This window comes from Streptomyces sp. MBT65 (assembly GCF_016612545.1).
Taxonomy (GTDB): domain Bacteria; phylum Actinomycetota; class Actinomycetes; order Streptomycetales; family Streptomycetaceae; genus Streptomyces.
The window spans coordinates 1-56,208 of sequence record NZ_JAENRY010000079.1 but is presented as its reverse complement, the minus strand read 5'-3'; the positions used below and the strand labels follow the sequence as shown (position 1 = coordinate 56,208).

The window sequence follows — 56,208 nt, the reverse complement described above, 5'->3', positions numbered from 1 at the left end:
CGTCCGCTTCGCGGAGCGCCATCTGATGCCGGACAAGGTGCAGATCAGCCGGAGCAGCGGCGAGGACATCCTCGACCCGGGAACCGGTGACCTTGTGCCGGCCCCACCGGTGTTCGTGTACGAGGACAAGGCCGGTCTGTACGCGCACCAGGAGCGGATCCGCAGCAAGGGTTCGGGGCAGGACGGCGCGTACGTCCAGGAGGTGCGCGCCGGGTACCGGCTGCTGCTGCCTCTTGGAGCTCCGGAGGTGTGGGAGAACGACACTGTGTTGGTCGTTGAGGCCCGTGACGAGCAGGCCGTCGGCCGTACGTACCAGGTGTCGGCGCTGGGTGAGGTGTCGTCGTTCCCTGTGCTGCGCACCGTCTGGTTGGAGGAGCACAACCGGAAGCCGGTGACGCGGTGAGCGGCGGCACGTTTCAAAGTCCAGCCCAGTTGGCGGCAGCGTTGAACCGTGGCGGCAAGGAAGCGGTAACCGCGGCAGAGACCGCGATGCGGCACGGGGCGAAGGCGCTCGTGGTGCAGGTGCAGCGCAATGCGTCCGGGCGACCTGGCCCGCGGGTGATCACCGGCAAGTACCGGGCGTCGTGGCAGTCCGATGTGCACAGGGCAGGTCCTGTGATCGTTGCTGAAGTCGGCACAAGTGCTCCGCAGGGCAGGCGGCTGGAGTTCGGGTTCGTCGGCGTCGACAGCCTCGGCCGCCACTACAGCACGCCGCCGTTCCCCCACCTGGGACCAGCCGTCAACGCCTTCGGCCCGCTCCTTGTCCGGGAGCTGCGCGGCGCGGTGTCGAGGACGCTGTGAGCGACATGGCCAGCAGTCTCGAGGACGCTCTGGCGAGCGTGCTCGCAGACCACGAGCGGGGACTGCTCGCCCGCGCGATCGTGGTCGCCGAGGTCCTCGACGAGGACGGTGAGCGGAGCCTGTCGATCTTGACCACGCCCGGGGTGATGGAGTGGGACGCGCTCGGCTTGTGCCGGTACGGGGTGCTCAGCGTCGAAGGGCCTGCGGCCGCGTACTTCGCCGGAGGTGACCTGTGATCGAGCGCGGCCGTGTGACGGAAGCCCTGCAAGGGATGCTGGCCGCTGCTACTGGCAGGCCGTGCGGTCGTGGCCGCCTTCCGCTCCTCGACGGGCGTCCGGCACCGTTGCCATACACGGTCCTGTACCCGCAGGGCGTCACGGTCGACGGAGCGCCGCTCGCGGACAGAGCGGAGGATGCGCGTCTCCTCTACCAGGTGACCGTCGTGGCTGCGCGCACCGATCAGGCCGAGTGGCTCGCAGATCGGGTCCAGCGGGCGCTGCTCGGCCGTACGACGCAAGGCGCGTGGGCACATCCGATTCCGGCTGCTGATGTGGACGTGTGGGCCCGGGAGCTGCTGGTCGACGATGGCGTGGATCCTGCCGGTGCGGACGATGGTGTCGTGACGGCGGTGCAGCGGTACGAGCTCTCGGCTACGGACTGCGGGGACGCTACCGCTACCGAGGGGGATCCTGATTCCGGTCTTTCGGGTCCGCGAGCTCTGTCGTCTGTGCCGGGGAAATTCGCGGGCGAACGCTGACAGCGCGCGGGATCATGGGGCATGAACCCGGATGACTGGCATCTCACCGAAGACGTCGAGACGTTTCTCGCTCAGGCCGGAGACTTCCTGCGCTCACGCCCCGCATTACACACCGTCCCACTCACCGTGACCGAGGCTCTGCGTACCCGCGGAGCAAACGCGTACGGCACGGAAGCCCCCCTCTTCGGCTGGCTGGAGCGAGCAGGCGAGGTGCGTGCGGCCTTCTTCCGCACCCCGCCCCGCCGACTGAGCATCACCCCTCTGACTCCCGCCGAGGCTGACGCCCTCGCCGCTCACCTCGCCGGCCTCGGCCATGTCCTTCCTGGCGTCAATGCGGATGACGACACTGCCGACGCCTTCGCCGAGGCGTGGGCGCGGTACACGGGCGTGACGCCGACGCTCCATGAGCGGGAGCGCCTGTACCGCCTCGGCGCACTCACCCCGCCGGATCCGGCTCCCGACGGCCGAGGCCGGGTCGTGGGCGAGCAGGACCGCGAGCAACTCATGGTGTGGCACCGCGAGTTCGTTGCTGCCATCGGAGGGACTGCATCTTCAGACGATCGCGCCTGGGCCGACACTCGTATCGCCGAGGGACGTGTCACGTTCTGGGAGACCCCGGACGGCACACCCGTGTCCATGGCGGGCGCGACGCCGTTGGTCGCAGGACAGATCCGGGTTGCTCCCGTTTACACCCCAGCCCATCTGCGGGGCCGCGGATATGGGGGTGCCGCGACGGCTGAAGTGAGCCGGGCGGCGCTGGCGGCGGGCTCTACGGAGGTGCTGCTGTTCGCGGACTTGGCGAACCCCACCAGCAACGCCTTGTACCAGCGGATCGGGTATCGCCGCGTCATCGACTTCACCGTGTACAACTTCCCGGCGAGCGCCCCCAGTGTCCGCGTCTGACAGATGGCCGGGCGCTAGTCCTTCGGGTGTTGCAGCCGAAGCCAGTCGAGGAACCCGACGAGCGGCGACGTGTCCGGGGGGTCAGGGTCGAAGTGCATGATGTCGTTTCGGATCTGCCGCACTTCATCGAGGGCCTTCACGAAGATCTTGCGGTCGGCTTGCCACCCGAGCCGCTCCCACATCTCCCTGGAGCCCAGGAGCGTCTGATACTCGCTGATCGTCAAGTCTGCCGCGCTCACGGCAGGATCGCGTCCCTCGCCTTGAACAGCGGCGCTCAGCTCCTCTTTTGTGAAGGACCCGTCGGCGATCTTCCTGTCGATGATCTTCCGCAAACGTCGCTCGATCTCTGCGATCAGCAGGAACGGGCGCGTCAGCGTGTCGAACGTTCGACTCAGGTCAGCTGTCGTGACAACTCCGGTGAGCACGTTCCTGCGGTCGCGGACAAACACGAACCCTGACTCGACGATCTGCGGGATGACGCTGAGCAGGTCATCCTCCGCTTGGACTTCTTTCGCGGGCACGATCGCGTCCCGGAGCGTGGCATGCGGGTTCACGAACTGGGCGCGGGCAATCGACCGCCAGCTGACCGCTCCTTCGAGGACTCTCCCCGCGGTGACCGGAAGCTGGTCGAGGTGGGATGCCAGCATCATGGAGCCGGCGGTGGCCAAGGACGCGTCTCGGCTCAGGCTGGGGATCTTCGGTGTACCGGAGCTGTTGTCCGGGTCCGCGCCTGCTGCCCAGATCTTCGCGGCTTCGAGGCTTCCGATCTTGATGCCGACTGGCTCGCCGGGATGGGTATCTGCTTGTGGCAGTCTCGTGATCTGCACTGATTCCCAGGAGTTCTGGGCATCCAGATCAGGTGTGGTTTGCAGACCCTCCGCGGCGAGATCAGCCACGATCATCTCGACGATGCGGCGCCCACGTTTCTGGGTGTTCCAGAACGCGAGCAGGTCGCGGATGCGTATCTCCAGCGGGGTGGGGCTGCTTGCCCGCTTCTTGGCCTCGACGAGGAAGTCGTCGTAACTCGAGCCTGCCTAGGCAAGTCCCTCCGCGGGCTCGGCCTGGTCTGCCGGTTGCTCTTCGTCGTGCGCCATTTCGTGTGCGCCCCCTCCACCGTGTGTCCTTCGGCATCGTAGGGATCAAGGTGCCGGGCCGCAGCGCCTTCGAAGGGATCAGCGATTCTGCAGCCGACGACAGTAGGGTGATCTACGTGCACCGCTCAACCGCTCTCGTCTGAGCGCCCTCGCACCCTCACCGCGGAGGCCCCCGCGCGGACGCCCAACCACCCCGTGGTGTGGGCCGGTTCCCCGACAGTCGTCGAGGGACGGGGCCTCTCGGATGTGTGGCTGCCGTCCCGGAATCGGACAGCAGACCTTGCAGGTAAAGAAGTTCTCCCGGCGCGGAGTGACCCGCGTCCTGTGGCTCAAGACCGTCGCCGACACCGGCCACGTCCCTACCCGCGCCGAGCTCACGGCCGGCACCGACCTGACGGATGCGATCGCGGCGATCGACGGCTGGACACTCCAGAACCAGGCCATCGAAACCCCCGACCTCGGCTCGACGTTCGAGTCGAAGATCCCCGGCACCGATCAGGCCGACGACTCCTCCCTCGGCTTCTACGAGGACAAGGTGTCCGACGAGATCGAGCAGTTGCTGAAGAAGGACGACACCGGCTGGGTCGTCTTCCTCCGCAAGGGCGATGTCGCGGGCTCCCGGTCCATGGACGTGTTCCCGGTCCGTATCGGCTCACGGTCGCCGAACTATTCGACGGACAACGAGGCCGCCAAGTTCACCGTGAATTTCTCGATCACGGAGAAGCCGACCCAGGACGCTGCTGTACCGGCCGCCACGGCGCCGAAGGTCGAGAAGTGATGCCGGTGGCCACGGAGACCAAGACCGCGCCTGCCCCGCCGGCCAAGGCTGTTGCCCGTGATGCGCACTGGGCGGCCAAGCTGGCCCGGCTCCGTGCCCGCCAGCTGCCCGAGTACACGCTGGTGATCTGTGACGACCAGGACGCCAAGCGGCACCTGGACGAGACGCTGCGAGATCTTGCCCGTTGCCGCATGGCGGATGCAGAAAGCGGCCGGGAGTACAGCGATGCGACGGCGAAGGCCGAGGCTGAGGTCGAGACCGCACAGGAGATGTTCGACTGCGTCGCGGTGGAGTTGACGTTCAGGGCGCTGCCGCGGCCGATCTTGGACGGGCTGATCAAGAGGTTCCCTCCGACCGAGGCGCAGGCTGAGGACGGGGACGCGTGGAATCCGGAGACGTTTCCCGCGGCTCTGATCGCTGCCGCGCATATTGAGCGGGACGACGAGTACAACGTCGTGGAGGGCATGAGCGAGGAGGATGCGCAGGATCTCCTCGACTCGTGGCCGGTTGCCGAGTCGAACGCGCTGTTCGCGGCGGCGTGGCAGGCCCAGCAGATCGTGCGCACCAGCACCGTGGAGCTGGGAAAAGGCTGATCACGGACGTACAGCTCCGTACTGAGCTGGAGCTGTGCGACCGCTGGGGCATTCCGCATTCGCAGTTCCTTGGTGCGGGTGATGGCCGCTGGACTGAACTGGACCGGGCGAAGGCCCTGTCGTTCGTGGCGTATCAGCGGACGGTGTGCGATCAGTGCGGGACTCGGGCCGCGGAGTGGGACGAGGCCCAGGGTGGTGACCGGTTCGCGTACGTCACCACGAGCGTGCGCTGCACCGGCTGTGAACTGATCGCGCACGAGCAAGACCAGGTCCCGGACGGCCCCGACGGGTACGGGGTGCGGATCGGCCTGGTGCCCCGCGACGTGCCGTAGCGGGTGGTTGAGGGTGACAGGGGGCTAGGAGGAAGGGGCGCGGGGAGGTAGGGGCACCGGCAGGTGTCGTCGTACACGCTCAGCGTCCAGGCGCGAGCGGACTTCTCCCATCTCCTGTCGGAGATCCGGCAGGCCTCCCGCGCCATGCGCGGCCTTGGCCGCGACACCGCCACCCTCAACCGGCACCTCACACAGATCGGGGCCGGCGCCCGCGGATCGTCCACGGGTCTACGCGCGCTGACCCGCGATTCCGATCGGGCCCGTGCCGGGCTGCGCCGCGTCGGCGCAGACGGGCACGCGTCGATGCGGCAGCTCCGCCACGGGCTGCTCGGCGCCCGGCAAGAAGCGCACCACCTGCGCGGCCTCCTGGTCGGTGGCGGAATCGTCGCCGGTCTCGCGGAGATCGCGAAGGAGGGCAACGAGTACCAGCGGGCCATCAACAAGTGGGGCGCGGTCACCAACGCGTCCGGCCTGGAGATGGTGCAGGCCGCGGCGAAGGCCCGCGAGCTCGGCGCCGACCTCAAGATCCCGGGCACGTCCGCGGCGAAGGCTGCGGACTCGATGCTGGAGCTGGCCAAGGCCGGCCAGACCAGTACGTCGTCCATCGCGAACGCGCGGGCTGCGATGCAGCTCGCCGCGGCCGACAACCTCTCGGCCGCGGACGCCGCCCGGTATTTGGGCGACGTCATGGACCAGTTCGGGCTCAGCTCGAACAATGCCGGGCGTGCCGCCGACGTGCTGGCGGCGTCGGCGAACGCCGCCTCGGGCGGGCTGCAGGACATCTACTACGCGATGTCCTACACCGGGCCGGTCGCCGCCCAGCTCGGCATCTCCATCGAGGACACCTCGGCTGCGGTGGCGATGCTGGCCCGCTCCGGCATCCTCGGCTCCAAAGCAGGAACGTCCCTGCGCGGGATGCTCACCAACCTGTCCCGCCCGACCGCGCGAATGAAGCGAGGCCTGGCGGAGCTCGGCATCGAGGCGTGGGATGCGCAGGGCAATTTCAAGGGCCTGCGCACGGTCATCGAGGGCTTCGAGCAGGCCCAGCACCGCATGTCCCAGAAGGACTTCCTGGGTTCCCTCGCCGACGTGGTCGGCAAGCCTGCGCTCGCGGGTGCGTCGGCTCTGGCGCATCAGGGTGTCGAGTCTTTCGACCAGATGCACACGGCGATCGCCCGTACCGGCGCTGCCGGGGAGATCGCCGCTTCGCAGACCAAGGGCCTTGCTGGTGCGGTCAGCCAGCTCAAGACCCAAGCCTCGAACACCGGACAGGTCCTGTACACGGCGGCCGCACCCGGGCTGGAGAAGGTCACACGGCTGCTGACCTCCGGGATGGCGACGGCCACGCCCGGCATGGCGGCCGCCATCGACTACGTGCACGACCTGTACACGCTGGCCCGCCCGTCCGTGTCCAAGGCCGTCTCCGCGGGCTTTGACGAGGTCGGTGATTCGCTCGACGGTTTGGGCGGGCCGCTGAAGAACCTTGCCTTCGACACCGCTGCCGCGGGGTTCAACGTCCTCATCAACGGCGGCCGCGCCCTCATCGACATCCTGCGCAACGTCGGCTCCGCCGTCTCGCCAGTCGCTGACGCCATCAGCGATGTGGCCGAGGAGGCTGATGCGGGCGGAACCGCACTCGATATCATCGTCACCGCGCTGAACCTGATGTCCGCCGCCGCGGGCACCGTATCGGGCGCGCTGGTCCCGATCGGGCATGTTGTGGCCGGTCTGGTGCGCGGGTTCGGGGCGCTGCCAGGGCCGGTGCAGACGGCGATCATCGCGATGCTCATGGCACGTCGTGTCGCTCCCATGATGTCGCGGCTCGGTCAGACGGTGTCCGGGCCAGTCGTGGGCGCGTACCGGTCTCTCGGCGACCAGATGCGCCTCCAGCAGCACCTTGCTGCTGCGCAAGGGCAGTCGATTGGCCGGATCGGTCAGGCCCTCGCGGTGGTGCAGACCCGCATTCCGGTAGTGGGGCAGATGGCGGCCGCGTTCCGCAACGCGAACGGGCCGATCACCGGAGTAGCGCGTGCGATCGGTACCGGAGTCGGCGGCGCGGCCCGCGGCTTGATGGGTGCGTTGGGCGGGCCCTGGGGCGTGGCCTTGGCGGCTGCTGGTGTCGGCCTGTCGATGCTCGCCTCCCACCAGCAGAAGGCCGCCCAGGCGGCGGCTGAGCACCAGTCGCGGATCAGCAGTCTCACCCAGGCGCTGCGCGAGTCGAACGGTGCCGTGACGGAGAGCGTCCGTACCGCAGCCGCCCAGCAGTTGATGGACACCAAGGTCCTCGACGGCAAAGAGCGCCTGGTCGACGTCATGAAGAACGCCGGCGTGCCTATCAAGCAGCTCACCGACGCCTACCTCAGTCAGGACGACGGGCTCGGGAAGCTCCAGAAACGCATGGAGGACGTCGCCGCGATCAACCTGGAGCCGGTACGCGGCGGCGGCGTCATGTACAACGACGTGGGCCAGAAGGCTCACGACGCCGCGGAGGCCCTCGGCTCAGTCAAGGGCGAGATGTCCCAGGCGGTGCAGGATGCCCGCGATCTTGCCAACGTGAACGGTGCCGCGGGCCGCTCCGCAGCCGATGCGGTGGGGCCGTTCGGCAAGTTCTCCGACGCGATGCGCCGCCTGTCGGACACAACGGCAGACGCCGATACCCGTGCCCGGGCCCTGCACGACGCTCTGAACATCCTGGCCGGCGGCTCGGTGAACCTGTCCGCGGCCGAAGCACGGTTGAACCGATCGGTGTCGGATGCGGCCGAGGCGTTGAAGGGCGGCGTCGATAACGCCCAGGGATACGGAAAGTCCCTGCTGAACATGGATGGCTCGCTGTCCACGGTCACCCGCAACGGGCAGAAGCTATACGACCTGCTGCAGGGCCTGTCGACGAACTCCGCGGACGCCGCGCTCGCCGCCTACCAGTACGCGGAGGCGAGCGGGAAGTCCGTTCCCGAGGCGCTGCAGGCCGCGCAGAAGCAGATGGAGACCGCCCGGGATTCAGCGATCTCCACAGCCGAGGGCTTCGGCCTGTCCGCCGAGCAGGCGGCAAAGCTCGCCGACAACGCCGGTCTGGTCCCCTCGCAGGTGTCGATCCTGCTGCAGACGGCCGGCATGGATGAGGCGATGGCTGAACTCATCGCTGTACAGCAGGCGTTGAAGGCACAGCCGGACAAGAAGACCATCACGATCTCCACCTTGTCGAACGATGCTCGCGAGGATCTGGAGAAGCTCGGCTTCAAGATCAAGGACTTGAAGGATCGCCGTGTGGAGGTCACCGCCCCCACGGACCTGGCGCGCACGGATCTGGATGCACTGATCGCGAAGATCGCTCAGACCCCGGGTGGCAAGCACGTCAAGGTCACGTCCGCGACGCAGGAGACCATCGCCAGTCTGGAGGCGGTCAAGCAAAAGATCGCCGGAGTACCCGGCGGCAAGACCGTGACCGTCAGCGCGCCCACTGGCGAGGCGCGGCAGCAACTCGAAGCCCTGGGCATCAAGGTCACCGACATCCCGGGCAGCAAGAACGTCACCGTCACGGTGCCCACCAGCGGGCCCGTCTCGGCGGCGGGGAGTATCCAGAGCGCGATCAACGGGATCATGGGCCGGACCATCGGCGTCGGCGTGTCCCTCAGAGCCACGAGCTGGGACCGGGACGGCAACGGTGTCCCGGACGCGATCCAGGCCCCGCAGGCCCGTGGCTCTGTCCTTGAGTTCTACGCGAACGGTGGCGTCCGCGAGAACCACGTCGCACAGATCGCACCGGCCGGAGCGATGCGCGTCTGGGCGGAGCAGGAGACTCAGGGCGAGGCCTATGTGCCTCTGGCGTCGAGTAAGCGGCCCCGCAGCAAGGCGATCGTCGAGGAGGTCGTCCGGCGCTTCGACGGGGATGTCACCTGGTACGCGGATGGCGGTCTGTCGAACTGGTCGTACCAGCCGCTCGGCGGTTCCGGGTTCTCGGTGTCCGATGTCGTCTCAAAGTCGCAGCGCAAGGGCAAGGGCGGCAAGGAGCACTTCGACCTGGGCACGTTCGAACGGAACCTCCGCAAGTCCGTCCGCACCGCCTCGGCCTGGCGCAACGACTTGGCGACCGTGTCGCGGCGGGCCGGGACCGATGTCGCCAAGGCGTTGGAGGAGATGGGCGAGGACGGTGTCGCGCTCACCCGCAAGATGGCCCGCGGCTCCAACAAGTACGTGAAGTCGATGGCGGCGCAGCTCACGAAGCTCGCTGGCACCGCGAAGGCCACGCTGGGCGACTACACGGGCCAGCTGCAGAACGCGGTCAAGGACTCCACGACCTTCCAGAACAACCTCGCCAAGCTGGCCTCCAGCGGGTACGGGGCGCTTGCCGCACGGCTGGCCGAGCAGGGCGATGAGAACGCTGAGTCGCTCGCCGCCCAGGCCGTGCGTGACAAGAAGAAGGCGAAGCAGGCCAACAGTGCAGCCCACGCTGCGGGCAAGGCCCTCGACTCGGATCAGCTCGGCGACTTCGTGAAGCTCATCGGTGCTCTGGCCAAGGGGCGCGGTATTCACGCCGTGGCCGAGTCGACGGGGATCGACGAGGACCGGCTCATCGAGATCGCCAACCGGGGAAAGGGCCAGATCAAGGCCACGGGCAGCAAGGCGGACCGGTTCCTCGCCGACCTGGTGAAGGCGAATGCCGGGAAGGCGTATGCGAACGGCGGCATCTGGGAGCCGGGCATCTACTCCTCGAGGAACGGGCTGATCAAGTTCGCCGAGCCGGAGACTCACGCCGAGTCGTACATCCCGCACGCGGTCGCGAAACGTGGTCGGGCAACCGCTGTGCTGTCCGAGACCGCGGACCGTTTCGGATACGGGCTCGCCCCCAAGCGCCTGGTGGATGCCGGGGCGGGTCGGTCGCAGGTCGTGGTGGTGCATCAGGCGCCGGCGATCGGCCAGCAAACGATCCACGTCACCCGTGCCGGAGCGACCGCGAACGACATCGCCTCCGCTGTCTCGTATCAGATGCGCCGGGCCCGCCGCGGAGGTGTTCTGCGGTGAACACAGAACTCAAGGACTTTCAGCTGGAGTTCGCCGGGATACGCCTCGGCCACGGCACCAGCATCCCCATCGCCCAGATCGAAGGCCTCGCCCGCCCCGGTGTACGTGGGGAAGTCGTAGAGCGACCAGCCGCGGATGGCGTATGGCTGAGCCCGGACTGGTACGAGGCCCGCACGGTGCGCATCGGCTGCGGCGTGAAGACGCCGGGCGATCCGGCCGCGGCAGCCCGCATCGTGGCCCAGATCGAGGAAGCCGCTGACGATCCTCGGGTGCGCACGGTCGGCGGGGCCGTGATGCCGTTGCGGATCAAGTGGCCTGGCGGACCCGTCCGCGTCATGTACGGGCGGCTCCGCAAGGCCGAGGCGTCGTGGGAGGAAGCGGTCTTCGGGTGGGTGCCGCTCGACATCGAGTTCACCGCTGATCCGCGCTACTACGCGGACGTCGAGCAGAGCATGGAGCTCAAACTCGGGTGGCTGTCCGGTGGCGGCTTCACCGCCCCGGTGCAGGCCCCCATCCACGTGAGCGATGGCAGCCTGTCCGGTCAGAACAGGCCGGGCTGGGTCACCAACAACGGGAACATCGACGTCTACCCGGTGCTCACCCTTTACGGACCGTGCGCGAACCCGGTGATCACGCACGTGGAGACCGGCCGGCAGATCGACCTCGGCATCACCATCCCCGCCGGGGAGCACGTCACGGTCGACACCCGCCCCGGCCAGCGAACCGTGACCCGGAAGAACGGCGGCACCTTCGCCACAACGTCCCCGCTGGGCGACTTCCGTCTGCCTCCGGGACGTTCGGAAATCCGCTGGATCGCTTCCGATCCGACCGCATCCGCCCGCCTGAAGGTGGCGTGGCGTGACGCCTTCAAGACTCTGGTTGACCCGAAGGAGACCCACGTCCGATGACGCTTGCCCAGGCCCCGCTGCTCGTGAACGGTGCCACCCACTCCGCCCAGACCTTCCGCCAGATGATCAAGGATCTGTCGCATGGTTCTGAAGGCGTCACCGAAGCCACGGACCTGAAGGTGACTCCTCTGCCGGTGCCCGGCGGCGGGGTGCAGATCGCTGACGGGTCCGCTGTGATCCGGGGTAAGGCGTCGACGTGGCAGGGTTCGTACACGGCGTACAACATCGGCGCCGCTACCGTCCCGATCGCTCCCACCGGCGCGACGCCGCGATCCGATCTGATCGTGCTGCGGGTGCAGGACCCCGAGTTCGAGGGCGGGCTGGATCCGGCGACGGATGCGATCAACTTCTTCGACGTCATCCCCAACGTGTCCTCCACCATGTCGTCGGCGCCCAAGGGTGTGACGGGAGTGGCGTTGGCGCGAGTCGACCTGCCGGCGAGCACGGGCACGGTGACGGCCGGGATGATCCGCGACGTGCGGCGGGTGGCGAACCCTCGCCGGGAGCGCACCTTGTACACGGCGTATCCGTCGAAGCTGACGAAGGCGTGGAAGGACGACGACAAGTGGCACGACTGGCCGTCTGAGGCGCGCTGGCAGATACCTGTGCCCGACTGGGCGACGAAGCTGATCCTCACGATCACGCTCGCTGGTCTGCGGATGGACTTCGATTCGCTGTACGGCAAGCTGCAGCCGGTGTTCGGCACGATCGAGGGCCAGGACACTGTCGTTGACGACAATCAGGGCAAGGTGGTGCGCCGCTCGACTGCTGTGGTTGCCGACACGATCGCGCTGCCGGCCTCGTATCGGGGCACGACGCAGACGCTGTACATGCAGGCCCGGATGGCGAAGGACTGGAAGGGCGACCTCGGCGTCGACGGCGGTACGTCGATCATCGCGGACATCGAGTTCACCGAAGGCCCGGTGTGACCTGCTGTGGCGTACCGATACCTGATCCAGCACGCCCTCACCGGGCAGTGGCTGTCACACGATCTCCCGTTGAAGAACGTCGAATTTGGACCCGAACTGAACGGGCCCGGAGAGCTGCGCGGCACGCTGTCGCCCCGGCTCGCGTCGTCGTTGCCCGAGCTCACCCAGAACCCCGGCAACACCCTGCTGTACGTGGAACGGAACGGGTTGCTGCGGTGGGGCGGGCTCATCTGGCAGGCCGAACCCGAGGGCAACAAGCTGCCGGTGGAGGCCGCAGGGTGGACCTCGTACCTGCACAAGCGCCACGACCTGGACGGTGAGCTCGGCGGCCGTGGCCCGTACGTGAACACCGACCCGTGCCGGGTGATGCGGGACATCGTGTCGTACGCGCAGTCGATCCCCGACGGCAGCCTGGGCATCACCGTGGACGCCACCACGTCGAAGGCGACGGTGGGCACACCCGCGGAGCCGTGGCACTCGCGCTGGTGGGAAACCCCGGTCCTCGGTGACCTGCTCGATGATCTGGTGAAGGCCCCGGACTCCCCGGACTACACCTGCACTACTTGGTGGGATGCGAATCGGCGCCCGGTGCGCCGTATCCGGGTCGGTTATCCGCGCCTTGGGGCACGCCGTACGGACATCGCGTTCTCCACCGACACCAACATCACGGACTCCACTCCCGTCACGTACAGCGCCGACGAGTACGCGCAGGTCGTCATCGCCACCGGGGCCGGCGAAGGCCGAGCCCAGCAGCGCGCCATCGATGCCGTACGCAACAAGCGGCTCCGTCTGGAGCACGTTCTCGAGCTTCCCGATGTGCGGGGCCGTGACGTGCTCGCCCATCGGGCGCGCGCCGAGCGGGCGTGGCGGCAGAACCTCGGCCACGTCGAAGAGATCACCGTCCGAAATCATCCGGCCGCGCCGATCGGGTCGTGGCAGATCGGCGATGACGTCCATGTCTTCGTCCGCGATGAGTGGGGAACGTGGTCCGGCTGGTGCCGCATCACCGGCTACACCATCCGACCCGACACCGACGCCGGTGAGACCGCCACCGTCCGACTCGAACCGTCCGGCGCCCACCAGTACGCCACCGCCGCCTGAACAAGGACCCATCTTCTTGCCCACCGACATAGGCACTCGTCTCGCCCGCCTGGAGAAGCTGCTCCGCGCCGCGATCCGCGCCCCGAAGCTGGCGAACGCCAGCTTGGAGAACGGGTCCGTCGACGTGTACGACGAGAGCGGCTCCCTGCGCGCGGTCATCGGCCAGCAGCCAGACGGCACCAGCGGCGTCATCGCGGTGAACGGCCCGCGTCCACCTGCCCCATCCGTACCGGAGGTGGAACCGGTGCTCGGAGGGCTCAGGGTCACCTGGGACGGCGGCTTTCCTGATGCGGAAGCGGCGCCCTTGGATCTGTCGCGCGTGCAGGTTCATGTGCTGATGTCGGCGAGCATGCAGGCGGATCCTCGGTGGCCGACCGCGACGATCGAGGCCGCTTCCGGTGCCTCGGTCACCATCTCGGTGAACCACTACGGGCCGCTGTGGGTGCGGCTGGTCGCGGTGAACACCTCCGGCATCCCCAGCGTCGCCTCGGATGCCGTGCGTACGTCGGCCCGGCGCGCGGTGTCGGGGGATCTCGGTCAGCAGGTCATTCAGCAAGGTCACATCGCGGTCGGCGCCATCGCGACCCCGCACCTGGCCGTTGGCTCCGTCACCCCCGATCACATTGCGGTCGGGCAGGGCACGAACTTGGTGCCGGATCCTGGGTTCGAGGGCGCGGCCACGGCGAACACTGTCGCGGCGGGCGGCACGGCGTGGTCGTTCGCTCCCGGTAACCGGACCGGGGTCGGGATCCGTCTCGACTGCACTGCCTCAGCCGAAACGTACTGGACGCTGCCGTTGGCGACGGTTCCGGTGCTGGCCGCCTCGCAGCTGTTCCTCGGCATCGATGTGCTGGTGTCCGACGATCTTGCCGCGAAGGCCGTGAAGATCCTCGCCCGCTGGGAGAACAGCACCGGCGAGATCCTCGGCTACGGAGTCGCCGAAGCCACCAGCTACGTGCCGGGGGTGTGGCAGCGCATCACGGGGCAGGTGGCCGCACCCCAGGGCACGACCCGCGCGGTGCTGTGCCTGGAGGCATCCGCCGCGACCGCGGGGTGGGTGGTGTTCGACAACGCGCAGGCCCACACGATCTTCGGGGATGTCACCGGCGGGGCCCGGGCTGAACTCGGGCCGCAGGGGCTGAGGTTGTACGACGAGGACGGGGAAGAGGTCGTTTCGCTCGTCTCGGGGCAGGCCAACTACCTGACCCTGCGGGACGGCACGACCAGGGTTGCCGCGATCGGCTCGACTGGAGATGCCTCCTTCCAGGACCTGAACGTCGCGGGGAAGGTCACTATCGGCGGTGACGACCTCACCGACCTGTATGACGGGCCGCGCGGCATCGTCGCCATGGACTGGATGGCCACCGGCGTGAAGACGGCCACTGGTACCGAGATGGGCTACGTCGAGTTGGCCTTCGACGCCGAAGAGGGCCGCATGTACCGCGTGGTCTACAACGGCACCGCGGAATGTTCCCAGACCGGCGGCTCCCTGGTGTTGCGGCTGCGCAGTGGCTACGCCTCTGCACCGTTGATCAGTTCCACGCAGCTGCAAGAGGCCCGCCATCCGCTTACGTCGACGCGCCGCGAAGCACGGCTGGAGTTGATCGGTCCGTGCGCACCGAATGATCTGATCCGGCCCGGGCGGAATCGGCTGCTGCTCACGTTCACCAGCGACAGCGGCGCTCCCGCAGGCCAGCAGGTCACGCTCACCGGCGCGAAGGGCCGCATGGGGCACCTGAGTGTGGAGGACATCGGCGAGCAGGCACCGGACACCGGCGTCTACAACACCGGTGGCGCCGTCGTCCCTGACCCGCCGGTGAAGGTGAAGCGTGAGTACACGGCGTCCTGGTCGGGGAGCTACGCGAACCGGTCCGGATACAACTCGTACTACGGCAACCGTATGGTGGCCGGCTACTACTCAGCGAACAACGGCACCCAGGCCGCGCTCGTGGGATTCGGCGGGAGTCTCGCCAAGGACCTTGCCGGCGCGAAGCTCCTCAAGGTCGAGGTGTATCTGTACGCCAACCACTGGTACTACGCCTCCGGCGGCACCGCGGTCCTCAAGGTGCACGGCCATGCTTCGCGTCCGAGCAAGTTCTCGGCGGACCAGGCCAGCTCGAAGACCGTCACCAAGTGGGCGCGCGCAAGCGGTCAGTGGGTGGACATCACCTCGATCTTCGATTCGACGAAGTTCCGGGGCATTGCGATCGACCCGAACACCACCAACAAGACCTCGTACGGCATGTTCGACGGCATAGGCCAAGGCCATCCGCCGCGACTGCGCGTCACCTACATCAAGTAACCCAAGGAGCAGAGCTACTCGTGGCCGCACTGTACGGAGACCTCGTCATCAACGGCACCTTCACCGACGGCACCACCGGCTGGTGGTCCGGCGACCCGGCCATGGTCACCCTTGCCGCGCCCGGCGACGGCCTGGAGGCCACCGCCACCACTGATGCCGCCAATCTCTGGGATGCCCCCTTCGGGCAGGACAACATCATCCTGCGGTCCGGCTGTACCTACACGCTGAGTTTCACCGCCCGCGCCAGCCAGTCCGGAACCACCCTCCGGGCCCAGGTCGGGCTCGGCACAGACCCGTGGACCGCTGCCCTGGACAAGACCGTGATACTGCCCGCGGTCGACACTCATGTCGTGTTCTCCTTCACCTCGAGAATCGACACCACGGCCGGGCAGGTGAGTTTCCAGTTCGGCCAGGGAACAGCGGTCACCGTGCACCTCAGCGACGTGCGGCTCACCTCGTCCACGGCCCGTGAGGGCTTCTACGTTGATCCGGACTCCAACGCCGCGAAGTGGGTGGCCGCCAACCCGAACGATCCGCGGTCGGCGAAGATCACTCAGGCCCTGGTGCGGCGTCCTGCCGCGAAGTGGTTCGGCGACTGGAACAAGGACGTTCAAGGCGATGTCGACGCTTATGTGACTGCGGCCGCCGCTGTGGGGCGGCTGCCCATCCTGACGGCGTACAACATGTTCAACCGGGACAATGGCGGCCACTCCAGCGGCGGCGCCAAGTCACCGGAGGAGTACCGGGCTTGGGTTGACGGCTTCGTTGCCGGCATCGGCGACCGGCCTGCTCTCGTGATCGTGGAACCTGACTCGCTCAGCCAGATCGGCAGCCTCCCGACGGAGGCGATGCGCACTGAGCGCACGCAGCTGGTCACCTACGCTGCGGACGCCCTGTCCTCTCGCCCACTGGTGCGGTCTTATCTCGATGGCGGCAATGCCACTTGGATCCGGGCCGACGAGATGGCGGCCCGGATCGCCGCAGCGGGGGTAGCCCGCACAGCGGGCTTCGCAATCGGGGTGGCGAACTACGACTCCACGGACGTCTCCTGCACGTACGGGCATCAGGTTGCTCGTGCTCTCGCCGGTCTCGGGGTTCCCAGTGCACGGTTCGTCATCGATACCTCCCGCAACGGGAACGGGGCGATGGACAAGATCGGACAGCACGTCGAGTACTGCAATCCGGCTGGACGGCGTCTCGGTGTGCCGTCCTCGATCGGTGTCGGCGGCGCCGACTACCTGCTGTGGGTCAAGGTTCCCGGCGACTCCGACGGCATGTGCGGCATGACCCCAGACGTTCCCGCGGGCACCTTCTCGCCGTTCCTCGCGGAGAGTCTCATCGACGGCCTATAGACCATCGGAGAGGGACGTGGGAGCACCTCAGGTTCCCCAGAGCCAGTCCGCCGACGAGGTGACACCTCCTCAGTCGTGGCGCTGGCCCGGCCGATGCCACACGGGATGGAGCGAGCACCCTGTCTCGTCGCATTCCGGTCGCGGGTCAAGACGTAGTCGGTGGTCGGTGGCGGCGATCACCTCCGCTGGACGCCGCGTTCTGGCAGGATTACGCCATGAGTCCTTGGGGGATTGCACTCATCGCTGCGGGTTCAGCGGTAGCGGGCGGTCTGCCTGTTGCCTGGTTCACCAGGCCCATGAGGCTCAAGGCGACAGCTGAGGCGCAGCCGCTTGCGTCCGACATCCTGATGATGGTCAGTAACGCCGCTCGTGACCAGGAGCAGCGGGAAGTGCGCCGTCCGGCCTACCTCGAGTTCCTCGTACGCGTTGACGCTGCACTGGGCATGGCCGGTCCGACTGGCGCATCAACGCTGGAGGAACGAAGGGCTGTAAGCAGTGCCCTCGACGTCTTGGTGTTGGTCGGACCCTCCGACGTTGTCGAGACTGCACAGCATCTTGCCGCGCTCGCGCAGCGCGACCACGGGCACTCGTCCAGCGAGGTGGAGCATGCGAGGACTGCGTTCCTCACCTCCGCCCGCAGCGCCCTGGGCTCCTCCTCCGACGCTCTCGCGCGCGGGTGACGTCCAGCGAGCCCATGGAATGTCAGGGCGGGGTTCCGCACTGACTACCTGGCATTACCGTCACGGGGCCGTCTGCTAGTCAGCGGCCCACCCGACATCCTTCCCGGACAACTCTGCCGTCCGCTCCAGTAGGTGCCGCACGAAGTGGAGCTCCGCCGGGTCCACGTAGTCCCCGTTCTTCCGGTACATGGCCATGTCGGGCAGCACGAACTGCGCCATCGCCACAGCTTCCTTGCAGGTGTTGCACCCCTCCAGGCTGGCCAGCCTCAATGTCGGGTGCTCGTCCTTCAGATGTTCGTAGAACTCGAATTCCTGCAGCCCGAACTTGCTCTTGCCATCGGCGATGCCGTGTTGCCACCAAGCACCAGCGAGGTCTCGGCATCCGTCGCACATGTCTATTTCTGGAGGCAGGGTCACGGGCACACCATAGATTCTGCGGAGATCAGCGATAGCCGCTTCCCTCGAAGTCGATCACGGAGATCTCGGTGCTGACGTTGATGGATGCGGCCATGCTTGCGATTCTCCGGGATTCTTGGGCCCCGTACGATCAAAGCAGGGCACGGGGCCGCCAGGAGTGATTGCGGTGTCCGTGCCGCCGAGCGCCGAGCCCACGCTGTGGGAGCTGCACCGTGCTGTCTCGCAGCTGCGCGAGGATCTTCGCGGCGACCTCGCCCAGCTCGCCGCGCGCCTCGATCAGGTCGTCACGCAGGATGTGTACCGGGCTGATCAGCGGGCGGTCGATCAGCGCATCAGCCAAGTCGAGGCAGGGCTCTCCGGGCTGCGCGGTGAGCACGACCAGAGTCTGGAGCGGGCTGAGCAGCAGCGCCGGGAGGACCAGACGCAGGCTGCGGCAACGAGGCGCCTGGTGATCTCTTCCTTCGTGGCCCCGCTACTCCTCATGGCCTTGCAGCTGTGGATCGTCTCGCGCGGGACATCACCGTAAGCCAAGGGCGAGCAGGTTCAACATCAAGTTCGGGCGCGGGGAGATTCGAGCGCCGAGTTGGCAACACCTCTTACTCCTGACCGGCTGGTCGCGGCACTGCACGCTGAAGGCGTACGTGTCGTCGAGCGTTCTGGCTGGCGGTCCCACAATCGAAACCACAAGGGCCCCTGGGGGCCTGTCCGTGGCGTGATGATCCACCACACGGTGACGTCCGGCACGAGCAACACCGTCAGCATCTGCGAGCGCGGCTACTCGGGGCTGCCAGGCCCGCTCTGTCATGGCGTGATCGCAAAGGACGGCACGGTCCATCTAGTCGGGAACGGCCGCGCCAACCACGCCGGCCGTGGTGACGGAGACGTGCTCCGTGCGGTCACCGCAGAGCGACCCCTTCCTTCACCGAACCAGGCCGACACCGACGGCAACACGTCGTTCTACGGCTTCGAGTGCGAGAACCTCGGCGACGGTCATGACCCCTGGCCTGCAGCCCAGTTGGAGGCGATCGAGCGAGTCTCGGCCGCCCTCTGCCGCGCGCATGGCTGGGGCTCGGCGAGCGTGATCGGGCACAAGGAATGGCAGCCCGGAAAGGTCGACCCCAAGGGCTTCACCATGGACTGGCTCCGCGGCCAGGTCGCCGCGCGCCTGAAGTCGAAGCCCTCCGGCGGCAGTTCAGGTACGGGATCGAAGGATGGCGGGGCAGCAACGTACGCCGTCAAGAGCGGCGACACGCTCTCCAGCATCTCGAAGAAGCTCGGTATCAGCTGGGAGCACCTTGCCCAGACCAACAAGATCACGGCCCCGTACGTCATCAAGGCTGGGCAGAGGCTCACGCTCCCCGGGAAACCCGCCGGTGGGACGCACACGCCGCCTCCGTTTCCGAACGGTCTTGCTCCGGGCCGCTCGTCACCGTCTGCGAAGGGCCTTCAGCAGGCGCTGAAGGACACCGGCTGGCTCGACCGCTCGGTGCCGCTCTCCGACAACTACGGTCCGCAGACCCAGAAGGCTGTGGCCGGCTTCAACCGCAAGCACAACCTCTTCACCACCGGCCGCCCCAACGATCCTTCGATCGGACGCCGCGGCTGGGACCTCCTGCACCGACTCGCATACGGGAACTGATCACCTTGATCGACTTCATTCACGCCCACAGCACCCGCCTGTACGCCATCGCCGCCGCGGCCCTGTCCCTGATCGCCTACTACGTTCAGGACCTGCCGACCGGACTGATCCTCGCCCTGGTCGCCGCCGTCCTTGGCACCGGCGAAGCCATTCAGCGCGTCGAGGATCGAAAGACCCACCAAGCTCTACTGCTCGACCCTCCTTACGCCGACAAGGGCTGAAGCCTGAGCGCCTCGATGCCTTGGTGACAGGACGGAGAGATAGCAGCGCCGGAGACCGGCGGCTTGCGATTGCCGGATCTGCCTGAACGTGTCCTACGATCGCCCTCATGGCCCAGAAGGTAGTCACAACATATGTCGACGATTTGACTGGCGAGGAAGCGTCGGACATCGCCACACACAGCATCCTCATCGACGGGGCTGGCGTCGAGATCGACCTCACGGATGAGAACTACGAGAAGCTCCTGGAGATCTTGAACCCCTATCTCCAAGCTGATGGCGCTCGCAGGATTCGCGGCGCAGCGAGGGCGAAGGGAAAGTCCAAGGCATCGCCTGACAGCGGGGCTGACTCGTCGGCAATCCGGGCTTGGGCGAAGGACAACAACATCGAGGTAAACGACCGCGGTCGTGTTCCGGCCGCCGTCCGTGAGGCTTACGAAAAGGCTCGCTGATACTTGCCGAATAGTTGGTGACCCCCGCTGCTTGCGGGGTTCACTGCGCATTCCACCATCGTCGACAGCACCCCATTGCACAGCCGCACGCCCGGTTCGGGCAAGCAGCCTTCGGCTGCCGTCCGGCGGTGGCATGATCGGCTCCTCCGGGAAGAGGCCCTGCTGTGCACCCTGTAGTTCATCTCGTTGGATGCGGCTCGCGACCGACCAGCGACCTGCCGGACTTCGCAGCTGGCCTTCGCGGAGAGGGCTGGGAGCCGTACATCGTTCCCAGCCCTGTCGGTCGTCGCTTCCTTGATCCCCTTCGTGCCGTAGAACAGTCAGGGCACGCGGTGCACTGGGACTTCGAGCCCGACGCTCCTGTGGAACTGCCGCAGGCCCACGTCGTGGTCGTGGCACCGGCGACGTTCAACACCGTCACGAAGCTCGCTGCCGGAGCGGCGGACACTCTCGCCCTGGCCGTCGCTGCCGAAGCAATCGGGGCCGGGCGCCCAGTTGTTGTCGTGCCCTGGGCCAACGCCAGCTTGAAAAGCCATCCGGTGTATGCGGGCGCGATGCGGACTTTGGACCAGTGGGGTATCCACGTGCTGCCTGCGGATCAGGCTGAGTCGTTCCCTTGGGTGGCCGTGCGTGAGCGACTCACGCTGATCCGGGCGAGCCTCGGCACAGGCGCCGGCTCTGCCTGAGTCCGTTCGTCAGTGCCATTTCGACAGAGAGGGCTGCTGTGCCTGTGTCTGGTCTCACGGTTGTGATGTGCACGGGGAACTCGGGGAAGTTCCGTACCGCGCAGGAGCATCTCGCCCCCTGGGGCATCGAGGTCACACAGATACCCCTGGACCTCGACGAGATCCAGGCGACTTCCGCCGCCGAGATCGCGCAGCACAAGGCCCGCCAAGCCTTCGAGATCCTTCGGCGGCCGCTCTTCGTGGAGGACTCAGGGTTCGCCATCGACGAGTTCAACGGTTGGCCGGGCCCCATGGTGAAGCACGCCCTGGAAGCGTTCGGGCCCGAGGGCATCGTGCATCTCGCCGATCTCACGAAGCACCGGGTCTGCCGCTTCGCCAGCGCCGCCGTGTACGCGGACGTGGAAGGGGAACTGCACACCTTCGGCGACGACACCCGCACCCCCGGAACCATCGCTGCAGCCCCAGACCGTGGAGAGGGTCCTCGCTCGTGGTCGGACCTGTGGTCGATCTTCATCCCGGAAGGCTCCACCACCACGCTCGCGGCCATGCCGCTCGCCGAGCAGGAACGGGTATTCGCACAGTGGCGCGGCACGTCCGTGGTGGCTGCACTGGGGGCATGGCTCACTGCACGCGAGTAATCACACATGGCCCGGCCGTCCCAACCTGTCGTGGATCACGGCAGTGATATCACCGACGAAATGGTAGGTCCTCTCCCAGGCTGCCAGATTGAGGTCCCGCCACCGGCTGACCACACTCGGCCGGTCACGGAGCCCGTGCGGCCCGACGCCAAGGAGGCCGCGGCCACTCCGAGGAGGTCTCATGACGCTGTGCCTCACGCTCCGCAAGTTGCCCTTCGCGTTCAAGGTCGCTGCCGACACTCAGGCTGTGGGGCCAGCGCGTCGCCTCGTGCGCGAGGGAGTGGAGAGCCTGGACCTAGGGCAGCAGGCCCCGTCACTGGACGACCTCGAGTTGCTCACCGCCGAGCTGATCACCAATGCTGTGGTGCACACGATGGCACCTTGCGTGGTGTGCATTCGGTGGACGGGCCGACGGATCCGCGTGGAGGTAACGGACACCGACACACGAGACGTGGAGGCCAAGGTCCCGCCGACGAACGACGAACACGGGCGCGGCCTGTTCCTCGTGGACGTCCTGGCGGCTGCTTGGGGTAGCTATCGCGAGCCGGCGGGCAAGACGACCTGGTTCGAGCTGGGTCCGCACTCGCAGGATCGGGTGCCGTCTGGCGACCTCTGTCCGCTGACTGCCAGGAGCGCAGGATGACCAGAGGCACGGGAGAGGCAACCCGCGCTGGGTGAAACCGACCTGCCAGTAGGCGGGTTGAGCCAGAATGCAGCCATGGTCGCGATCATCAAGTGCGAAGGCTTCGAGTACGGAGACGTCAGGACCCTCGAGGAGATCTATCGGTCCCGGCGACTTGAGTACGAGTGGACACTCATACGCAAGGAAGAACTCTTCCCCAAGGGACGTCATTTGGCGCTGATTGCGGCCCAAGACGACTACGGGCGCTACGAGGTCAAGTACGTAGGCAAGTGCGTTCGCGGCCGCACGGCAGCAGACTCGGTGAAGCAGTTGCGGGTCTCGCATGTCCGTCGCTTGCAACATCCGGTGCCGTTGTCTGAACTGCTCGATGCTGTGCCGAGACATCTGCAGCGTCACCTTGTTGCAGAGGGGCAGCAGACCAAGACCGCGGGCTCAGAGTTGCGGCGCCTCCTTCTGGAACATCGGCCTGAAGTCCGCGACGCTGTCGACGAGATCGAAGGCGCCATTTCGTCCTGGGACTTCGGCCCCTCGCGTGCCGGCCAGGCGGTCTCGTTGCAGCGCGACGGCACCTTGATATCTGCCCGGATGGCGGGCTTCCGGGCCCTCGATCTGGCCGAGTGGGACCCTCCCGCAGAGGAGCTCTACGACGACAGGATGCCGCCGCTCTTCCTTGATTTGGTCGCAGAGTCATCGTCTTCGGGAAGCCAGGGTCAGTCTGAGCCTCAAGACCAAACTGGCCGTCCGGAGACGATGGCTGCCCAGCCGGCGCTGGAGGATCACCTCATCGCCCATGACACGCACACGATGCGGGGATGGCTGAGCGAGGCCACTGATCACGTCGCGTGGCGAGAGTTCCGCGAGCATGGCCGAACGCTGCTCGTCGGGAACGCCAACCGGGCAACAGCGGAACGGTTGTTGGGGTGCGATGTCATCTTCTACAACGTCTCGCGGAACAGCATGGTCCTCGTTCAGTACAAGAAGCTCGATGCGGAGAAGGGCGGCTTCTACTACCCGAACAGCGACGGGAACCTCGCCAAGGAGCTCCGGCGCATGAGGGCCTTGGACCGGTATGCGGCGAGCGTGGCAGACGGAAGTGGTGAGCAGCGACTCGATGCGAACCCGAGCTGGATCAAGCTCTGTCACCCGAGGTCGGTACTACCGCACACCTCGGAGATGATCTACGGCATGTACTTCTCCCGGCGCCAGTTCGAGTCGCTGCGTCAGGATGCCCGCCTGAAAGACGGACGGCAGGGCGCGGTCCGGTTCGGCTACAAGAACGTGCCCGGATACCTCGACAACACGCTGTTCACGCGCCTGGTCGAGACAGGTCAGATCGGCACGACCGGAATCAGTAGCGATCTTGTACGCCAGCAGGTCTTTCGCACTTTCCGCGGGCAGCGCGACCTGGTGATAGCCGCGCTCTACGGCGATGAGCCACCGCAGGCGGAACGGAACGCACGGCGACGCATGAGCAAGTGAGCGCCTTACCGGCGGCGCTCCCTCGCGTGCGGGATTCGCCACCGTAGCGGCTATTCTGCTATGTCCCGGATGATGGAGCAGCAGGAAGGAGGCCGTCGTGGCGAAGCCGCTCATCGTGGGCCGCAAGGAGTTCGCGAAGATCTATAACGTTGCGCCGACGGCGGTCAGCGACCGGTGGATCCCAGCTGGGATCGTCTCCTACGAGGATGCCGTGATCGTCTCGGGTAAGCCGTACTGGCCCGGTGGTCTGGCTGTCGACTTCGCGCTGCCGCCGGGCAGTCGCGGCCGGCAGTTGGACGAGGGGCTCCTTGCCGCGTTGGAGGAGGAGCAGCAGGCGACGGTCCGTCCGATGAAGAAGGGTGAGCTGCCGCCGCTGGTGGGGCTGCAGGAGTACGCGGCGCTGTTCGGTGTCAGCCAGCATGTAGCGGCGAATGCTCGTAACCGCGGCGGCGGGATGCTGCCGGCGGAGGACTACCTTCTGGGCGGCTCTCCTGTGTGGCTGTTGTCGACCGTCCTTGAGGGCGCGGAGCACACGATGGCGCAGAGCCGTGGTGGCGTATGGCAGCTGCAGGAGGCTGTCGCTGCGGCTTTGCGGGAGGGCCGCTACGACGGGCCCGGGTCGGCGATCGCCGCGCGAGGCAAGGCCGCAGCGGGGGCGTAGCGTCGTCACGTCCGCCGGATTCGCTGCCTTGGAGCGGTTTGGCGGAGTTGCCCACCCCCCAATGCATAGTAGAATTAACCTCATCCACTAAGGGTGCATGCGCGAGTGGCAGCGACCGCATGCAAAATAGGCTGCGATACATCGAACGAGGAGGGGTAAGTGACCGTGCAGCTAGAGCTGCCCATCGCGGCCATACAGCAACCCGAGAACCCAGGCGGCAAGCTGACGATCCAGGAGCGGTTCGAGGCATTCGACCAGCTCAACCCCTGGATCCTCAAGCACCTGGAGAGCCTCACCGCCGACTGCGTCGAGCGCGGACTCAGGCGCATCGGCATTGGGATGCTGTTCGAGGTCCTGCGCTGGCAGTACGGACTCGCCACCCGCGGGGAACCCTGGAAGCTCAACAATGACTTCCGGAGCCGCTACGTGAGACGCCTCATCGACCTGCACCCCGAGTGGTCGCCCCTGTTCGAGATCAGGAAGATCCACACAGCCTAGAAATAGGCCAGTGTCTAACTTCCTGTGAGTCTCTTGGAGATGTTCTGTGTCCAGCATGACCGTGCCACGCCTGCGCACCCGCAAGCCCACCGGCGTCATCCCTTGGCCGATCGTCCTGATCGAGGGCGAGGAGAAGAGCGGAAAGTCGCATCAGGCTGCGGCGTTCACCGGCTCCGAGCAGACCGGCCAGGCGTACTGGCTGGAGCTCGGCGAGGACACGGCCGATGAGTACGCGAACGTGCCGGGTGCGGATTACCTACTGATCGAGCACAACGGCAGCTACCGCGACATCCTCGGCCAGATCGAAGCCGTGCACGCCGAGGCCAGGCGCGCTGCCGCGGCGAAGGAGAAGCCGGTCGTCCTGGTGATCGACTCGGTGTCGATGCTGTGGCGGATGCTCGTGAACTGGACCAACGAGCGCGCCCACCGCACGCCGAAGAACGAGGCGAAGCTGCGCCAGGACCCGGATGCCGAGATCAGGCCCTCCATGAACCTGTGGAACGACGCATCCGAACGGTGGCAGCGGGTCATGTATCTCGTGCGCACCATGCCGGGCATCGTGATCCTGCTCGCTCGTGGCAAGGAAGTGGCTGCCGTGGACGGCAACGGCGATCCGATCCCGAAGACGAAGGACTGGCGGGTGGAGGGCCACAAGTCCCTCGCCTACGACGCGACGGTGTGGGTGCGGCTGCAGCGCGACAGCGATCCGCAGATCATCGGCGCCCGGTCGCTGAAGTTCGAGGTGCCGCGCAGCGGCAAGCCCAAGACGCTGCCGGGCTTCTCCATCGAGAGGCTGGTGTTCGGCCTGATGGGCTGCTCGATCCACAACCAGCCCAAGGTCGCCCCGGAGCTGACCGGGGATCTGGCGCAGCAGTGGATGCCGAAGGTCCACAAGGCGGCCGAGCAGGGCGTTGACGGCTTGAAGAAGTTGTGGCGGCAGGTCGAATCGGACGAGGAACTCAGCCGCAACGAGGTCCTCGTGGTGCGCGCTGCCATCGAGCGCACGGCCGCCGAGGTCAAGAACCCGAGGAAGTTCAGCGACCCCACGAGCGATGACGTGGCGCGGCTGCGGGCGGCTGCAGCTGAGCAGCAGGACCAGGCCGCCGAGGACCCGGGCGACTTCGAGGAGTTGCCGCCCGACGAGTTCGCCGCTGCCTGACCTTCGCACCCTGCCGGGGCCCGCTGTGACGGGTCGGGCCCCGGCGTGCCCTCTTGGAGAACTGCTGTGACCGCCACCACCTTGAGTGCGCCTGCTTCCCTGTCGATCTGGGATGCCGCGCACTCCGCTGATGCCCGCCGACCCCGCTCTGTGCAGACACAGTTGGGGGCGTCGGACACGATCTGCTCACGCCGCGCCGGATACATCCTGGCCGGCGCGGAGCGCACGAACGCCGGGGACAAGCGCGCCGCGATCCTCGGCACGTACATCCACCAGGGGCTGCTCGAAGATGCCCGCCGCGAGTACGGGTGGCTCATAGAGCGGACCGTCGCAGACGGGACCCTGCGCGGGCACATCGACGTCGTACAGCTCGACGCCGCCACGGCTGCCCGGCTGCCCAAGCGGCATCGTCCTGCCGAGCCTGCCGCGCACTTGACGGTGGAGGATGTGAAGACGAAGTCGAGCCGTGTCTGGGATCGGGTCGTGCGGTTCGGGCCGACAGCCGCAGAGATGCGGCAAGTCCTGTTGTACGCCGACCTGTTGCGCACGGTCGGGTTCGCGGATGTTCCCGGTCAGCGGTACCTGCACAGGCTCGGCCCGGTCGACGTGCAGCGCATCCGGTTCCGCTTCGTATGCCGGGATACAGGCGAGGAGCACATCGAGGAGTTCGTCTTCGACGAGTGGCTGGCTGCTCAGGCTCGTTGGTGGGTGGACCGTGTCGTGGAGGCGGACTCACCGGAGGAGCTGCGGCGCGACCATGACGGTCCCGGCCTGTCGGTGATCTGCGACAACTGCCCGTTTGTTCATTCCTGCTGGCCGGGTGTGCCGCCGGGGCGGCCCGCGCAGACGATTCTCGTCCACGACGACGAAGACCGCGCGAAGGCGCTCGCCGACTACGTGCGCGCTCATGAACGATTCCGGGAGGCCAAGCGGGTCAAGGAGATAGCGAGGGCGATGCTCGACGACTCCCCGGAGGGCAACTACGGGGACAACCACCTGGGGTGGGGCGGCGGCAACGACAAGGAAGAGTCGGATGTCGCTGCGATGGTCGAGCTGTTCGAGGACGCCGACTTGGTCGTGCCCATGGTCCCGGACGAGAAGGCCATGATCCAGATTTTGCGCCGGGCCGGCATGGTCGTGCCCCGGCGTAAGGCGGCCGGTCAGAAGACTGCCCGCACCATCAAGGTCAGCCGGGCCCGTAAGACCTCCTGACGGCCTCTGTGGCGGCCCCGCACGGACGGTGTGGGGTTCGCCCTCTCTTTTGATCTTTCGAAGTCCTATTACCGCCTTGGAGGCATGCTCCGTGTCGATTCTGCGCCGCCACCTCAGCACCGGGTTCACCGTGCTGCCGACGGCCACCCTTGAGGATTCCCGTCTGTCGTTTCGGGCTCGGGGCGTGCTGGCGTTCTTGATCTCGAAGCCGGATGCGTGGAGGGTGCGTGCCGAGTCGATCGCGAGCGCGGGCAAGGAGGGTAAGGAGGCGATCAAGACGGCGCTGCGCGAGCTGAAGGACTTCGGCTACTACCGGGTGGTGACCGAGCGGCTGGCGGACGGGACGCTGAGCCGGATCACCGAGGTGTACGACACGGCGCAGGAGTGGGCGGCCGAGGAGTACCGCAAGTTGGAGGCGCGGCGGGTGGCGCGCAGGCTGAAGAAGCAGCTGGATCAGGGCAATGCCGCCGCTGACGAGGAGTTGCCCGAGGGGGGACGTGGCAGTGATGGGGAGGAGGCCGGTGGTACCGAAGGCGGGTTTTCGGGCGCCGGTTTTCCGGACGCCGGTTCACCGGACGCCGGATCTTCGGGCGTTCTAGTTAGTAACCAGAGCCAATATCCAGAGAAGAACCCCCCTACCCCCACAGCTGACGCTGCAGGGGAGCCGGGTGACGCTCCGCTCGACGAGACAGAGGAGGGTTCGTGCCCGACGCATCCGGATGAGCCGGGCCGTTCGTGCCGGGGCTGCGGCACGAGTCCGAGGCAGCTGCGGGCGTCGCAGCAACGGGCAGAGAAGGAGCGGTTCAAGGCCCGTGAGCGGGAGGCGAATGAGCGGGTGTTGGCGCAGGTGCGGCGTAAGCCGGGGGTGGAGGGGTTGTCGGAGGTGGCGCGGCAGCAGCTTGCTGCCATGCGGAGCAGGAGGCGGGAGGCTGCGGCTGGTGGCGGGGAGGTAGAGTCGCCGCCAGAAATAGGCTGATGTATAAATGTGCAGCGGTTGCCGCTCAGGCGATTTGCCACCCCTGCCGCACATAGTAGAATTAACCCTATGAGCAGGAAGGGCCCGCTCACCTTGGGAGGCACACATGAAGTACGGCTCCATCTGCCGCGGGATCGCTTACATGCCCGACGACGAACTGATCGATGCATTCACCCGAGCGAGGATGTTCCAGGTGGCCTGCCGGGGCGACGAGGTGCGCGTGATCGCCTATCACGGGCAGAGCTCCGTCGAGGCTCAGTGCCGGCCGGGCGACAAAGGGTGGGAGGCATTGGCTCTCACGCAGCAGCCCAAAGGCGATCTGCCGTTGACGGGAGTGCTCTTCACGGACATCCCGCAGAGCGCATGGAGCACGTTGGACCTGGCAGTCAGTGTGCTGCGGAGCCGATTTGGTGACCACTTCACCAAGCGCGTGGCCCTGAAGGTCAAGTAATCGCAGCTGGTTGTGCACTGGCCCAAAATAGGCCAGTGCACAACCAGCATGGAGGATGGATAGACATGCGTGATGTGACTGCCGAGGCGGCCGCAATCCGTGCCGACTACGGGCCGGACGAGCACCGCGCTCTCGCCGTGTACAGCGACGTGCACGTTGCCCTCGAAGAGGCCGGACTGCACCCGTACGTAGAAACCCGCGGCGGCCTGGCGATCTGCGCCTACGCCGACGACGGCACATTGTTCGTGGTTGCCTGCGAAGACGCCCTGCCGTTCAGCCGCTGGGCACCCGGGGCGCTCGCGGGCTGGCACCTGAGCCACGTGCCCGAGGACGGGCCGGCGCCCGCCTGGCGGTGCGTGGTCCACGACAGCCTGCCCCCTCATCCGTGCCACTACGAGGTAGGCGACCTGGACCTTAGGCCCCTGGTCGAGGCCGCGACGACCCACCTCACGGCCTGCTCGCATCTCCGCGAACCCGCCGGGGCCAGGGCGTGAACCTCAACGAGGACGACATGCAGATGGCGGTGCGTGACTTCTTCTCACCAGCGTCGCTCCTGGAGTTCATCGACCTGCCGGATCTTCGCGCCCGCATCCAGTGGGGCGAGAAGCAGTTCGATGAGGGGCAGCACGACCGCAGCGTCCGGCGCCTCGAGGGGGAACCGGATGCCGGCTGCCTGACCCGCTGGTCGGCCATGCCCAGCGGGTGCGGGTTTCGCTACGACGTCGATGCTCGTGGCGGTGCGCGGTCCGGACTCGTGTACTGGCATGACGTGCACCGGACGGTGAACTCCCGCCTGACACCCGTCCGTTACGGGTTCCTGCGCGCGGCGGTCGAGGCCGTAGCAGCGCACGAAGCCGCATACATTCCGGGCCCGGTCCCCTTCCGCACGCCCGAGTTGTGGACGTCCCTGTTCTACCGCCCGTGGGCACGCCGGGCCAGCGGCCTGGAACTGAAGGCGTCGGCCGCCCTGGATGCCATCTGCCCGCCCGCCAAGGCACAGCCCGCCTTGTTCTGATTCCACGCGACAACGAGAAGGCCCTTCCCCGTGATCACCTCCACTACTTCCGCAGCCTGGACTGCCGCCGCGCCGTGCGCCGGCCTCGACGGGTACGTACCCAGCGAGGAACTGGTCCGCAGCAAGCCCAGCGACGTCATGAAGGCCTGCGCGCCGCTCATGGAGGACTGCGCGCAGCTGTGCCCGTTCATGCTGGAGTGCTACGAGCGGGTGCGACCGGAGGCGAGCCGGTTCGACGGGGTGTGCGCGGCGCGTACGTGGATCAACGGACGGCCCGTCGCTGTGGCCGAGGGTGCCCCCGCGCTGTCGAAGCTCGTATCGCAGGCGGGTACGTGCGGGACGAGCAGCGGGGTGAAGGCGCACCAGCGGCTCGGGGAGCCGCTGTGCGGACTGTGCCGGGTGACGTCACAGCGGGCGGAGGTGCGGCGCGCGGGCGCGGCGAGCATCCGCAAGCGCGCCTCCCGCACTGGCCGTGAGGCGCGCGCGGCAGCGTAGAGACGCGCGGCGAGGCACTCTCCAGGGCTGTGACCTGCACAAACGCAATTGACACCCCCTCCAGGGATAGTAGAATTAATCTCAGTTGGGAGGGGGAAATACGCCCAGCTCCCGCTTGGAACACGAGAAAAGGAAGCACCCCTGATGCGCACGATGACGCCGGACCCGCTCGCCGTTCTGCAGGTCGCCGCCATGCACAACATCACCGAGGAGCAGGCCGCGACCGCCATCAACTGGGCCGCACACATGACGGTGCACGCCTGGGAGGCGTACGCGGACACGCTGGGCCTGGTGAAGCAGGACGGCGCCGCGATGGAGGCATGGTTCGGCACGCTCGGCCCGGACCTGCGCAGCTCCGTACTTGAGGACGCGGTCACCGCGGTGGTCGGCGCCGACCGTGTGCTCGCCGAGATCTACAGCAAGCAGGACGGCCAGCAGCCCGCCCGCGCACGAGTCATGCGCACCAACCGGCCTCGCGTTCACATCCACTGACGCTCCGCGACTTCGGCCCGCCTCGTACCGGGGCGGGCCGCGCCATGCCGTCATCCCAACTCAACGGAAGGAGCCGCCTCATGGGCGCTCTCGACTTCTACACCACCGCCACCGGCACCGACGTGCACACGGCCTTCAACAGTGCCCGCGAGCAGGCCGAATGGGAGTACGGGACCTCCGGCTACACCGGCACCATCGCCGAGAAGAACGAGGTGACGCTGCTCGACGAGCCGAAGCGCAGCGAGCAGGACGCCGTGGGGCGCGCGAAGGAGCTGCTCCGCGGCGACGATCCGCGGGTCAGCGGCAAGTACGGGCCCGCCGGCGCACTGCCGATCACGGCGGTCGACGCCTCGGGCGCCTGGTTGTTCTTCGGCGTGGCCGCCCACTGATGCCCGCCGCGGGGCTGCGACACAGCGGAGCCCCGGCCAGCCCCGCCTATCCGGATCCCCGAAAGACGATGACCACCGTGCTCGACAAGCACCTGCCGCTTGAGGCGGCCGCCGAGATCATCAGCAACCTCGGTCTCAACAGCACCCAGACCCGCCGGGCCAATCGCACGATGCAGCGCATCGTCTACCGCGCCTGGACCCGACGCAGCCGAGCCAAACAGGCTGTGACGTTCGAGGAGTTCGCCGATGAGGTTCCAGCCTGTCACTGGCCGTTGATGTTCGAAGTGTGCGGGCTGGTCCTGCTCGGCCGCGACACGGATGCCTGCGTGCTGATCACCGCAGCCCGACGTCTACAGGCAGCACGCGAATGCCAGGCGAGCGACAGCACCCACTGATCGACGCACTCCGACGAGAAGGACTCCTGTGATCCTCAGCCCTCGCGAGATCGCCCGTGTCGGGCTTCGCGACCGGCACCCCGAAGACGACTTCCCCAACCGGCAGATAGCCCTGCGCGTCCGGCGTGCTGTGAAGCGCCGAGACCGCCAGCGCACGCGGACCGGCATCGCTGCCTTCTTCGCGTGCTCGCCTGTCCCCGACGAGGCCGACCACTCATGACCCGACACCCCCTGCCGATCGGCGCGCGGGTCTCGCACATCAACCAGCAGTGGGCCCGCAGTCTTCCGGACGGTACCGCCACGGTCATCGACCGCAAGGGCCCCTGGCCGGACGGCTCGTGGGAGTACCACGTGCGCGCGGCCCGCGACTTCTCGCGCCAGCCCGGCCCCGACAATCCCGAATCCCGCACCACTTGGTGGCCGTCCTGGGCCACCACACCGTCACTCACGAAGGAGAAGCCCGTGAACAACACCACCAGCAACAGCGAGAGCGAGGACGGCGAGCAGGAGATCCTCTCGCTCCACCGTCTCCTTGCCCGGGCCATAGCCGCTGTGGACAACAACGTGGAGGAGGCGTTCGTCGTCTTCGGCCTGCCCAGCCTGTGGTCTCTGACCAGCCCGGAAGTGCGACGTCAGGTGCTTCTACTTGCCGCCTGGGAAGCCCGCTCCGCCACAGCGGCCGAACTCGAATCTCCGACGTCCGCAGGCCAGTACGCGTGGGCTTTCACCCAGTACGCGTCCTCGTGGGCCGAGCAGCACCCGGATGGTGACGCGGAAGGGTTCTGCGCCGGGCCGCACTCGGCACGCCATGCCGCGTCGTCCCTCGCCTTCGACCGCGACGACCTCCTGGTGTCCCTGGAGACGGCGCTGCTCCTGTGCTCCCGCGCGGAAGCGCCGGAGGAGTCGTGAAGGCCGGCGGATACGTGTGGCTGCGCGGCCACGGCAACCAGCCGTTGCTCGACACGCACGGTGAGGCGATCGCGTTCCGCATTGATGCGTCCAAAGCCCTTGCTGGCCACGGCACTTGGTATCAGCTGCGTACCGCTCACCGCGCGGCGCAGGACATCTTCGGCGGCTGGCACACCGGTCTGAGCCTCATCTCCATCTCCCTGTCCGAACTCTCAGAAGGACCCCGACAGTGACCATCGAGATCATCCATACGCGCAGCGACGGAACCCTCATAGAGGGCAGCGCGAAGGGTGATGGCGTCTACGAAATCGTCCGCCAGCACGGCTTCCGCTACTTCCCCTCCCTCGGTCAGCTCGGTATCCGGCAGTCCCGCGACCGCGCCGCCAAGACGTGGTACATCAACGCGGCCGCGGCCGCCCTGCGCGAGGCCGGCTTCGAGGTCAACGTGCAGATCGACGAGAGCGACCGGCGTAGCTTCGCCGAAGCCGAGGCGGATCGCGTCGAGCGCGCCGAGGGGCGGGCCGAGCGGTTCAGCAGTTACGCCGACAATGCCGCCACCCGCTCCGAGTCCGCGTACGAGCACGGCCACCAGATCGCCGACGGCATCCCCATGGGGCAGCCGGTGCTGGTCGGGCACCACTCCGAGCGCCGCGCACGCCGTGACGCCGAACGCATCGACCACGCGATGCGGACCAGCATCAACGAAGGCGAGAAGGCTTCGTACTGGTCCGGACGCCAGAGGGCGGCTGAAGGGTACGAGCAGTTCCGCAAGGCGCCCCGGCGGACCCTGCGCCGCATCGAGAAGCTCCAGGCCGACCTGCGGCGCGTTCAGAAGTGGCAGCGCGGAGAGTCGGCCGGGGGCTCAGGCCGGGACATCACCAATCCCGACACCGTGCAGGAGCTCGTGATCCGGCACGAGGAGCTCACCGAGGAAATCGCCTACTGGGAAGCGGTCATCGCCGAGGCCGAGAAGAACGGCTTCAAGGTGTGGTCCAAGACCGACTTCAAGAAGGGTGACTTCGTCCGCCGGGGCGGGACCTGGTTCGAAGTCCTGCGCGTGAACGCCAAGTCGGTGACCATCCCGCACATCCACAACGGCATCGGCGGGGGTGTCGTACGCGCCTCGGACAACAAGCTCGACGGCTGGACGTGGCTGCTCACCTACGACGAGGTGTTCGGACGCCGTAGCGCCGAGGAGATGGAAGCCGCGCTCGCCGCCTCCACCACCCAGTAACCCCCCTTCTGACCTGGTCTTTCGCAGTTGACCCCACCCCCAATCATAGTAGAATGATCCTTAACGAGGGGGTGCTGGACAGGTTTCACCAGCACCCCCTTCACCACGCCCACAGCCGCCCGCTCACCGCAATCACCGGATGCGGAACGGCACTTCCGAAGAAAGCACTCCATGCCCTACGACACTCAACTCGTCGCTCCAGACCTGCTCACGCTCACCAAGCAGACCGCCGCCGCACTCGGACCGGAATGGGCCGTGACCGGACTGCTCGGCACGGCGATCGTGACCCACCCCCTCGGCCTGCGCTGCAGCCTCCGAACCCGTGACGGCCTGCTCAGCGTCAGCGCCTTCGTCTCCCAGGACAGCGAGCCGAGCCAGCCCGCCAAGCCGTTCACCGCGACCACCGCGATGGAGAACGCGAACGGCGGGAAGGTCGCCAAGCTGATCCACAGCCAAGTCCTGCCGCACTTCGGCCGCCGGGACGCCCTCGCGGCACTGCGGCTGCTGAGCCTCCCGCTGCGTGATGCCCGGCTGCCCGCTATGGCGGAAGGAACATCCGCGCGCTCAGAGCTCGTGTTGGAGGGCGGGGACAGCGCCAACCCGGCCCTCCGCATCCATATCCGCTCGCCACGCCCCGGCGCCGTGAGCGTGAACGTTCAGATGAACAGGCTCACCGCCGAGCAGGCCATCCGCTGCGGGCGCACTGCACTGACCAGGCCCCCGTCCCATCTCGAAGGCGAAGCAGATCCCTTCCCGCCGGAGATACGGGCAGTCCTCGACGCCCTCCCCGAAATCAACGGTGCACCGCCCCGGGCCGGATTCACGAGCCTCTACCCGACACACGGGCCGCTCGAGATCCTCCACGACGCGAACGCCGCCGAGCCGAGCGCGCCGTTCGCTCTGCGCACCAGCGACACCTCGATCGCCGCCTCGTACGCCGTCCTCCGCGCCTACACCGCCGCATGATCCAGCCCGAGGACACCGAAACCGTGATCAGCAAGAACCCCTTGGCGGGCACCGTCGACGGAGCCATCGGTGATGAGCTCGGCGCCCATCTTTCCGGGCTGGGGCCCACGCTCCGCAACGTCACCTCCGCCGCCCTCGCTGTCGCCCGCATCGACGAACTCGGCTGGGCGCCGCTCGGCGGGTATCCGGGCAGCGACGTGCTGTGGCCCGTCGCCTGCCTGATGTGCGGCACGCCCGTCCTGCGCTTCTACAGCCATCTGCGCCGTGCGCGCCCCGCGATGCGCCATCGCGGCTGCGTCCCGCAGGACCAGCACTCGTATCTACTCACGGCGCTGTCCGCGTACAGGACAGACACCTGCCCGTGCCGGCGGGGACACGCCACCGCCGTGGACGAGGTGGCGCAGGCCATCGAGGGCCTGCAGCGCGCCGTCCGCAGGGACGACCACCGCCAGGTCGTCGCCCACGTGAGGGCCCTCACCGGCCCCTGCCCCGCCACAGCAGCCCGCGCCGACGCCATCCGCGCCCTCCAGCGCGCATCGAAGTAACCACTACAGAACAGGAGTTGCCTCACATGAGTGAGTACGAGCGCGGCGATCGCGTCGCCGTCCTCTACCTGTCGAAGATGAACGGAACATGCCTGGCCTACAACCGCACCGTCATCGACGTCGACCCGCACGCTGAGCACGGCCAGCGCGTCTGGGTGAACATGCCGCACGACGCCGCGAGCAGCAGTCCGCACGACTTCTTCGCCGACGACGGCGAGGGCATCTGGCCCATGGAGGACGAGCCGGTCGAAGACCAGCTCCCCGTGCGGCTGGCCGCGAACCTCGACTGGTACATCGCGGCCGCCGCACCCTACTCCAGCCGCCTGACGTGGCCGTCAGGCCGGGGGCACCTGCCCGTACGGGTTCCGTTCACCGACAAGGCCCGCGCCCTGCACGCCCGCATGGCCTGCCACTACCTCCACCAACTGCGCGCCGTCGACCCGCGCGCTTTCGAGAACTGGGTGGCCCAGCACAAGGCCACGCCAGTGGCCCAGTAGACGTGCCGTCCGAACACCGGCACCAGCCAGAACAGCGCGACCAGCAAGGAGAAAGAACGCACATGCGGGGCCTATGGAAGGTGACGTACACGCACCCGGAGCACACCCGGACGACGTGGAACTACCTGATTCCCGTGTGGGACGCCCGGACCGAGAACGCGGCACGGGAGCGCGCCCAGGCGAAGCACGATGCGAATGCAGCCCACTTCGGTGCGCGGATACGGGCGGATGACACCTCGGAACTTGAGGTGCTGAACGTGATGTTCAAGCCCGCGGTGCTCTCGCGTGAGCGGGCGGCGGCCTGGATCGCGCTGCAGCAGAACGGGGCGATCACCGAGCGGGGGTGGCCGCTGTCGTACGAGCGCGGGGAGCGCCGTCGTGACGAGGCATGGCGCACCGAGGTTGGCGAGCTGCACATGAGTCTGCGTGAACGCGTCCACGGGTTCGGGGAATCGGTCGCCGAGATCCTGCAGTCGCCGGAGGCGGCAGCATCGGCCGCCTGGGCCGTCGAGGCACACACCGACCGCTTCGGGCGGGTGTGGTGGGACAGGGCCCGGGCCGAGATCCACAAGGCGGGGCTGTCCTGGCTGTGGCAGACCCCGTACGGCATGACCTGGATCGATCAGGCATAACCCCCCCTCCTGAGCTGGGCATCCGCAGTTGACCCCACCCCTAACCATAGTAGAATTAACCATCGAGAGGTGAGGGGAAGCCCAGACTCCCCGCCCGAAGCGCCCTCATCACCGCGACCCGCCCCGCCCGGGGCGGGTCGCCTTATACCCAACCCCACCCACGGAAGGCGATTTCGCCGTGACCCAGCAACTCGATCTGTTCGCAGACATCGCCGCCACCCCCGAGCCGATACCCGCAACCTTCACCGCCGCGCCGAAGCCTGCACGCTCCACCCCCTCGGCAGCACCACCGAAGCTGGCGCCGCCGGCCGCACCTTCTGCTCCGCGCGCCCGGCGGGCGCCTCGCCCGCACCCTGTGCGCGATCCACACCGGCGCGCCCTGGAGATCGGCGAAGCGGTGGCCGAGCGGTGGCACAACCGGCATGGCGGCACGGCTATCGAGGTGCCGATCGGCGTCGTTGCCGCCCTCTCGCTCATCCGCGAGAAGGACCCGAACGGCCCGGACCTCAAGACGCAGATCCTCGCCCAGGACGGCCCGCAGCTGATCGGGATGCTGCGCGAGATCTGGTCGATGCACTGGATACACCGCCCCGACCTGATCGAACGTGCGCGGATCCTCCATGAGTGGCTGAACGACGAGGTCGACGAGTACCGCATGCACGCGGTCCAAGCCGTCGCCGAAACGGCCCTGAAGCGCGGCTTGTTCGACCTGACCGCGCACGAGGATCCGTTCCTGCGCTCGGCGACGGACGTCTTGTCGCCCGTGATGATGTGCCTGCGCTCTCACGGCGCTCGGCAGGGGCTCGGCGAGTATCACACCCCGGCGCCGGTGGCCGACGCCATGGCCGACATGCTTGCCGCGGGGCAGGTCATGGACATCAGCCTCGCGGTCGACGCTCCGCGCACCGGCGAGCACATCCATGATCCGTGCGCCGGCAGCGGGGGGCTGCTGCGCTCGGCCGCCCAGCACCTTCGCGAACGCGGGCACGACCCTGCGGACTTCCAGTGGTCGATGGTCGACATCGACCCCATCGCCGCCGCGTGTTGCGCTGTGAACGCGATGGTCTGGGAGCTCGGCCCGCGGGTGACCGTGGCGTGCGCGGACACGCTGGCCAATCCGAATGCCGTCGCGGATGCGATGAAGGAGGCGCGGGCCGTCTTCGAGCACCGCGACGAGGTGGTGGGCAAGGCTCGGATCATTGCCGCCCTACGTCAGGCCGAGCATCTGATGGAGCAAGCCCTCTCGCCTGCGGCGTAGTCCCACCCCCATTCTGACCTGCACAGACGCAGTTGACCCATGCCCTATGCATAGTAGAATTAACTTAGAAGTTGAGGGGGTCACCTCACCGACTACACGCCAGAAAGGCCGTCATGCCCGACACCGTTCACGCCCTGCTCGTCGCCACCGACGGCACGATCACCGATCTGCACGTGAGCGTCAACGACACCGCCCAGCGCGCGCAGATCCAACAGGCACTCGGCGACGACGCCGAGGCCCTGCGCTACGTGCGCCGCCCGGACGGCTCGCACACCGCCGCCCTCATCGCCGAATCCCGCGACGGTCAGCCCCCGAACCTGTGCGCGGCCATCGCCTTGCACTTCCTCCTCGGCGAGAGCCTGATCGCCGACATTCAAGGTCCCGTGATCTTCGCGGGATTCAACCGGCAAGGCGCGCTCACCAGCCTGACCGAGGACGCCGTGCGCACCATCCACACCGCCTCCGTCATCCCCGCCGTCCGCTGAATCCCCGCTCGGCGGTCCGCAACTCCCTTTATTCGAGCACCATTTGAAGCAGGAGAGAACCCTCTTGAGCAGCACAACCATTGCCGAGCCCGATGCCGTAGACCTCACCGACCCGGAGTCGGAGGGCTCCGAGGCACCGGAGCCGGCCGTCCTCAGCGAGGTCGACCTCTACCTGCTGGGCAAGCCCATCTCCGAGGCCCTCGCTGACGGATGGAGCGAGGACCTTGAGGACCACCCGGCGGGCTTCGCGGACAGGTCGATCCGCCTCGTCCACCCCGACGGCCGGTCCATCGGCATCCGGCACCTGTGGCAGGGCAGGGCCGTGCAGACCTTCGCCGTCGGCGGTCCCGCCCCCGAGCAGGCGGCAGACTCCGGCGGTGCGGCCGGTGAGAACACCCGGCTCCCCAAGGGAGTGCGGTACAGCACCGGGGTCCGCTTCACCACGGCCTCCCCGCTGGAGGAGATCCTCACCGCGATCCGCACCGTGCTGCTGCCCGCCTTCGACGGGACTCGGCTGCGCCTGCGCGCCGACGGCACGCCGATCCCTCCCGCTGTCCAACCTCCGGCCGAGGACAGCACCGACGCCCCGGCCGCCCCCGCCGCGAAAGCCAAGACCAAGCCGAAGGGCACAGCACGCCGCTCCGCCTCGGCCAAGGGCACGACCAGGCGCCGAACTCCGGCAGCTGCCTGAGCCCGGCCGCGCACCACATCAGGCGGGCGCACTTCATGTCGCGCCCGCCCATCACTTGAAGGACCACCACCATGAGCACCACCACCGACGTACGCCCGGAAGCCGTCGAGGGATTCGCCGGCCGCTTCGTCTGGGTCGATCCCCACGACCTTGTTGTCGACCCGTACAACCACCGCAAGGATCGCGCCGAGACAGACGGCGAGGACACCACCCAGCCCGACCCTGAACTCCAGGCCAGCGTCGATGAACTCGGTGTCCTCACCCCACTCGTGCTGCGCCCGCAGGAAGGCGAGAACGAAGGCAAGCTCGGGATCATCTTCGGCCAGCGCCGCAACAACGCGGCCCTGGCCGCCGCGAAGAAGGCCCGGGCGAAGAAGAAGCCGTACCGGCTCGTTCCCGCGATCGTCCGCGACGACCTTGCCGGGGTTGACGATGCGGCACTGACGGTGTCGTTCATCGAGAACAAGCACCGCCGCCAGGCCACCGTCCGCGACGACATCGAAGCTGCCCGGCAGCTCTCCCTCATGAACATCCCCAAGGCCCGCAAGGTGCGTAACGCGCGCGCCATGGGTTTCAAGCCTGCCGAGCTCGGCGCCGCCAGCAAGGCCGCCCAGCTCTCCGACGCGTCGCTGGCCGAGGCGATCGAGGAGGACTTCAACCTCATCGAGCTGGCCGAGTTCCAGGAGGTCGAAAGCGTCGAGGACGCCCTGTGGACCCTGAAGCGGGCCAAGGCGCGTGACCAGCGGGAGAACAACACCAAGCGCGGCCACTGGAAGCATGCCCTTGCCGGTCTGCGCGCCGAGAAGGAACTCACCGATAAGTGCGCTCAGCAGGCCGCCGACCTGGCTGCCGCGGAGGTCACGGTCGTCGACTGGCGCTGGGACTGGTCCGCCACCAGCACGAGGCCGCTCACCGACCTCCTCACCGATGACGGCGCCCCGCAGACCTCGCAGACCCACCACGCCTGCCCCGGTCACGCTGCGTGCGTCTCCCCGAACGACGCCGAGGTGATCTGGCTGTGCACCGCCTGGCACCGCCACGGTCACCCGCTCACCACCGAGGCCGCCCAGAAGGACACCGCCCAGGCAGGCCCGGACAAGGAGGCGGCCAAAGCGGAGCGGCGCCTGGTCATCGCGAACAACAAGGCGTGGAGGCAGGCCCGCGAGGTCCGCGCGGACTTCATCAAGGACCTGTGCCAGCAGCCCGAGGCCAGCACCCGCGTGTGGCCACTGATCCTCTCGATGATCACCGGCACCAGCTACGCGTACGAGAACTACGTCAGCCGCAAGAGGACCGACCTGACCGCACGCTTCCTCGGCGTCGAGGACCCCAACGAGGGCAACAGTCAGTGGACTCGGGTGGGCGACCCGTTCGGCGCGGTCATCTCACGCACCAGCCCGGCGCGCTCCTGGAGGGTCCTGCTCGCCCACGTCGCTGGCGCCTACGAGGTGGAGCACATGGACGACGCCGCCTGGCGCAACCGCATCAATGAGCAGACAGTCGCGTGGCTGACGTTCCTGCAAGCGGAGGGCTACGCGCTGAGCACCGTCGAAGCGGAGACCGTGGCCAAGGGCCGCGCCCAGCAGGAGGAAGAGAAGGCGGACGCTCGGGGGGACGACGAGCCGGAGCAGAACGAGGACACCGAGGACCTCGAGGACAGCCAGAAGCACGAGCCGATTGCGGCCGCAGCCTGACCTCCCTCGGCGGGAGGCCCGCTCCTCTTCGGGCCTCCCGCTGGCCTCCAGCCCGCAATCACTCGCTTCCCGCCTCTTCGAAGGAACCGCTCCATGCGCACTGCTCGCTCCGCGCTCGACTACGCCCGCATCCTGGCTGCCCTGCTGGGACCCGACTGGACAGCAGACAGCTGCGGGCACAGCGACCTCGCACTCCTCAACGGCCCCGCCATGTCACTGGAAGTTGCCACCCCGACGCCCGTACGCGCGTCCGGCGCCGTCAAGGTCTCCCTGTCTCATACGCACGCCTTCGTCTGGCCCCGCCGCGGCGACCAGCGCCACGAAGTGATCGGCACGATCGGGGATCCGCAGGTCGTCGCCGATGCCATCCTCACCACGGGCCTGCCCGCGTGGACCAGGCTCCTCGCCGACCTCAGCGTGCGCACCGACCGTACGCTCAGTGCGCTCAAGGCGTTCATGACCATGGCCGAGCAACTGGCCGGCGCCGAGGCGCAGGTGGCCTACGGGTCCGTGCCCGGCGTCGCAGATCTGCGCTGGCCCGGCGGCAGGGCCACCCTCCGCGCCGACGACGAAGGCGGCATCCGCATCGCCCACCTCGACCTGTCCGACCTGACCGCCAGCACCTTCGTGAACGTGCTCCGCACCGTGTCCGGCACCGAAGTCCTCGCCAACGCTGCCAACACCACCGCTTCCTGAACGGCACAAGACACCCATGAAGATCAACCGCCGCAAGGCCACCTGGTACCCGAAAGTCTCCAAGCATCTCTCGCAGGCCGTCACGACCAGCGGCGCCTGGACCGTACGCACCGAAGGGGACGAGCTGATCCCCACCGAATTCGCCCAGCGCAACCCGCACATCGTCGACTCCATGCCCGACGAGCAGGATTACGTGCGCTTCCTCCGTCTGCACGCCGTTCACGACGGCCGCGAACTGATCACCGAGATGACTCCCGGCTACGCCGAGGACCTCGGATACGCGCTCATCGACAAGGGCGCACGGACCAGGGTGGCCAACTACGAGCAGCAGGACGGCTTCACCACCGACCGAGAGCCGTGGGAGGCGGCGGTCGCCTCGCACAAGAGGGCGCAGACCGCTGCCGTCGACCGGGCGGTGGAGCTGATCCAGATGGTGTGGCCCGCACTGCAGGCCCGCTACGGGAACATCCTCAGCTTCGACAGCGAGGTGCTCGGCCGCTGGTACATCGTGGTCGACAACGAGGGGGCGACCGCGAGGGTCGAAGCCGCACGCGTACCGGGCCGCGCTTGGGGCACGTTCGTCGAGGCGGCCATGGATCGCAGTTGGTTTCAGAAGGGGCGCTTCCACGGCGCCGAGGACTGGGCACGTGCCAGGCCAGGGCACTACGAGGCGAAGTCGCTGCGGGCCCAGTACAGCGACCGCCTTCATGTCGGCACTGACGGGCAGGCCGTCGAGCTCGTTCTGTACAGCAGCGAAGTCCGCAAGGTCGCCCGAGGGCTCGCTCTGATGCTCGCCACCCTCGAGCGGTATCCGGACAGCGCGACGGTCTGACCGGAAGCCGCATCCCCTCTGTGACCTGCATGAACGGGTTTGACGCCCCCTTCATGCATAGTAGAATTAACTTAACGAGGAGGGGGGCGCCCCACGCCTGCGCGACCGCCGATAGAAGGCGCCGCCGGCGCGGGCGCCCCCCTCCACCCGCGCCTGCCCCACCCGCCGAAATCAAGGAACCGTCATCACCACCACGTCGAACGGCTTCATCGTCACCGTCGAACAGACCCCGACCGTCCCCGCCACAGCCCTGGAAGAAGGCGACACCTTCGCCCTCATCGGCAACGACAGCCCGCTGACCATCCGCGCGAAGCAGCGTCACCTCCAGCCGCTATGGCTCCTCGACCTCGAAGGCCACGATTCGCCGATCACGCTTCGCGACGACGAGCCGATACGCCCACTGCGCATGCTGCGCGCCTTCGACCTCGCCTGCCAGCTCTGCACCCGCACCCGCCGACACGTCCTCGACCTTCCCGTCCACGGCATCCCACAGACCTGGGTCTGCGACCAGCACTAGCCGCACCAGAACCCCGCCAGCCAGCCAAACCTGCACGTCTCAAGGACTCACGACCATGCCCACCAGCGACCGCACCATACGCGTCGGCACCATCGACGTCACCGTTCGCACCAGCAACAGAACCACGCTGACCGTCACCGTCACCAGGGGCGGCAGCATCATCGTCCGCGGCCCGCACTCCACCACCGACACCGACGCCGCCGCCCTCGTCGAACGACGCCGTTCATGGATCTACCGCCAGCTCTCACGCCTCGCCGAGACCACACCCGACAACCCTCGAAGGGAACTCATCCGCGGCGCGGGATTCGACGTTCTCGGCCGACCGCACCGCCTGCACATCGTCCCCGATGACGACCAGGACGAGCCGCTCATCCAGTACCGGAGCACCCCTACCGGCGGTTGGCTCCACATCCGCCGCAGCACAACGCTGAAACTGGATGAAGCCAGACGAAATATCATCAACTTCTACGCCGAAACCGGTGGTGAATGGCTGAAACTCAACTATCCACAGATCACTAGATACACACCAAACAGTTCCATACCGGTCACCTTCTCCACCCGCATGCGCACCACCTGGACCCACAACCACCCAACTCGCGGGCTCACCTTGCACTGGGCCACAACACAACTCCCGCCCACACTCCTGCACGAACTCATTCACCGCGCCCTGAACCTCCACACCATCACCCCCAGCCGCGACCTCAACAACGCCCTCCGCACTCTCTGGCTCGGCCGACTCTCCACCCCCACCAGCGCCGTCGACCCGCGACTCCACCTCACCCCGGCGCCCACAGACCACTGCCCAGATTGCTCCGCCCCACCAGGCACCTTGCACGCCGACCGCTGCGACATCGCACGCTGCGCCATCACCGGCTTCCAGCGCGCCCACTGCCACCCCGGCAACACCTGCAACACCGTCTGGACCGGCGAACTCCCCGGCGAGCCCGAATGCACCGAATACGGCTACTACTGCCGCCCCACCCCAGACGGCTACGAGCCCTGCAACGCCGACGACCCGGGCGCCATGCACGACTTCAACCGGCTTTACCGCGAATGCCGCTGGAATCCCACAACCCAGCGCATGACCCTGCCCTGACCCCCACCCCGCGACAAGGACGAACTCTCCCCATGGCAGCAACGCCCCCGCGCACAACGGCAATGCGACCAGGCCTGTCGGACGACATGCTCGCGGTATGGCAGGTCACCTACTACGAGGCAGCCGAGGACGGCATCGGACGCAAGCCGAAGGGCCGCTGCTGGATAACCGAGGCCGAAGCCCACCCACTGACCTCGAACCGCACGGTCGGCCATCAGGTGTGGCTCTTCATCAACCAACAGCGCGCGGACATACCCGAGATAGACATGGCCAGCGGACACGTCCAGCTCCAGGGCTACGCCGCCTGCGAGCCCAACCCCAACGGAAGGCTGCCCCGCGTACACGGAGTCCACTGCACCGAATGCGGCTCAGACCAGGTGACGTTCACAGCGCGAGCGTGGGCGAACTGCCGGACCTGCGGCAAAGGCCAGGCACAAAGCGAAGCGATGCTGTGCTCCGAGCACTGCGAGGACTGCAGCGCGAAGGCGCTGAACGCATGACCAACGCAATCAGCACGGCCGTCATCACGGAGATGTTCCCTCCACCGCCCGACGGCCGCACGTCAGAAGAACTACGGGCCGAGGCCGAGGCCCTGGTCCCCACCGACACCGACGAGTTCGACGAGACGTACTCCACCTCCTACGGCGTCCACAACGCCGAAGGCCCATGGCCCAGGTGGCTGGCCGTTGCGCTCACCATCCGCGGCCTCAGCAAGAACGCGACGGTCACCGTCGAATACGGGGAGCTCGTCATCCGACACGCAGACGGCTCCTCCTCCACCCTGCGCCCCCTTGGCACCGACCCGGTACTCCCGGACGCTGACCCGATGGGCTGCCGCTACTGTGGCCTGCCCCGCAAGCACGGCAACCAGTCCTCCGCATGGGGACAACACGCGTACACCGAGCCGACACAATTCCAGATCAAGGCGCGAATGCTGGAGCGCCGCAGGAAGAGGGCAGGAAAGTGAACGACCAGGACACCGTCACCAACGAGTCCGTGGCCTCGTCACTCCGCCCGCCGGCGCCGCGCCCATGTGACAGCTGCCCGTACTGGCGCGACGTGCCCTCGGGAATCTGGGCGCACGAAGAGTACGAGAAGCTGCGGCGCTACGACGCCCCCACCGCCCACCAGCCCACCGGACTGTTCCAATGCCACCAGACCGACGCCGACAGCGACACCCGACGCATCTGCGCAGGCTGGGCGGGGTGCCACGACGGCGCGCACCTCTTCTCGCTACGCATCGCTGTCCTCGTCCGTCGCATCGAACCGGCAACCCGCCAGGCCGTGGTCGACTACATATCCCCAGTCCCGCTCTTCGCCTCCGGCAACGAGGCCACCGACCACGGCCAAGTCGACCTTGACCAGCCCACCGACGAAGCCGAGCGACTGATCAACAAGATCTCGCGGACGCGAACGGACCTGCGAGGTCGGACAGCGTTGGAGCCCGAGCACGGCTGAGAGCTACCCGGCGACATGGCGGCGTCTGCACCGGACCGAACCAAGATCGCTGAAGGAGGAGCGTACGGCAAAGCGCACCGTCGCCGTCGTCAGGCAGAGCAGACCGCGAACCCTGAGCCGTTGTCACAGGAATCGGGATGGGGCCCGACCTGGAGCGACGATGCTTCGTACCTCGTGATGAGCCTTGCGCGGGGGCCCGGGCGGTCTCCGGGGGACAAGCGGGGGACAGAAGGAATGAGACGGACGGGGAACGGTAGGGCAAGACACGGTAAGAACAGGTACTGCCTTCGGGCCTCGCCCCGTGCTTCTCGAACATCCTCTGACCTGGGAAAACGGGAACCTTGCCGTGTGGGAGCCCGTATCCGCTAGGGTAGACGCCGGATCCAAGTGATCCCCCCGCCCTCGTAGCTCAGGGGATAGAGCGCGGCTCTCCTAAAGCGGGTGTCGCAGGTTCGAATCCTGCCGGGGGCACCATGCCTGACCAGGCATAATGCATCGAACAGCCCCCTCGGAGTGATCTCCGAGGGGGCTGTTTCGTGCTCCGGGGGACACGCGGGGGACAAGGTGCGATCAGGCGGCGTCCGGGGCCCCGTCGCGGGGGACAGAGGACACCAGCCGCAGATGTCCTCTGCTGCGGGAGGGCTGGGCCTGGGGCTCGTCAGCAGTCTGCCGCTCCTCTTCGTACGGCTCATCGGCGATCTGCGACGGCTGGCTCTCCCCCACTGCGGCGGGGGCGGCTGCGGCGGGAGGCTCGGCGTCAGTCTCGGTGGCGGACTGCTGCGTGTCGTCAGGCTTGTTGATGCCGTTGCGGCGGGGCACGAGGTCGAGGGGGGCGTCGGCTGCGGCCTGCTCGAACTGGGGCATCAGGCTGGTGTAGGTGTCGGCGGTGAGCTGGTAGCTGCTGTGGCCGAGCAGGACCTGGATGGCCTTCATGGAGAGGCCGGCGGCGAGGCTCAGGGAGGCCGCGCAGTGGCGCAGGTCGTGGAGCCTGATGGGCGGGAAGCCGAGTCGCTTGATGAACCGGTCGAAGGCCTGGGAGACGTTCTTGGGGTGATGAGGGCGGCCGTCGGGCAGGGTGAAGACCTTGCCGGAGTCGACGTAGGGATGGTCGTACGCCTTCAGCGCCTGCCCCTGCCGCTCTTGTGGGGTGGCGTCCAGCCACTGCTGGTGCTTGCTCTCCCATTCGGCGCGCTGGGCCTTCTGGACGTCCCGCCAGGCGGTCAGGAGGGCAAAGGTCGCGTAGTCCAGGGCGACGGCGCGGCGGCCGCTGCTGCTCTTGGGGGTGTCTTCCCAGACGGCGTTGGTGGAGTCGGTGACGATCTGTTCGCTGATGTGCGCGACGCCTTTGGTCATATCAAGTTCGGACCAGGGAAGGCCTGTTGCTTCGCCGCGGCGTGGTGCACGGAAGGCCATGAGGTGCCACATGATGTACAGGCCTTGTTCGACGGCTGCGTCGAGGAATTCACCGGTCTGCTCGGGGGTCCAGACCATGACGGGGCTGGGCTTCTCGCCGGTTTCACGCCAGCGGGCCACGCGCTCTTCGGTCCAGACGAGCGCCTCAGGGCGCTCGTACTTCGGAATGGTGACGAGCTTGGCCCAGTTCTGGGTGATCAGCTTCTCGGTGACGGCGTCGGAGAGCGCGGCGGAGAGGCAGTCGAGGTACTTCTTCTGCCTGCCGGGGCCAGTGTCCTGGCGGGGCTTGGTGCGGGCCTCCTTGAGGGCTTCACGGGCCTGGTGCCAGGTCTGGCGAAGCTCCGGAGGTCGGGGGGTTGGGGCTTTCCTCCAGGCCTGGTGGGCGGCGTCGCAGGCGGCCTTGGCCTGCTGGGCGGCGATGCGGTTGGCTTCCTTGATCTTGTTGAAGGCCCAGATCTGCTTGAACATCTCCTGGATGTGGCGGTCCCGGAGCTCGCGCATGGAGAGGTGGCCGAGTGCGGGTATGAGGATGCGGTCGATGAAGTCGCGGTAGTCGCTGCGGGTGCTGCGCTTGAGGTCGACGCGCTTGTCGTGCCAGCGGTTGAGGTACTGGGCGACGGTCTCTTTGGACTCGACGTTGACGCCGCCTTGGGCCTCGTCCCACAGCTTCTGCGCCTCTTCCTTAGCTTTCGTCTGGGTCAGGAAGCCGCCCTTGCGGGGGCGTCGGCGCTGTCCGCCGACGCCGTCGGGGAGTTTGACGTAGTAGTACCAGGTTCCGTGTTCGCGCTTCTTCAGCAGAGGGCAGCTTGAGCCGAGTTCACGCGTCTTGGGCCGGCCGGAGGCGTCGGGGATCGGCTGGCCGGTGTCGTCGAGCTTGGGCTCGGTGCACTTGCATCGCTTGTAGACGCTGCCGTCGAACACGTGGGATTCCCCCTGAATGTGCTGGGTTATTCCTTACGCGTCCTGATCATGCTGTAGCGAAGGTGACGCTTCCTTGGGCGCCGTATGCTTCCTGCCAGGTGGCGCGGGGAAGAGGGATGTGACCACCTTTGTCCTCATCTGCGATGACCGTGCAGCGCACTCGTTCCGAGGGGCGCCGCGGCGGGATGTCCGTCGAGGAAGTGAGGTCCCTGCCGGCTGCGGTGAGCGTGGTGACGGCGGCTCGCGCGTTGGGGATCGGTTCGGACAAGGCGTACGAGTTGATCAGGGACGGCGCGTTCCCGGCGCAGACGATTCCGCTGGGTCAGACGCAGAAGGTGTCGACGGCGAGCTTGTGGAAGGCACTGGGGATCACCCTGGATGTGTAGCCACCTATCCGGCCCGGACGTTGCGTCGTTTGTGCACGTCCGGGCCCCTCTTCTACCTCGCTCCGGCATGGATGTAACTGCTGACGATGCAGATTGCCCCGTACAGGTTGCTATGAGCCGCGTCACACCTGCCAGCAGGTGACGCTCTCCTGGCCTGCAAATATCGCGTTAAGGCTGGCCAGTTCACGACGTCTCACGCACGTATAGCCCTCGACCCAGATATACATTGGCCTATGTCAGGTCTAAGGGGCTCCTAACGCGTCGCCGACGCAAGGGGTCGCAGGTGCGAATCGTTGATCGGAGTCAGCTGCGTGGGACGGTTGTCGGGCTACGTGCGCGCAGGGGTGGTGCATCCGAAGGAGGCGCCGTTGCTGCGCGAGGCCGTCACGCTGCTGTTCGGTGGCGATTCGGAAGCCGAGGCGACGCGGTGGCTGACGAGCAAGGGCATGCTGACTCCGCGCGGCAACGAGTTCCGTCGCGAAGTTCTGCACCGGCTGCTGGCCAATCCGCGGCTTGCGGGTCTGGATGAGAACGGCGAGCCGATCGAGGGCTGGGACGAGCGGGTTCTGGAGCCGGACGTCTACATGCGTCTGCAGGCTCTGTTCGTGGAGCGCAGCGAGAAGCGCGGCACGCCGCGTGACGCCCACGAGTACCTGGTCACCGGCGGGTGCGCGGTGTGCGACGAGTGCACGCAGGCCATGATCGGCAGCCGCGCCCACGCCGAGGCCCCGCCGTCCTATAAGTGCGACGGCTGCGGGAGAACACGCATCAACGCCGAGAAGCTCGAAGACTTCGTGGCCGAGCACGTTCTGGCTGAACTGCTGAAGCCGGGGGCACGTGAGCGGCTTGAGCAGTTGCAGCGTGACATCGAGGCGGAGATCGCCCGCTTGAAGGAGCACATTGCGGGGGCCGACGAACGGTTCGCCGGCATCGGCGATCTGTACGGGCGCGGGCTGATGGTGAAGGCCGCGTTCGTCGCCGCGCAAAAGGCCAGCAAGGAAGACCTGCGAACGTCCAAGGTGCGGCTGAAGCACCTGGAGCAGATGACCGACCTGCCGATCGGCGACGTGCACGACCTGGTGGCCTGGTGGCGTACGGCCCCGTTCGCGTCGAAGCGGGGCCTGGTACTGCTGGAGATCGAGCACGTGCGGGTCGGCCGCGCCGAAGGCAGCCAGGCCCCGGAAAAGCGGGTCCTGCTCGACTGGCGCCAGCCCGTCAGCTGAACGAATATCGCGACCTCGTTGGTGACCGGGGCGGGGCCAGCCGCACCCCGGTCGGTGAGCGCGGACGCTCCTCAGTGGCTACATGCCCGAGATGGCGGAGGGCATGGCCTGCTGAGCGAGGTCGCCGGGTGCAACGATCATGAGCCGGGTGTTGTCACCCAGCCTCGCCAGGGCCACGAACTCGACCTCGGTCTCCTCGTGCTGGTGCGGCAGGTAGAGGCGGCGGCGGTCGCCGTCGGGGTGGGCGACGGTGGTGACGTCGTCGTCGAGGATTCGGCGGGCGACCGGATCGGCCTGCCTGATGTGGTCGCAGACCTGGCTGAGGCGCGCGTCGTCCGGGTTCGCTTTGTGCGCGAGGCGCAGTTGTGAGGCCATGGGTTTGGCCCAGGTCTCCTCCCAGTCGATGAGCTGCAGGCGCGCTTCGGGGAAGGTGAGTGCCCAGATCATGACGTTGATGCCGTGCATCATCCACGGGTAGTCGCGGGCCGCGGCCTCGTTGAAGACGCGTACGTCCCAGCTGTGGGTGTAGGTGTACGCGGGATATATCTGGCTGTGGACGATGGCCGCGCCGACGGGGTCGATGGAGCTGGCGTCCGCGTTCGGGAGCGGTGGCGGTTCGCAGCCGTTGGCCTCCAGCCACAGGTGGGCGCGTTGCGCACTGTCCAGGCCGAGGACGCGCACGATCCTCTCCAGGAACTCGTCGCCGACGTGATCGAGGACGCCGCGCTCCAGCTTTCCGTACCAGCCCTCGGTCACGCCTGTCAGTTCGGCCACGTCACGTTGGGTGAGGCCTGTGCGGCGGCGCGCGCCGTAGCGGGCGGTGAATCCGGGCACGGCGTGCGGGTCGCGTGATTCGCGCCAGGACTTGAGCATGCGGGTGATCGGAGGCAGGTTCCGCGACATGAAGGTGTAGAGCTCCCCTGAAGTAAAGAACAGGAAAAGTATTAGGGAACCCTAACGCAGCTTATACGTGTGTCCGACTTGAGGGGCCTGCCGGATAAGACGGGCATGTTCAGTGTCATTCCAGACATTCCGACACCTCGGGCGGGCGATAACCCGTACTCGCAGTGCCGGTTCTGCGGATACCGGCACGCTTAGAACCGGCCTAACGGGCTGGAATCCGGGCAATGTGTGGCACCGCCGCCGGGGTCACCTTCCTCGACGGCCCTCTCGCCTCCGATCTCTGCCCCACCGGGCGACGAGCCGTGGGCGGACATTGCATCGACGACGATCCCAGAGGTGTCAGGCATGAGCGTCTTCATCACCGGCGGTAACCGAGGCATCGGCTACGCCATAGCCACGGAGCTTGCCGAGGCGGGCCACAACGTGACCGTCACCTACCGCTCCGGCGAGCCCCCCGCCCATTCCTACCTGCCGGGCCAGGAGCACACCGGGGGTCGCTTCCTTGCCGTGCGATGTGACGTGACCGACCCTGAGCAGGTCGACCTGGCGTTCAAGCAGTCCGAGGCCGAGCACGGCCCGGTCACCTCCCTAGTCTCCAATGCGGGGATCACCCGTGACGGGCTGCTCGCCCGCATGAGCGAGGACGACTTCACCGCCGTCCTCGATGCGAACCTGACCGCCGCCTACCGGGTCGCCAAGCGCGCTCTGCCGAGCATGCTGCGCGCCAAGGGCGGCCGGATGGTGTTCATTTCGTCGGCGACCGCGATGCACGGGGAGGCCGGGCAGACCAACTACGCCGCCTCCAAGGCCGGGCTGATCGGACTGGCCCGGTCCATCGCCCGCGAGTACGGCTCGCGCAGCATCACCGCGAACGTCGTCGCGCCGGGGCTGACCGCCACGGACATGGCCGCCGCCCTGCCGGAGGACCGCACCAAGGCACTGCTCGGGCAGATCCCGCTCGGCCGTCTCGGGCAGCCCGAGGAGATCGCGCGCCCCGTGCGGTTCCTCATCGACGAGGGCTCCTACATCACCGGCGCGGTGATCCCGGTCGACGGCGGCGCGGGAATGGGGCACTAGCAGGTGACCGTATCGAGGCAGCCCGCTAGGGGCTGCGGGGGAAGACGGAGGCGAGGCCGCGAGGCGGGACGGCGGCGCTGCGCACAAGCTCGGAAAGGGGCAGCCGGTCTACGCACTGCCGGGACAAGGGGGCCGGGGTGATCGACGTCGACCGCATTCTGGCACTGGCAGCGCAGCCAGCCCTGACAGGGTCGGGCCGCGGCCGCGATGCGGACCGCATGGCCGCGCTGGCCGGACTCACGGGCCGGCGCGATGCGCCGGCCCGGCCTGTGGCGTGGTCGGCGGCCCGGTGCACTGAGCACCTCGGGCAGACAGGGCTTGAGGCGCCGGGCAACCGCGCGGCGGTGCGGATGTGCAGGGCGTGCCCGATCCACAAGGAGTGCTTCGCCGTTCCCGCCTCGGGGGCGCCGCCGCAGGTACAGGCCTGGCGTGAGCGGGTGGACGAGCAGTTGTAGGTGACGCTGATGGGCGCCGAGATCTTCTCGGCGCCCATCAGCGTTTCCGCATGTCAGAGCCCGTTTACGAACGTGGTCGAGGTCACGTTGGCGCGGTATGCCGGGAGTGGACACCCCCTTCAAGCATAGTAGAATTAACTCAAGAGATGAGGGAGAAAGAAACCTCACCAGCACCACTTGGAGCCCGAAATGCAGCGCGTCCTCAAGATGAGCCAGGTCCACCGCAACCCGCGCCAGCCGCGCGAGTACTTCAGCGAGGACGCGCTGAACGAGCTGGCCACCTCGATCGACAAGTACGGCCTCATGCAGGCCATCGAGGTCCGCCCCGACAACGAGCAGGGCGGCTACGAGATCGTCTCCGGCGAGCGCCGCTTCCGCGCCCACCAGATCCTCGGCCGCACCAAGATCCGCGCCAACATCACCTCGGAGAAGAGCGAACTCCAGCGGTTCAAGCGGTCCATGTCGGAGAACGTCACCCGCGAGGACATGACGCCGTTCGAGGAGGCCCACGGCTACCAGCGGATCCTCGACGAGGAGGAGGGCGCGACCATCGAGTCCGTGGCCGCCGACTTCGCGAAGACCACCACGTACGTGAAGCTGCGCCTCGCGCTGCTGGACCTGCGCATTGAGGTCCAGGAGCTTGTGCAGGACGGGAAGATCGGCACGCAGGCGGCTGTGCAGATCGCCGCCCTCAACCTTGCCAATCAGGGCTCCGTCCTCAGCAAGTTCGTACGCGGCGAGTTCGCCTCGGACAACGAGATCGTGCACTTTGCCTACGCGATGAAGCAGCAGCAGGAGCAGGCCGTCCTCATGGTCGTCGAGGAGATGACCGAGGAGCAGCGCACCGAGCGCGCGGCCGCGCAGAAGAAGACCCGCAGCACGCTCGACAAGATCGAGCAGGTGCGGGCGCTGCTCGACGAGATCGGCAAGACCGAGCCGCTGAAGCTCGCCGAGACCCTTGAGACGCAGGTCGGGGCACGCCTGGAGCAGCTCGACCGGGTCGCCGAGTCGCTGACCAAGGCCCGCTTCCAGCTCAAGCAGGCCAAGGCGCACGCCGAGGCCCGCCAGCTGGTCACGGTCAACCCGGAGGCCGAGGCCGACCACACCGAGGAGCCGGACGCCGCCGACGAGCGCGAGGCTGTCGCGGCCTGACCGGCTCAGCTCCGGGGGTGCGGGCAACCGCGTCCGCACCCCGGCCAGCGCGGCCACAACTCCGCGCCCTCCCTTTCCCGAAACCCCGCTACAGCACAGGAGCAGGTTCGTCATGCGCTACGGCGCGCCCCTCACTCCCGCCCAGGCCGAGCAGCTCGGTAAGGACGTCGGCATGATCGTCGCCTTCTCCGTGAAGGCCCTCAACCACATGCACGGCACGAACATCGACCGCCTCATGCGGACCTTCACCTCGTCCAACGCTCTGGAGGTCACCGCGGCCCGCTACTTGAAGGCCCTCGAGGACGGCCACACCCCGGGCGAGGCGGCAGGCCGGGCCGGGACCGCACTCGTACGGGACTGGGCGGACGCCGTCCTCGAAGCCTCCGGGACCGCCCAGCCTCACAAGGAGAGCAAGTGACCACTGGCAGGGACTGGACCGTCATGGGCCGCGCCGACTTCGACGCAGCGGCCCCCAACGAGCTGCCCGTACCGGCGGGCCCCGCTCGGATCGCTGCCGTACCCGACCGGTTCGGCACCGCCGCCCTCTTCGGCGACACCGTCCCTGATCCCGGCCCGCGTCGGTCCGGCCGCGAGCAGCCGGGCGACGTCGACGGTCAAGAAGAACTGTTCTGACACCCGCACCCCTGCAAGGAGTAAGTCTGTGAGCACGAGCACCGAGACGCTGCTCAGCGATGTCCGAAGCGCCCTGCACCGCCGTCACATAAGGTCCCATTCGCCGGACCCGGACAAGGGCCGCCCGGGCTGGCGGGCCCAGCCCACGCTGCTGGACGACATTCCAGCCGTGATCCTGACCTGGCACGGCGCGGAAGAGCCCAACGCCCATACGCCCGAGCACAGCACCATCACCGCGGTCGCAGGCTGGCTCCTCCATCTCGAACGCCACCTGGAGCAGGAGTTCATCGTGGGACGGCTCTATGCGGAACACCCTGGTCGCCGGGCCGACCGCACGCTCGTCGCCCTCCTCGCCTTCCACTCCGGCAAGGGCAACGCCGCACCAGGCGAGCAGAACGCCTCCTGACCTCAACTCCCCCTCACCGTAAGAGCCTTCATGCCGATCTACCTGCCTGCGCCAGCACCGACACGACCCGCCGACGGCAAGGGATTCAACCGCCTCAGCCTGAACGCCCACATCTGGACGGGCGGCGCGCAGTGCGCCCTGATACCCACCTCGTACCCGACGCTCTTCGAGAGCTATGACACTCGCCGCGCCCGGTGGGGCGGCTTCGGACCCTGCGTTCAGCGCAAGCCGGACTGCGAGACCTGCCCGGTGTTGACCGAACTGGACACCTCCACCGAGCAGATCACCTTCAACAGCCCGCGCGTCCTGGTCCGCATCGACACGACCGTCAACCCGGACGCGTCGTTCAACGCCACGCCGGTCACCACACTGTGGATGACCGACCAGCCAGACGATCCGCAGTACCGCAGCAACGGACAGGAATGGACCTGGCGGCGCGTCCTGCACGTCAAGGGCTGGGAGCTCGGCCGCCGGCACCGGGACGATCTCGGTGAGGGGTTCTGGCTTCACCGCACCGCGCATGCGGCGCCGCCGCACGTCGAGGTCCGCAGCAAGGCCCGCCAGACCTCCACGCGTCACGCCTTCTTCGTGAACGGTACGCGGGCAGCCCTGCTCACCTGCTACAGCCGATGCCGCCACGACGAGGCACTGCTCAACTCGGTCGGCCACCACACCCCCGAGCGCGCCGACGACGATACGACGGCACTGGGCTGGTCGCAGCTTCGCCTCCCGCAGGACCGCAGCCGTGGCCGGCACCTGAACCTCCAGGTGAACAGGGAGGCGTGCAGTGTCACCTTGACGGAGGGCAGTGAGGCCCTCGCCCGCCTGGAGTTCAGCGGTTCATCCTGGACGGCCGGGCTGATCCAGAGCGCGGCCGCCGCTCTGACCGCGCACATCGGGGGCTGACACCGTGGCGACGCACACGCCACCGCGGCCGTTCTTCCTGCCGGACGCTCATCTGCCGAACTCAGCTTCCACACCGTGGACATGCCGAACCTGCACAAGCGCCTGGCCGTGCGAGACAGCCGAGCCGTACCTCACTGAGGGCCGTTGCCAGTGCGGTTCAGCAACGTACTGGGAGAAGAGCAGGCCGCGGCGCTGGCACACCGGCCCTCGCTGCTACAGCCATGCCGACCAGATGGCCGCGCTCGCCGAGGAACTGCACCAGTACCACCAGGCGCACCCGCACTACCCGCCGTCCCGGCCGGTCCCGCCGAGACGCAGGCGCCGCCAGCGGCCTCCGTACGCGCACACTCCGAGCGGGCCCGGAGACATCTGGCCGGGGACGTGGCTGTGGGTCAGACCCGGTGGTCTGCATCCGGCCTGGGGCGACATTCACCGCCTGGCGATGCTTACGCATCTGGACCGGTCGTACTGCGAGGTGTGGCTGGACGACACCACTGTTCACCGCGTCAGACCGCACCTGTTGATTCTGGAGCGCACGCCCGTCGTGAACGCGGCCCGAGCGGCAGGCGTCACCTCCCTGGGGTGCGGCAGTGGTCCTTCGCTGAGGCCGCTTCTCCCCCAGTGGCAATGGCTCGGTTGGACGCTCGCGGAGCACATAGTGCATGTCGGCGCCGATCCCGAGCCGCAGGCAGAGCCCGTGCAGGAGGGCCTGTTCGCTGCATAACGCGCTGATGGGGCGTGGCGGAGGTCACTTGCGGGGAGTGGACACCCCCACTATAGATAGTAGAATTAACTCAAGAGGTGAGGGGGGAGCCCGCACCGGCCAACCACCGAAGGAGGAGCGGATGTTCGCCACTCCGGTGATCATCGACGCCACCACCGTCACCGGCGCCCACGCCCCGGAATGTGATGAATGCGAAGGTAGCGGCACCGTCACCTACCTGCACGGGCCGTACGAGCGCACCCGCGAGTGCGACACCTGCCACGGGACCGGCCGGTACATGCCCTGCCCCGCGTGCGACGACGGCACCAGCCCCGGCACGGGCGACACCTGCCCCATCTGCGAAGGCTTCGCAGCCCTCACCTGACCAAAAATAGGCCACGACCCAAAAGGAGCTTTGATGATCCTCGGAGACTCACTCACCGCGGAAGCCCTGGTCGCAAGCAGCAAGACCAACGCAACCATCAGCCCCAACGGCACGATCCGCCTCGCCATCACCCTGCACGACGGCACCATCCAGCACTTCGAGCACCCGCCCGCCGGCACCTGCACGGACTGGCGGGTCGCCGAACTCGAAGCCCCCGACTCAGGCTTCACCTTCAACGAACCCGTCACCGAACAGTGGGGCCACGCACTCACCCTCATCGCCCGCAACTCCCTTACCTGAACAGCCAGGAGGCCAGCATGGAAGACTTCGCGAAGCACACGGGCGTGACGCTCGCCCGGCCGACCCCCAAGGGCATGCTCCGGCCCTTCGGTGAAGTACGCGGACATGCCACCGACCCCATCAGCGGGCAGAGGCTCGTGATGGTGCAGTGGCCCGGCGCACCCAAGCCCCTCCCGTACGAGCCCGACGAACTCGCCATCGTCGACTGACCCAGAAATAGGCCAGTACACATCTTCATGCTAGGTTCTGAGTGATGTCAGGCCCTGGCACGGCCCGACCATCCACCCACACCTCCGGACGGGCAGCGACCCCCCGCGCCCCGCCCGCCCGGAGGCGTGGGTGGATGGTCGGGCCGTCCCAGGGGCTGACAT

General features: G+C 67.5%; 69 protein-coding genes and 1 tRNA gene (1 of these 70 only partly in view). 66 read left to right on the top strand and 4 right to left on the bottom strand.

What is annotated here, in order from left to right; translation table 11 throughout:
* The 5 genes in view from JHN63_RS19625 to JHN63_RS19605 are tightly spaced (at most 21 nt apart) and all read left to right on the top strand, a layout consistent with a single transcriptional unit that may run on beyond the window.
* A protein-coding gene (locus tag JHN63_RS19625) for a DUF6093 family protein (protein WP_200682394.1) crosses the window boundary here: on the top strand, positions 1–403 show its 3' portion. The gene continues 20 nt to the left of window position 1, outside the view; only the last 403 of its 423 coding nucleotides appear in the window; the start codon falls outside the window, past its left edge; the stop codon is at positions 401–403.
* Positions 400–801 (top strand): HK97 gp10 family phage protein, encoded by a 402-nt coding sequence (locus JHN63_RS19620; protein WP_200682393.1) that lies wholly within the window; start codon positions 400–402, stop codon positions 799–801. Before JHN63_RS19625 ends, JHN63_RS19620 begins: the two co-directional genes overlap by 4 nt.
* A gap of 5 nt (positions 802–806) precedes the next feature.
* Positions 807–1,037, top strand: coding sequence for a hypothetical protein (locus JHN63_RS19615; RefSeq protein WP_200682392.1), 231 nt, complete (start codon positions 807–809; stop codon positions 1,035–1,037).
* Complete coding sequence (locus tag JHN63_RS19610; protein WP_200682391.1) at positions 1,034–1,558, top strand: hypothetical protein; 525 nt, start codon at positions 1,034–1,036, stop codon at positions 1,556–1,558. Before JHN63_RS19615 ends, JHN63_RS19610 begins: the two co-directional genes overlap by 4 nt.
* Before the next feature lie 21 nt (positions 1,559–1,579).
* Positions 1,580–2,461 carry a GNAT family N-acetyltransferase gene (locus tag JHN63_RS19605; protein WP_200682390.1) on the top strand — a complete coding sequence of 294 codons (882 nt, stop codon included), beginning with the start codon at positions 1,580–1,582 and terminating at the stop codon, positions 2,459–2,461.
* Positions 2,462–2,475: 14 nt separating this feature from the next.
* On the opposite strand, the gene JHN63_RS19600 is transcribed toward JHN63_RS19605, so the two are convergent.
* Positions 2,476–3,357, bottom strand: a complete 882-nt coding sequence (locus JHN63_RS19600; RefSeq protein ID WP_200682389.1) for a CBS domain-containing protein — start codon at positions 3,355–3,357, stop codon at positions 2,476–2,478.
* Positions 3,358–3,835: 478 nt separating this feature from the next.
* Here JHN63_RS19600 and JHN63_RS19595 point away from each other — a divergent pair, with 478 nt between their 5' ends.
* From JHN63_RS19595 to JHN63_RS19550, 10 genes are all read left to right on the top strand, one after another.
* Positions 3,836–4,333 (top strand): hypothetical protein, encoded by a 498-nt coding sequence (locus JHN63_RS19595; RefSeq protein ID WP_200682388.1) that lies wholly within the window; start codon positions 3,836–3,838, stop codon positions 4,331–4,333.
* A gap of 5 nt (positions 4,334–4,338) precedes the next feature.
* Positions 4,339–4,926: a hypothetical protein gene (locus JHN63_RS19590; RefSeq protein WP_200682387.1), complete on the top strand. Its 588-nt coding sequence runs from the start codon at positions 4,339–4,341 to the stop codon at positions 4,924–4,926.
* A 125-nt stretch (positions 4,927–5,051) separates the two neighbouring features.
* Entirely contained in the window at positions 5,052–5,258 is a 207-nt protein-coding gene (locus tag JHN63_RS52805; RefSeq protein WP_234477378.1) for a hypothetical protein, read from the top strand.
* Between the two features lie 63 nt (positions 5,259–5,321).
* The gene (locus tag JHN63_RS19580; protein ID WP_200682385.1) at positions 5,322–10,277 is read left to right on the top strand and encodes a phage tail tape measure protein; all 4,956 of its coding nucleotides are present in this window, start codon (positions 5,322–5,324) and stop codon (positions 10,275–10,277) included.
* Positions 10,274–11,185 (top strand): phage tail domain-containing protein, encoded by a 912-nt coding sequence (locus JHN63_RS54305; protein ID WP_200682384.1) that lies wholly within the window; start codon positions 10,274–10,276, stop codon positions 11,183–11,185. The genes JHN63_RS19580 and JHN63_RS54305 overlap by 4 nt, the downstream gene beginning before the upstream one ends.
* Positions 11,182–12,114 (top strand): hypothetical protein, encoded by a 933-nt coding sequence (locus JHN63_RS19570; RefSeq protein WP_200682383.1) that lies wholly within the window; start codon positions 11,182–11,184, stop codon positions 12,112–12,114. The genes JHN63_RS54305 and JHN63_RS19570 overlap by 4 nt, the downstream gene beginning before the upstream one ends.
* Before the next feature lie 6 nt (positions 12,115–12,120).
* Positions 12,121–13,215 (top strand): hypothetical protein, encoded by a 1,095-nt coding sequence (locus tag JHN63_RS19565; protein ID WP_200682382.1) that lies wholly within the window; start codon positions 12,121–12,123, stop codon positions 13,213–13,215.
* A gap of 16 nt (positions 13,216–13,231) precedes the next feature.
* On the top strand, positions 13,232–15,517 hold the full coding sequence (locus JHN63_RS19560) for a hypothetical protein (protein WP_200682381.1): 2,286 nt from the start codon (positions 13,232–13,234) through the stop codon (positions 15,515–15,517).
* Between the two features lie 20 nt (positions 15,518–15,537).
* On the top strand, positions 15,538–16,869 hold the full coding sequence (locus JHN63_RS19555; protein WP_200682380.1) for a glycoside hydrolase family 6 protein: 1,332 nt from the start codon (positions 15,538–15,540) through the stop codon (positions 16,867–16,869).
* Positions 16,870–17,165: 296 nt separating this feature from the next.
* The gene (locus JHN63_RS19550; protein ID WP_200682379.1) at positions 17,166–17,549 is read left to right on the top strand and encodes a hypothetical protein; all 384 of its coding nucleotides are present in this window, start codon (positions 17,166–17,168) and stop codon (positions 17,547–17,549) included.
* A gap of 75 nt (positions 17,550–17,624) precedes the next feature.
* On the opposite strand, the gene JHN63_RS19545 is transcribed toward JHN63_RS19550, so the two are convergent.
* Positions 17,625–17,966, bottom strand: coding sequence for a hypothetical protein (locus JHN63_RS19545; protein WP_200682378.1), 342 nt, complete (start codon positions 17,964–17,966; stop codon positions 17,625–17,627).
* A 166-nt stretch (positions 17,967–18,132) separates the two neighbouring features.
* Between JHN63_RS19545 and JHN63_RS19540 the strand changes: the two genes are divergently transcribed.
* The 38 genes from JHN63_RS19540 to JHN63_RS19355 all read left to right on the top strand — a co-directional run bounded on the left by JHN63_RS19540 (position 18,133) and on the right by JHN63_RS19355 (position 45,448).
* Positions 18,133–18,492: a hypothetical protein gene (locus tag JHN63_RS19540; RefSeq protein ID WP_200682377.1), complete on the top strand. Its 360-nt coding sequence runs from the start codon at positions 18,133–18,135 to the stop codon at positions 18,490–18,492.
* Positions 18,493–18,549: 57 nt separating this feature from the next.
* Positions 18,550–19,605, top strand: coding sequence for an N-acetylmuramoyl-L-alanine amidase (locus tag JHN63_RS19535; protein ID WP_200682376.1), 1,056 nt, complete (start codon positions 18,550–18,552; stop codon positions 19,603–19,605).
* 5 nt (positions 19,606–19,610) lie between these two features.
* Positions 19,611–19,826 (top strand): hypothetical protein, encoded by a 216-nt coding sequence (locus JHN63_RS19530; RefSeq protein ID WP_200682375.1) that lies wholly within the window; start codon positions 19,611–19,613, stop codon positions 19,824–19,826.
* A 107-nt stretch (positions 19,827–19,933) separates the two neighbouring features.
* On the top strand, positions 19,934–20,275 hold the full coding sequence (locus JHN63_RS19525; RefSeq protein WP_200682374.1) for an Lsr2 family protein: 342 nt from the start codon (positions 19,934–19,936) through the stop codon (positions 20,273–20,275).
* A gap of 164 nt (positions 20,276–20,439) precedes the next feature.
* Positions 20,440–20,961: a flavoprotein gene (locus JHN63_RS19520; protein WP_200682373.1), complete on the top strand. Its 522-nt coding sequence runs from the start codon at positions 20,440–20,442 to the stop codon at positions 20,959–20,961.
* Between the two features lie 65 nt (positions 20,962–21,026).
* Positions 21,027–21,599: a non-canonical purine NTP pyrophosphatase gene (locus tag JHN63_RS19515; RefSeq protein WP_200682372.1), complete on the top strand. Its 573-nt coding sequence runs from the start codon at positions 21,027–21,029 to the stop codon at positions 21,597–21,599.
* Positions 21,600–21,780: 181 nt separating this feature from the next.
* Positions 21,781–22,242 carry an ATP-binding protein gene (locus JHN63_RS19510; RefSeq protein ID WP_200682371.1) on the top strand — a complete coding sequence of 154 codons (462 nt, stop codon included), beginning with the start codon at positions 21,781–21,783 and terminating at the stop codon, positions 22,240–22,242.
* Between the two features lie 75 nt (positions 22,243–22,317).
* Positions 22,318–23,721, top strand: a complete 1,404-nt coding sequence (locus JHN63_RS19505) for a hypothetical protein (protein ID WP_200682370.1) — start codon at positions 22,318–22,320, stop codon at positions 23,719–23,721.
* A 97-nt stretch (positions 23,722–23,818) separates the two neighbouring features.
* On the top strand, positions 23,819–24,382 hold the full coding sequence (locus JHN63_RS19500) for a hypothetical protein (protein ID WP_200682369.1): 564 nt from the start codon (positions 23,819–23,821) through the stop codon (positions 24,380–24,382).
* Between the two features lie 159 nt (positions 24,383–24,541).
* Entirely contained in the window at positions 24,542–24,880 is a 339-nt protein-coding gene (locus tag JHN63_RS19495; protein WP_200682368.1) for a hypothetical protein, read from the top strand.
* A 55-nt stretch (positions 24,881–24,935) separates the two neighbouring features.
* Positions 24,936–26,039, top strand: coding sequence for an AAA family ATPase (locus JHN63_RS19490; protein ID WP_200682367.1), 1,104 nt, complete (start codon positions 24,936–24,938; stop codon positions 26,037–26,039).
* Between the two features lie 66 nt (positions 26,040–26,105).
* A complete protein-coding gene (locus JHN63_RS19485; protein ID WP_307781925.1) occupies positions 26,106–27,251 on the top strand; it encodes a hypothetical protein in 1,146 nt (381 codons plus the stop codon).
* 91 nt (positions 27,252–27,342) lie between these two features.
* Positions 27,343–28,227, top strand: coding sequence for a hypothetical protein (locus JHN63_RS19480; protein ID WP_200682366.1), 885 nt, complete (start codon positions 27,343–27,345; stop codon positions 28,225–28,227).
* Positions 28,228–28,333: 106 nt separating this feature from the next.
* Entirely contained in the window at positions 28,334–28,678 is a 345-nt protein-coding gene (locus JHN63_RS19475; protein ID WP_200682365.1) for a hypothetical protein, read from the top strand.
* Positions 28,679–28,743: 65 nt separating this feature from the next.
* On the top strand, positions 28,744–29,172 hold the full coding sequence (locus tag JHN63_RS19470) for a hypothetical protein (protein ID WP_200682364.1): 429 nt from the start codon (positions 28,744–28,746) through the stop codon (positions 29,170–29,172).
* Positions 29,169–29,693, top strand: coding sequence for a hypothetical protein (locus tag JHN63_RS19465; protein WP_200682363.1), 525 nt, complete (start codon positions 29,169–29,171; stop codon positions 29,691–29,693). The genes JHN63_RS19470 and JHN63_RS19465 overlap by 4 nt, the downstream gene beginning before the upstream one ends.
* Positions 29,694–29,723: 30 nt before the next feature.
* Positions 29,724–30,188: a hypothetical protein gene (locus tag JHN63_RS19460; protein WP_200682362.1), complete on the top strand. Its 465-nt coding sequence runs from the start codon at positions 29,724–29,726 to the stop codon at positions 30,186–30,188.
* A gap of 144 nt (positions 30,189–30,332) precedes the next feature.
* A complete protein-coding gene (locus JHN63_RS19455) occupies positions 30,333–30,680 on the top strand; it encodes a hypothetical protein (RefSeq protein ID WP_200682361.1) in 348 nt (115 codons plus the stop codon).
* 80 nt (positions 30,681–30,760) lie between these two features.
* Positions 30,761–31,069 carry a hypothetical protein gene (locus JHN63_RS19450; protein ID WP_200682360.1) on the top strand — a complete coding sequence of 103 codons (309 nt, stop codon included), beginning with the start codon at positions 30,761–30,763 and terminating at the stop codon, positions 31,067–31,069.
* A 77-nt stretch (positions 31,070–31,146) separates the two neighbouring features.
* Positions 31,147–31,464 (top strand): hypothetical protein, encoded by a 318-nt coding sequence (locus JHN63_RS19445; protein ID WP_200682359.1) that lies wholly within the window; start codon positions 31,147–31,149, stop codon positions 31,462–31,464.
* A gap of 216 nt (positions 31,465–31,680) precedes the next feature.
* Positions 31,681–32,373, top strand: a complete 693-nt coding sequence (locus JHN63_RS19440) for a hypothetical protein (RefSeq protein WP_200682358.1) — start codon at positions 31,681–31,683, stop codon at positions 32,371–32,373.
* Positions 32,370–32,606 (top strand): hypothetical protein, encoded by a 237-nt coding sequence (locus JHN63_RS19435; protein WP_200682357.1) that lies wholly within the window; start codon positions 32,370–32,372, stop codon positions 32,604–32,606. The genes JHN63_RS19440 and JHN63_RS19435 overlap by 4 nt, the downstream gene beginning before the upstream one ends.
* Positions 32,603–33,607: a DUF3560 domain-containing protein gene (locus JHN63_RS19430; protein ID WP_200682356.1), complete on the top strand. Its 1,005-nt coding sequence runs from the start codon at positions 32,603–32,605 to the stop codon at positions 33,605–33,607. Before JHN63_RS19435 ends, JHN63_RS19430 begins: the two co-directional genes overlap by 4 nt.
* Before the next feature lie 171 nt (positions 33,608–33,778).
* Positions 33,779–34,573 (top strand): hypothetical protein, encoded by a 795-nt coding sequence (locus JHN63_RS19425; protein ID WP_200682355.1) that lies wholly within the window; start codon positions 33,779–33,781, stop codon positions 34,571–34,573.
* Positions 34,570–35,118, top strand: coding sequence for a hypothetical protein (locus tag JHN63_RS19420; RefSeq protein ID WP_200682354.1), 549 nt, complete (start codon positions 34,570–34,572; stop codon positions 35,116–35,118). The genes JHN63_RS19425 and JHN63_RS19420 overlap by 4 nt, the downstream gene beginning before the upstream one ends.
* Positions 35,119–35,144: 26 nt before the next feature.
* On the top strand, positions 35,145–35,615 hold the full coding sequence (locus JHN63_RS19415; RefSeq protein WP_200682353.1) for a hypothetical protein: 471 nt from the start codon (positions 35,145–35,147) through the stop codon (positions 35,613–35,615).
* A gap of 62 nt (positions 35,616–35,677) precedes the next feature.
* Complete coding sequence (locus JHN63_RS19410) at positions 35,678–36,247, top strand: hypothetical protein (protein WP_200682352.1); 570 nt, start codon at positions 35,678–35,680, stop codon at positions 36,245–36,247.
* Positions 36,248–36,425: 178 nt separating this feature from the next.
* The gene (locus tag JHN63_RS54300; protein ID WP_200682351.1) at positions 36,426–37,505 is read left to right on the top strand and encodes an N-6 DNA methylase; all 1,080 of its coding nucleotides are present in this window, start codon (positions 36,426–36,428) and stop codon (positions 37,503–37,505) included.
* A 113-nt stretch (positions 37,506–37,618) separates the two neighbouring features.
* Entirely contained in the window at positions 37,619–37,990 is a 372-nt protein-coding gene (locus JHN63_RS19400; RefSeq protein ID WP_200682350.1) for a hypothetical protein, read from the top strand.
* 64 nt (positions 37,991–38,054) lie between these two features.
* Positions 38,055–38,681 carry a hypothetical protein gene (locus JHN63_RS19395; RefSeq protein WP_200682349.1) on the top strand — a complete coding sequence of 209 codons (627 nt, stop codon included), beginning with the start codon at positions 38,055–38,057 and terminating at the stop codon, positions 38,679–38,681.
* A gap of 71 nt (positions 38,682–38,752) precedes the next feature.
* Entirely contained in the window at positions 38,753–40,375 is a 1,623-nt protein-coding gene (locus JHN63_RS19390) for a ParB N-terminal domain-containing protein (RefSeq protein ID WP_200682348.1), read from the top strand.
* Positions 40,376–40,468: 93 nt separating this feature from the next.
* Positions 40,469–41,071 (top strand): hypothetical protein, encoded by a 603-nt coding sequence (locus JHN63_RS19385; protein ID WP_200682347.1) that lies wholly within the window; start codon positions 40,469–40,471, stop codon positions 41,069–41,071.
* A gap of 16 nt (positions 41,072–41,087) precedes the next feature.
* Positions 41,088–41,903 (top strand): hypothetical protein, encoded by an 816-nt coding sequence (locus tag JHN63_RS19380; protein ID WP_200682346.1) that lies wholly within the window; start codon positions 41,088–41,090, stop codon positions 41,901–41,903.
* Between the two features lie 572 nt (positions 41,904–42,475).
* The gene (locus JHN63_RS19375; RefSeq protein ID WP_200682345.1) at positions 42,476–43,516 is read left to right on the top strand and encodes a YgjP-like metallopeptidase domain-containing protein; all 1,041 of its coding nucleotides are present in this window, start codon (positions 42,476–42,478) and stop codon (positions 43,514–43,516) included.
* Between the two features lie 32 nt (positions 43,517–43,548).
* The gene (locus JHN63_RS19370; RefSeq protein WP_200682344.1) at positions 43,549–44,016 is read left to right on the top strand and encodes a hypothetical protein; all 468 of its coding nucleotides are present in this window, start codon (positions 43,549–43,551) and stop codon (positions 44,014–44,016) included.
* Positions 44,013–44,483, top strand: a complete 471-nt coding sequence (locus tag JHN63_RS19365; protein ID WP_200682399.1) for a hypothetical protein — start codon at positions 44,013–44,015, stop codon at positions 44,481–44,483. Before JHN63_RS19370 ends, JHN63_RS19365 begins: the two co-directional genes overlap by 4 nt.
* The gene (locus JHN63_RS19360; protein ID WP_200682343.1) at positions 44,480–44,974 is read left to right on the top strand and encodes a DUF6283 family protein; all 495 of its coding nucleotides are present in this window, start codon (positions 44,480–44,482) and stop codon (positions 44,972–44,974) included. The genes JHN63_RS19365 and JHN63_RS19360 overlap by 4 nt, the downstream gene beginning before the upstream one ends.
* Positions 44,975–45,372: 398 nt before the next feature.
* Positions 45,373–45,448, top strand: a tRNA-Arg gene (locus tag JHN63_RS19355).
* Positions 45,449–45,544: 96 nt separating this feature from the next.
* Here JHN63_RS19355 and JHN63_RS19350 read toward each other — a convergent pair.
* Entirely contained in the window at positions 45,545–47,308 is a 1,764-nt protein-coding gene (locus JHN63_RS19350; protein WP_200682342.1) for a tyrosine-type recombinase/integrase, read from the bottom strand.
* A gap of 185 nt (positions 47,309–47,493) precedes the next feature.
* Here JHN63_RS19350 and JHN63_RS19345 point away from each other — a divergent pair, with 185 nt between their 5' ends.
* A complete protein-coding gene (locus JHN63_RS19345; RefSeq protein ID WP_200682341.1) occupies positions 47,494–47,694 on the top strand; it encodes a DNA-binding protein in 201 nt (66 codons plus the stop codon).
* Between the two features lie 293 nt (positions 47,695–47,987).
* On the top strand, positions 47,988–48,917 hold the full coding sequence (locus tag JHN63_RS19340; RefSeq protein ID WP_200682340.1) for a recombinase family protein: 930 nt from the start codon (positions 47,988–47,990) through the stop codon (positions 48,915–48,917).
* A gap of 78 nt (positions 48,918–48,995) precedes the next feature.
* On the opposite strand, the gene JHN63_RS19335 is transcribed toward JHN63_RS19340, so the two are convergent.
* Positions 48,996–49,820: a helix-turn-helix domain-containing protein gene (locus JHN63_RS19335; RefSeq protein ID WP_200682339.1), complete on the bottom strand. Its 825-nt coding sequence runs from the start codon at positions 49,818–49,820 to the stop codon at positions 48,996–48,998.
* A gap of 345 nt (positions 49,821–50,165) precedes the next feature.
* Here JHN63_RS19335 and fabG point away from each other — a divergent pair, with 345 nt between their 5' ends.
* The 11 genes from fabG (at position 50,166) to JHN63_RS19280 (ending at position 56,046) form a co-directional block, all read left to right on the top strand.
* Positions 50,166–50,897 carry a 3-oxoacyl-ACP reductase FabG gene (fabG, locus tag JHN63_RS19330; protein WP_200682338.1) on the top strand — a complete coding sequence of 244 codons (732 nt, stop codon included), beginning with the start codon at positions 50,166–50,168 and terminating at the stop codon, positions 50,895–50,897.
* 137 nt (positions 50,898–51,034) lie between these two features.
* Complete coding sequence (locus tag JHN63_RS19325) at positions 51,035–51,352, top strand: hypothetical protein (RefSeq protein ID WP_200682337.1); 318 nt, start codon at positions 51,035–51,037, stop codon at positions 51,350–51,352.
* Between the two features lie 189 nt (positions 51,353–51,541).
* Complete coding sequence (locus tag JHN63_RS19320; protein WP_200682336.1) at positions 51,542–52,504, top strand: ParB/RepB/Spo0J family partition protein; 963 nt, start codon at positions 51,542–51,544, stop codon at positions 52,502–52,504.
* 112 nt (positions 52,505–52,616) lie between these two features.
* Complete coding sequence (locus JHN63_RS19315; RefSeq protein ID WP_200682335.1) at positions 52,617–52,922, top strand: hypothetical protein; 306 nt, start codon at positions 52,617–52,619, stop codon at positions 52,920–52,922.
* Positions 52,919–53,137 carry a hypothetical protein gene (locus JHN63_RS19310; protein WP_307781924.1) on the top strand — a complete coding sequence of 73 codons (219 nt, stop codon included), beginning with the start codon at positions 52,919–52,921 and terminating at the stop codon, positions 53,135–53,137. Before JHN63_RS19315 ends, JHN63_RS19310 begins: the two co-directional genes overlap by 4 nt.
* Before the next feature lie 28 nt (positions 53,138–53,165).
* On the top strand, positions 53,166–53,543 hold the full coding sequence (locus tag JHN63_RS19305; RefSeq protein WP_200682334.1) for a hypothetical protein: 378 nt from the start codon (positions 53,166–53,168) through the stop codon (positions 53,541–53,543).
* Positions 53,544–53,573: 30 nt separating this feature from the next.
* Positions 53,574–54,449: a hypothetical protein gene (locus JHN63_RS19300; RefSeq protein ID WP_200682333.1), complete on the top strand. Its 876-nt coding sequence runs from the start codon at positions 53,574–53,576 to the stop codon at positions 54,447–54,449.
* A 232-nt stretch (positions 54,450–54,681) separates the two neighbouring features.
* Positions 54,682–55,173: a hypothetical protein gene (locus JHN63_RS19295; RefSeq protein WP_200682332.1), complete on the top strand. Its 492-nt coding sequence runs from the start codon at positions 54,682–54,684 to the stop codon at positions 55,171–55,173.
* A 121-nt stretch (positions 55,174–55,294) separates the two neighbouring features.
* Positions 55,295–55,537, top strand: coding sequence for a hypothetical protein (locus JHN63_RS19290; protein ID WP_200682331.1), 243 nt, complete (start codon positions 55,295–55,297; stop codon positions 55,535–55,537).
* Positions 55,538–55,570: 33 nt separating this feature from the next.
* Positions 55,571–55,837, top strand: a complete 267-nt coding sequence (locus JHN63_RS19285) for a hypothetical protein (RefSeq protein WP_200682330.1) — start codon at positions 55,571–55,573, stop codon at positions 55,835–55,837.
* Between the two features lie 17 nt (positions 55,838–55,854).
* Positions 55,855–56,046 (top strand): hypothetical protein, encoded by a 192-nt coding sequence (locus JHN63_RS19280; RefSeq protein ID WP_200682329.1) that lies wholly within the window; start codon positions 55,855–55,857, stop codon positions 56,044–56,046.
* Positions 56,047–56,208 lie beyond the last annotated feature (162 nt).

Coding starts and splice junctions, on each gene's coding strand:
- JHN63_RS19615 (WP_200682392.1), top strand. CDS start 807: ATGGCCAGCAGTCTCGAGGACGCTCTGGCGAGCGTGCTCGCAGACCAC.
- JHN63_RS19605 (WP_200682390.1), top strand. CDS start 1,580: ATGAACCCGGATGACTGGCATCTCACCGAAGACGTCGAGACGTTTCTC.
- JHN63_RS19570 (WP_200682383.1), top strand. CDS start 11,182: ATGACGCTTGCCCAGGCCCCGCTGCTCGTGAACGGTGCCACCCACTCC.
- JHN63_RS19550 (WP_200682379.1), top strand. CDS start 17,166: ATGAGGCTCAAGGCGACAGCTGAGGCGCAGCCGCTTGCGTCCGACATC.
- JHN63_RS19525 (WP_200682374.1), top strand. CDS start 19,934: ATGGCCCAGAAGGTAGTCACAACATATGTCGACGATTTGACTGGCGAG.
- JHN63_RS19515 (WP_200682372.1), top strand. CDS start 21,027: ATGTGCACGGGGAACTCGGGGAAGTTCCGTACCGCGCAGGAGCATCTC.
- JHN63_RS19510 (WP_200682371.1), top strand. CDS start 21,781: ATGACGCTGTGCCTCACGCTCCGCAAGTTGCCCTTCGCGTTCAAGGTC.
- JHN63_RS19505 (WP_200682370.1), top strand. CDS start 22,318: ATGGTCGCGATCATCAAGTGCGAAGGCTTCGAGTACGGAGACGTCAGG.
- JHN63_RS19490 (WP_200682367.1), top strand. CDS start 24,936: ATGACCGTGCCACGCCTGCGCACCCGCAAGCCCACCGGCGTCATCCCT.
- JHN63_RS19475 (WP_200682365.1), top strand. CDS start 28,334: ATGAAGTACGGCTCCATCTGCCGCGGGATCGCTTACATGCCCGACGAC.
- JHN63_RS19470 (WP_200682364.1), top strand. CDS start 28,744: ATGCGTGATGTGACTGCCGAGGCGGCCGCAATCCGTGCCGACTACGGG.
- JHN63_RS19455 (WP_200682361.1), top strand. CDS start 30,333: ATGCGCACGATGACGCCGGACCCGCTCGCCGTTCTGCAGGTCGCCGCC.
- JHN63_RS19450 (WP_200682360.1), top strand. CDS start 30,761: ATGGGCGCTCTCGACTTCTACACCACCGCCACCGGCACCGACGTGCAC.
- JHN63_RS19440 (WP_200682358.1), top strand. CDS start 31,681: ATGACCCGACACCCCCTGCCGATCGGCGCGCGGGTCTCGCACATCAAC.
- JHN63_RS19425 (WP_200682355.1), top strand. CDS start 33,779: ATGCCCTACGACACTCAACTCGTCGCTCCAGACCTGCTCACGCTCACC.
- JHN63_RS19420 (WP_200682354.1), top strand. CDS start 34,570: ATGATCCAGCCCGAGGACACCGAAACCGTGATCAGCAAGAACCCCTTG.
- JHN63_RS19415 (WP_200682353.1), top strand. CDS start 35,145: ATGAGTGAGTACGAGCGCGGCGATCGCGTCGCCGTCCTCTACCTGTCG.
- JHN63_RS19410 (WP_200682352.1), top strand. CDS start 35,678: ATGCGGGGCCTATGGAAGGTGACGTACACGCACCCGGAGCACACCCGG.
- JHN63_RS19400 (WP_200682350.1), top strand. CDS start 37,619: ATGCCCGACACCGTTCACGCCCTGCTCGTCGCCACCGACGGCACGATC.
- JHN63_RS19390 (WP_200682348.1), top strand. CDS start 38,753: ATGAGCACCACCACCGACGTACGCCCGGAAGCCGTCGAGGGATTCGCC.
- JHN63_RS19385 (WP_200682347.1), top strand. CDS start 40,469: ATGCGCACTGCTCGCTCCGCGCTCGACTACGCCCGCATCCTGGCTGCC.
- JHN63_RS19380 (WP_200682346.1), top strand. CDS start 41,088: ATGAAGATCAACCGCCGCAAGGCCACCTGGTACCCGAAAGTCTCCAAG.
- JHN63_RS19375 (WP_200682345.1), top strand. CDS start 42,476: ATGCCCACCAGCGACCGCACCATACGCGTCGGCACCATCGACGTCACC.
- JHN63_RS19370 (WP_200682344.1), top strand. CDS start 43,549: ATGGCAGCAACGCCCCCGCGCACAACGGCAATGCGACCAGGCCTGTCG.
- JHN63_RS19365 (WP_200682399.1), top strand. CDS start 44,013: ATGACCAACGCAATCAGCACGGCCGTCATCACGGAGATGTTCCCTCCA.
- JHN63_RS19345 (WP_200682341.1), top strand. CDS start 47,494: ATGTCCGTCGAGGAAGTGAGGTCCCTGCCGGCTGCGGTGAGCGTGGTG.
- JHN63_RS19335 (WP_200682339.1), bottom strand. CDS start 49,820: ATGTCGCGGAACCTGCCTCCGATCACCCGCATGCTCAAGTCCTGGCGC.
- fabG (WP_200682338.1), top strand. CDS start 50,166: ATGAGCGTCTTCATCACCGGCGGTAACCGAGGCATCGGCTACGCCATA.
- JHN63_RS19320 (WP_200682336.1), top strand. CDS start 51,542: ATGCAGCGCGTCCTCAAGATGAGCCAGGTCCACCGCAACCCGCGCCAG.
- JHN63_RS19315 (WP_200682335.1), top strand. CDS start 52,617: ATGCGCTACGGCGCGCCCCTCACTCCCGCCCAGGCCGAGCAGCTCGGT.
- JHN63_RS19300 (WP_200682333.1), top strand. CDS start 53,574: ATGCCGATCTACCTGCCTGCGCCAGCACCGACACGACCCGCCGACGGC.
- JHN63_RS19295 (WP_200682332.1), top strand. CDS start 54,682: ATGGCCGCGCTCGCCGAGGAACTGCACCAGTACCACCAGGCGCACCCG.
- JHN63_RS19290 (WP_200682331.1), top strand. CDS start 55,295: ATGTTCGCCACTCCGGTGATCATCGACGCCACCACCGTCACCGGCGCC.
- JHN63_RS19285 (WP_200682330.1), top strand. CDS start 55,571: ATGATCCTCGGAGACTCACTCACCGCGGAAGCCCTGGTCGCAAGCAGC.
- JHN63_RS19280 (WP_200682329.1), top strand. CDS start 55,855: ATGGAAGACTTCGCGAAGCACACGGGCGTGACGCTCGCCCGGCCGACC.